Source organism: Bacteroidota bacterium, from assembly GCA_037133915.1.
In the GTDB taxonomy this organism is placed as follows: Bacteria; Bacteroidota; Bacteroidia; order Bacteroidales; family CAIWKO01; genus JBAXND01.
Genome location: JBAXND010000002.1, coordinates 57,672 through 115,342, shown reverse-complemented (window position 1 = coordinate 115,342; position 57,671 = coordinate 57,672). Strand labels below are relative to the sequence as shown.

The window sequence follows — 57,671 nt, the reverse complement described above, 5'->3', positions numbered from 1 at the left end:
CCTTTGTTGTAAAGGATGAAATCAATTATCCTTCGTTTTAAGGATGTTTCAGATTACTCGTCCTATCAGACAATTTTAATTTTACGTGTAAAAAAAATGACTTTTCGGAGATGGCAAGGCATTTCACAACAGTAAAATAATTTTGCACATTATTCCGAACCAGGGATTGTATAATAAAACAATGAGGTATTGTTGGACTACCGTTTATCGCACCAAATTGATGAAGCCTTTGAGCTGGGCGCTGCGCCGGGCTTTATCGGTATAATTGATGAGCCAGTAGTACACGCCATCACTACATTTCTGTGAACCGACACGCCCATTCCAGCCGGTTTTCAAGTTTTCAGTACTAAAAATAAGCTTCCCCCATCGATTGAATATCTGCATCTCACCATTCACAATAAAATCCACATTTGACGGTGCAAACACATCATTGGAGCCGTCGCCGTTGGGTGTGAATACATTTGGTATTTTGATTTCGAGTGTATCCAGAGGTGTTTCGGGTTTCTGATATAATTCGCCCGGAGGATTATTGTTATCTATTTCGTCAGGAAGCGTGGACTTGAAGTGGGCAATTATTGTATCTTTTATTGTGAGTGTAATTTTTACGGAATCGTTGTAAATGCCCGGATTGAATGTATGATGTGCTGCTTCCCATCGTTCGAACTGGTATCCGCTGTAGGCTGTTGCTTTAAGAAGCGTTGACATATTTCCGTAATAATTTCCGGACCATGGAAATGCTGAAAGACTGAGCGAATTAATATTTATTTTTCCTGCACCCGGCGGGTCTGTAAGCAATGTTACATTGTAGGGACCCGTAAGCGTGTAGCAATCTATCATTCCCTGCGAAAGGGCTAAACACCGGGCATCAATAAAATTCTTCAGTGCCTGAACATTTGCCTGCCAGCCTGAGAATGTTCCGCCCCAGCGGTTCACCTGCCCGTTCATTTCGGGAGTAATAACCGCGATGAGGCTGTCGAGCAGAAACTGCATATTATCGCATGAGAAAACCGTATTTGAAAGGTCGGCAAAGCGGGCCACGTAATACTGTTTGAAAACGTCGTTCGCCATAAGCGCATCTAAAATAAGGACGTGTCCCTGGCCTCCCGGATCGGGGAATTGCTCAGGGTTGCAAGGATCGGCATCGGGCAGGGTGCTTGGAACGCCGGTATAATTTATATAATGACCGAAAGTTGCATCTTCATCCCACAGACAGAAGCGCCATTTCTTTTTTGCGGCATTGGGATTGAGCCCGCGCCACCATTCGGTATTCCAGTTAAGCCAGTCGCTGCAAACAACATAAGAGTTCAGCACAAAATAATCCACCAGGCTTTTCACGTTTAACAAACTGTCGGCGTAATGATAATTTGCCGGCACAGCCATGCTGTTGCTCAAAATAAAATTTTTCAAGTTATCCCAGTCGGTTTGAGCCTGTGCTCCGCCGTATTCGCTCCATGTACCACCCCAGGTTTTCAGCATTTGCAGGTCAGGCACATCGGTATTGTAATAGAAATTAGTAAAATCGGCATCATCCACTTTTTCGCGCAGGTCATACACACCCCAGTACTGCCCGTTGCAGTATAAAATACAGGGTTCATAGGTTCGTACATCGAGGTGCAGACCACCCCGCAGCGAGAGTGTGTGTACATAGGAATCGCGAATATGCGCGCCGTCTGAAAAAGGATAGTTATCGTTAGCGCAGGCTTTCAGAATTACACGTTGAAATTCCGATCTTGTTTTTAGATGAAAAAGTGTATCAAGAAGCGCATAGTTGTATCCAAACTGGTCTTTTGTCACAAAGTCTATTCCGCGCTGACCGTAGGCCCATGAATCATTGCCGTGCTTGTTTGCCTCGCCGGTTGATTCTGTTTTTAATTGACCTGACTGATTAAAATATTCGAGGGTTGTTTGAGGATAGATGTAGCTTCCGTTGAGCAAATCGGCAATTTCATTTCCGCTTACAGAAACAACGGGAATGCTGTGCGTTACTCCAATAAAATAAGTATTTGTTTCAACAAAACTTGGTGGAATATTTGGGTCACTGCTGAATGATTTTGCCTTTAAGACCAGTGTATTATTTATAGAAACAGGGGCCGAATATTGCGTTGATGCGGCAGTTGGTTCGGTGCCGTCGGTGGTATATCGAATTGTTACACCTGCATCGGGGCTGCTTATAATCAGTGAAACGGAGCCACCGTAAAAGCCTGCCGGTTGGCTAAACACAGGTTTTATGGCATAATCAGCACAGGGCGAAAAATTAGAACTGCCGGGCGAGGGCACGCGGAATAAGGACCAAGTGGAAGCACCGTCGGTTGTGCGACCACGTGAATGATCGGTTTTTGTAGGGCTGAGTGTTATGTTTTCAAGTACAGTAAGTGATGGATTAGAGAAAACAATGTGTTCGGGCTTGCATTGTGTGAGCTTAAAATTTGTATGGCAATATCCGGTCAGGTTCACATTTTTCCCTGAACAAAAAACAATAAGATACCCGTTTGCCGGGATACTTACTGAGGGGAACATCCATTTATCAGGGTTCGACGGTTTATCGCTCAGGTAATAACCGGACATGTTAACGGCTGTGCTTCCGGTATTATAGAACTCTACCCAGTCTTCATAATCGCCATCATTATCGGGCAAAGTATAAACATTTGAACAGGAATATTCATTGATGACCACCTGAGCATGAAGCGGCATCAATAAAACAATAAAAATGAAAGAAAACAGCCAACGAATCATATACTGTATTGTCGATAAAAATTTATTGGAATTACAGTAGTGACAATCAAGGCTTCAAATTGGTTGCTTTCGTCCCAAAATGGGAGAAATACAGCATTATTTGATTAGGCTTAGACCTTCAAGAGCTGATGAATCTTCGGGTTTCATCAGCAACACTTTTCCAAAAAGAACCTTCGCTTCGCGTAATTTTCCAAGCTTATAATTCGCCCAGGCGAACATGAGCATATTATCGTAATCGAAAGGATAAAGATTGGCGACTTTTTCGAAGAATTTGAATGCCTCGTTGTAATTTTCCTTCCCATAATAAATAGAGCCAAGGCGATAGTTTGCCAGAGTATTATTCGGATCAATTTTAAGGATATCGACATACTGTGTCATTACTTTATCCCAATTACCCAAAGCTGCAGCAGGATACACGTATCCAAATTTCGGTTCGACTGCGTAAGGCATTAGTGCGATTGCTTTCTGATAATAAGCCAGTGATTCCGTAAACAGCCCGGATTCGTATGTAAGCCAACCCAGTCTTAAGTTGAGCTCATATGAGTTCTCATCATACACTTTTTTTATTTCTTCAACTGCTTTACTGTATTCAGCTTTGTTTTCCCACGCATAACTGTTTTTAAACGCCGTTTGTAAAGCGGTGTAATCCTGGCTGAATGACCTGAACGGAAATGACAGTGCAAGGCACATTATTGCCAGTGTAATTGCTGATCTTTTTAAAGTTTCCATTTTACTCCTCCTGTTATAGTATTAATTTGATAGTTATAATTCTTATAGACCACTGAATTGATAGTATTATAAAAGAAATAGCTGCCTTCTTTTTCGGTATAAAGGTAATATACTCCTAAGTCAATATGGGGTGATAAATTATAAATGAGTGACATTCCTGCCCGATATTTGGTGTGGTCGGGAATATTATTAACTACGAATGCATTCTTTTCATTGTACCCCGAAATGTCTCCATAGGTAAGGCCAGCTTCAGCATAAAGTTTCCTGAATATTTTTCCGCCAATAGTTTCGCTGAATATTATCCGTGGTTTGCCTTTGCCCGGCTGTCCGGCGTCTTTAGTTCCTGCCGAATCTCTTTCTAAAACGCCTGATAATGTGGTAAGAGAATATAGATTTAAATTCCCCAGCGGAAAAATATTCAGGGTTGCATTTGCCTGAATATAGGTTTTACTATTCAGTTGGGAAAGAGAACCCGAGATGCCAAGAGATGTGTATCCGAAATCTTTAGATATTCCGAGAAAGGCAGCAAAATCGTTTAGTTTTTGGTGCTCTTGGGTGTAGACATACCCACTAATAGTATCAAAACTTGCATATAGCGGACTGTATCGGACGTTCAGGTAATGAAATGCCGGTACAATTAACCATTTCCGATTAAGGTTAATCGTTGCCTGAATATAATACTGGTTTTGTTGCAGCATATAAAAATCCTCTTTTCTTGAAGTATCGCGGTGCTGCATAATTTTTTCTTTCTCAATACTCAGATTTGAATAGGCATGGTAAATATTGAGGAATTTTGTAATAGGGTGTTTCAAGCCAAGATGCACATAGGAATAGCTTCCGGTGAGATCAACTTCCCCATAGAGATTTGCAAGATCATCAAAGTCAGCACCGGCATATTTTTTCAGGCTATTGCTGAATATATAACCTCCTTCGGCGTATAATCCGTTCACGAACACATTTTTTTCGATTCCGAGCGATGCTCTAAGGTCAGTATTGAATTTTCCGGTCAGCATCCAGGCATCAGCGTCTCTGCCTGAATAAAGATAACACAGATAAAGATGCCTCAGTGCAAATGTGTCGGATGAATTAAATCCTACAGCCTTTTCAAATTGTGATGCTGCCAATCTGAATTTATCTTTGTTAAAGTAAGCCATTGCAATGCGCTCTCGCAGATAGAAATAGTCAAAGCCATCATCCAATGCCTGATTGCCGACAACAATCAGAGAATCCCACTGTCCGCTCAGATATAAGGCATAAGTGAGGCTGTCGGCTTTAACGAAGGTCATTTTTTGAGCGTGCGAGAACAATGGTGCCAATGCAAGCAAAATAATAATGCCTGATCTGACTACTGCACCTACTATTTTTTTTGTGCATTTCATGATTTTGATTCTGCATTTAATTGCGGATATAACTCAGGTTCAGTATATCTTGCTTCCAGTTTTTTATCACGCGAAGTGATTGTAAATTTTTCGATACGGTTGTGTCGTATGAATGTCTCAAATTCGAATTTCCGTGTCATGAAACCTGCAACACTGGCTTCAACAGAAGATTTCATATTGATGCTGCTTTCAGACAGGTCACTTGTACGGTCGGTATAAGTGAGAGAGAATTTCGTTTTCATGAACATGACAAAGGGTGCGGTAAAGTCCTGCACTATCATTAATAGCGGTCTTCTAACGGTATTCACCGGAAAAATATCAGTAATTACAAGGTTTTTGTAATAGCCGAGCAATACTTTATAGTATGCCAGATAATAGAAATACAGCAATGTGTTTTTCTTGCCTTCAAAGGCCGTGAAATATAATATCTGATCGTCGAAGCGGAAGTATATTTTTGAACGGGTTGCAGAGCACCAGATGTAAGTATTATTGAAGATGTCGGCCACTACTTCCCATTCATAGGTTTTAATCTCAGCACCTGCAGCATTATATACCGTATATGCCAACTTCTGCCCCGGAATAAAGTGAAAGGCCTTAAACAGCGACAAATCGCGTTCAACCGGAGTTACAATATCATCAATATGCGGTTTTGAAAAAGACCGCAGTTCATAATTTCCATCATTTTTGAGAATGTAGTGACCAAGAGGATAGTCAAGAGTCTTTGACCCGATGAAAGGTGTTGACTGTACCTGAAAATGCAGATGCGGTTGGGGTGAACGACCTGAGTTTCCGCAATGAGCAATGATATCTCCTTTTTTTACGTAATCACCTTTGCTTACTTTGAATGATCCTTTTTTAATGTGGCAAAGCTTGGTATAAAGACCTTCGATGTGTTTCAGCACAATTGTATTTCCCCAATTCTGCTCAGTATTTATCTGACCGATTTCATTGTCATCAATATCGTCGACTATTTCTTCCACCCATCCTGCAAAAGGCGCAACTAGTGGCTTATTATAACAATAATAATCTTCTTTACTTCTGCCTGTTCCGCGAAAGGCCATTCGGTCTTCGTCCTTGATTTCAAAATCCCAGGCATGGCGCCAGTCTTTTTTATGTGTATACTCTCCGTCGTGCCCCTGTGTAATTGTCCACTCGCCCCAGAAAGGCAGTGAAAACGCGGTATAGTAGGCATGTCTGAATCGCTCCTTGTTGTTTACCTGAGTATAAAGATTTTTTTCCGGCGAAAAATGTTGAATCAGAACGAGCTCGGGTTTATGGAAAAAGCGTTCGCGGAATTTAAGCACATACAGAAATACCAATACCATTACGTTGAACGGAAGTGAATAAATGGGAAGCTGGTAAACACCGAGCACGGTGGTAGAGGCATTAATAAGAACTGCGATTACCGGGGTAAGCAGCAATACCCACAAGAACGAGTAGCGGGATGAAATGATAAAAAATCCGCCGATAGCAATGGATGACAGAATAAAGTTGAAGCCGATGTAACTATCGGTAAGCTGACCAATATCGGCGCCTATAAAATAATAGAAAAAATAGGCAGCGTAAAAGCCTACAAGACTAAGTAGAAATGCAATGCGCGAATATAACAGTAAGCCAAATGCAATGATTATTCCGGCAAGTAAATGATACTGGAAAAATATGGCGCCTAATGATTTAAAATATAGCCGTATGCTTTCGTGCAGCTGAAGGTTATCGAACCAGAGATAGATGCGTACAGCACCCAATCCTCCGATACGGTACATGTCGTTCAGAATGAAAATGCCGCGTTCGCTCAGTTCAAGATGAGTAAAATTTCGGGCAGCCAATGCCAGCATCCAGAAACCGAGTAAAAAAGAGATACTCAGAAATGGGAGCCCATATTTGCCTATTACACCTTCGAGTACAACGGTAAGAAACAGCGTAAGCAAAGATGCAAAGAACAATAAAAAAACGAATTCAATATTCAGCTGGTAATACACGCCCAATCCGAGCCCGACAAGCAAACTGTTGAACCCATAGAATCCGGATTTAATATTATGGCGATTGAACCCGATTACATAAGCCATCACATTCGACAGCACTACACAAAGCATTCCGCTCAATCCTGCCACAGGATCAAAAAAAGTAACGATGATTAGCAGCAGCGCAAATTTATTGTTATCAGAAAAAAATATCTGCGTATAGCTATTCAGCACGCTCCGTATGAAATGCGGAAATAAATTTCTGATTCGGGTCATTCGATAAGAATTACATTACAAACTTCGTGAATCCTGACTACAATTCAAATTTTTTCAGGTGGTCAGGAACATGTTCAAAAGCAGTAATGCTCTGGATGGTCTCGTTGTCGCGGATAATATGAGGTTTACCTTGCAGGTCAATCATTACAATTTTCGGCCTGAGTGTGATAAATTGCATCCATTGCGTCATATTGTAGGCGCCCACGGAATGTATCACGAGATTATCGCCTTTATTGAGCAAGGGCAGACTTACATTATCACGAACCACATCAATATTCATGCACAGCGGGCCGTAAAGCACGGTATCTTCCGTATAATGAGTGAACGGCTGTGCAGGCGTAACTTTATGTTCGTACCAAAATGATGTAAACATCAGATTCACGCCAGCATCAATAATGGTTGTGCGTTTTCCGGACGATAACCTTTTGTTGGAAATTACCGTAGCCAGAAGATAGCCTGCGTCATCAATAAGCGCACGGCCTGTTTCAAGAATTAACAGCGGGAGTTTGTCTTGTTTGAAATTACTGTTGATGAGAACCGAAGTGATGGTTTCGGCGAAATCATCGAAGGTGGGGTTAACATCGGTTCCGGGCAGGTATGAGCCTTTCAGCGTGTTTTTCGACGCGAATCCGCCGCCCATGTCAATGTATTTTATCTCATGATTGAACTTTTCCTGTATACCGATTGCCAGATCTGCCAGTTTGGATGCCGCAACAGCGTATGCCTGCGGACTAAGCATAAATGTGCCGATATGTGAATGCAGGCCAACAAGTTCCATTTTGCCCGAGCGCATAATTTTATTCAATGCGTCCCACGCCTGACCATTTTCATAGTTAAACCCAAAGCGGTCCCACATCGGGTAAATGCCTGTATCCATATTCACACGGATGGCTACGCGGGGTTTCTTTTTCATGCTTGTGCACAACTCGGTGAGCGTATAGAACTCATCAAGGTGGTCGATGTGAATCAACGAATCGTTGTTGATGGCTTTTCTCAAATCGGCTTCGGTTTTGTCCGGACCGTTGAAGATGATTTTTTTTCCGTCAACGCCGTTGGCAATGGCTTTGTCGTATTCAAATCCCGACACCACTTCTGCCCACGAGCCTTCCTGATGGAACACGTGGCACACGGCATTCATATAATTCGTTTTATATGACCAGGCAAACTGCACTTTCGGATAGCGTGTAACGAATGCACGCTTTGCCTGCTGATACGTTGAGCGAATTGTTTTTTCTGAAATGACGAAAAGCGGCGAACCATAATCTTTTATCAGTTCTTTTACAGCCACGCCATCAATATGGGTTTTGGGATAATACTCCGTACGAAGCCCGAATTTATTGGGCATACCGGTTTCTATTTTTTTAATTACCGGACGTTCATATCTGTGCTTTTCCATTGATGTAATATTTTTTAATTTCCCCTGTTTTTACTTTGTTGTTGAGCTGCTTATACGGTGAATCGTTTAGTTGTTGAGTTGGTTAGGTGTTATTGTTTCATCCTGTAACATTACTTTTTGTCTTTTATCTATTGTCTGACGTCTAACATCTGTTTTTATAGTTCGCCTAATGTTGAAATCTGCTCAAACTCCCCGATATCAATAATGAGGTCGTATGAATAGCGTATGAAAAGTTTCCCGACAAGATATTCTGTATAGGGTGGTACTTTCTGTCCCATTGCCAGTTTTACCAAAGCTTCCGGGATATTTTGACCACATCCAACTGCCAGATACACCCATGCAGGAATACGCGGATTAATCTCAAGCAAATAATAAATATTATCGTGGCCTTTCATCAATTCCAGTTCAAATCCGCCACGCCATTTGGTGCCTTTAACAAACTTGCGCGTCATCTCCAACAGGTTCTTTTCATCAATAGAAATACCGGCCCATGCTTTTCCTTTGTCGGTGATGAACTGCTTGCGCATAGGAACAGCTGCAATGGTATTTCCTTTGCCGTCGCCAAGTCCGGTGATGTTATATTCTGAGCCGTGTACAAATTGCTGAATGATGATTGGCAAACCCCATTTAGCGCTTATCTTGTTAAAGAAAGTCTTTGCCTGATCTGCATTATAGGCGATGCTTGCATCGTAATACTTTCCTTTAACAACCAACGGATAGGTAAACTCCGACATCAGCCCATAGACTTCATTCTCTGAGAAAATGGTCTTGCTGAGCGGAACCGGAATCTTGTATTTTTTACCGAACTCATTCAGGTTGAATTTGTGCCGTTCCTCGAACTGAGCCAGCGTAGGAAGAAATGTATGAATACCCATTTCTTTCAGGTCGTTCTCAATTTTAATGAACGCATATAGCTCGGCATCAAAGTTTGGGATAATGACATCAATCCGTTCAATACTGTTGATGTACTCGAGCCGCGCCAACAGGCTGTCGGTGCCTGCCGAAGGGTACGGAACCTGATATGATTTATCGACGATATCATGCATATAAATGCCCGGTTCGAGCGACTCATATGAAAGTCCGATGATGCGCACATCAAAATCTTTCGATTCGCGCAATCCGCGTATCACGGGTATTCCGGGTCCCGGATTGTCTGTGTTGTTCAGCCCCGAAACGGCTATGGTCAGTTTACTTTTTGTCATCACCTTCAATCAGCGAGTATTGTTTGAGTACTCCGATAAAATCATAAATATCTTTTTCAATCGTCTGCTCATCCATGTTGTATGAAGCGAGAATGTGCCTGGTAATGTGCTCTATTGATTTGCCATCTTTTAGCATGCTGATAATTTCGGCGCCGACCGGGTTTACCGAAAACGACTCTCCGTTCACCGGGTTGAATAAAAAGCCCGATCCGCTGATGGCAATATTGTTATTTATCTTCATAGGGCGGAAATTATTTTATTAATATTTGTAATCTCTATTTTTTGCAATATGAAAAACACGTCAGTTTTCCATTTACAATAATACGCATTCACATGCAGGTATCGTGTATGAAATTCTTGTTTTTTCTTATGAAATTGCAAAGTTACAATAAATACAATTTCCTATCTTTCAGTTTTTTGAGAATAATAATGACGAATAGCATTTCCGAACCCAAATTTTTATAACCTTTGGAAAAGGTTTGATGATTATTTCGTAGAGTATTCAACAACATAAACCTGCACTAAAATAATGGACTCACGAAAGCCGGTTCCGGATATACTAAAAGGTGTTGCCGTATTGATGATGATTCAGGTTCATCTGACGGAACTTTTTGCCACTCAAGGATTTTATGACGGGGTATTTGGCCGTCTCTCATTATTTCTGGGCGGACCGCCTGCAGCACCTGTATTCATGGCGGTGATGGGCTATTTTATCATGGCCGGCAAAGCCTCCATGGGTAAAGATATTGTGCGAGGCATACAGTTAATCATACTAGGCTTTGCGCTGAATATCGCCCTGAACGCGCATGCACTCATTAAGGTGATTGCCGGAGACCTTGCATTACATCCGATGCATCTGGTGTTTGGTGTGGATATTTTATTCCTTGCAGGGCTGTCCATTATTATTATCGCCATACTCAAACCACTGCTGAAAAAACATTTCCTGGCAGGAGTAATTCTTGCCTGTATTGTTGCCTGCATCACACCTCTATTCAATATTTTCAGCGAAAGCGGCAGGGCAAGTGATTACTTGCTTGCTTACGTTGGCGGCAGTTTCAAGTGGTCGTATTTTCCATTGTTTCCGTGGTTGGCGTATCCGCTGGCCGGATGTTCGTATCATATTTTTGAAAAACGTTTTGCTATTTCAGCGGTTCCTGCGAAAAAGATCATTTACGGAATTCTGATACTACTTTTAATAATAATTCCAACAGGTTATTTTATGGCGTCTGTGCCCACAGATTTGCACAGCTATTATCATCACGGGATTCTGTTCTTTATGTGGGATATCACATTCTTACTGGTTTGGGCGGGCAGTATTCTGCTGATAGCTCAATGGCTGCAGGGGCATTTCTTTTCGAAGTGGCTGGGATGGATAGGCCGCAACGTTACTGTTTTCTACGTGGTCCAGTGGATTATTATCGGGAACCTCGGCACATGGCTTTACCGCAGTGTCAAAGCGCCCTGGCTGATTGTTTATTTTTTCGGAATTGTATTGATAACCTGCCTTTGCGCATGGGCATGGACAGCTATCAGGGCATCCATAAATAAGGATAGGCTGATGTAGCGGAATCAGCCTTTGCTGTTGTAGGCCGTCATGGTGCGCTCTATGCCTGCAAGAGCAAAGCTTTTAATCATTTCAACAGAGGTAGTGATACGTGGAATAATAATATCTTCTTCGGCTTTTGTCCATTTTCCAAGTACAAAATCCACCTGATGACCACGCGCAAAATCGTTGCCTATACCGAAGCGCAATCGCGGAAACTCCGTTGTTTCGAGATGAAAAATAATATTGTCCATTCCGTTATGGCCGGCATCGCCACCCTTTTTCTTCATACGTGTACAGCCTAATGGCAGGGCAATATCATCGCAAATCACAAGAAGATTCTCAACAGGAATATTTTCTTTATCCATCCAGTATTTCACTGCCTTCCCGCTAAGGTTCATGTAGGTCGATGGTTTCAACATTATGAAACTACGACCTTTGATGCTGGTGGTTGCAATATCGCCATAGCGCGCCGTTGTAAACGGAATTTTTTGCGCCTGGGCAAATGCATCGAGTATCACAAACCCAATATTGTGGCGTGTGTTGGCATATTCATCGCCTATGTTTCCGAGACCGGCTATCAGGTATTTCACTTTAGTAGTTAGTCGTAAGTATTAAGTCGTTAGTACAAAAAATTATTAATTTAATAATTAATAAAGAAGGGTATAAAGTTACGAAAACCTTACACCCTTCAATGGGTATCAGAAAGAATGTATTATTTCTTTTCTTTTCCTTCGGCAGCTTTTTCAGGAGCTTTTTCAGCACCCTTTTCGCCGGCTTTTTCAGCGCCTTCGGCACCTTCTTTGGCAACCTCTTCAACCTGACGCGTTACCCTGACGGTATAAACAACGCTGTTGGGATTATCAAGATAAGTGATGTTCTCTGCTGAAATATCGCCGATTTTTACCGACTGTCCGATCTCGAGGTTATCGATGTGGATAACGATTTTTTCGGGCATATTTTCAGGAAGGGCTCTGGTTTTAACCAACCTCATTTTCTGAATCAGTTTACCGCCTTTGAGAACGCCGGGGGCAACGCCTTCGGTTTTGGTGGGAACCTTCATGATGATTTCTTTTCCCGGAACCAGTTCCAGAAAGTCAACATGCAATAATTTTTCTGTTACAGGATGAAACTGTGCTTCCTGCAGAACGGTATCATATTGTTTACCATTCAAGTCAATCTTTACAAAACAAATTTCAGGGGTATAGATTATAGTAAGAAAGCTTTTTTCGTCCACTGCAAAATGAACCTGTTCTTTGCCACCATAAAGCACACAAGGAACTTTACCTTCGTTACGCGTTTTATTCGCATCTTTTTTCCCTACGTTCTCTCTCAGAGAACCGCTAATAGATACTACTTTCATGTTTTTTCTGTTTTAAATTAATGATTAGTAAGAGTTTATTGTAATGATGTAAATTTAAAATGCGAACTGATAGACTCACATTTCACAACCCTGTCAATAACACTGGCAAACAGAGAAGCGGTTGAGAGTACTTTTATTTTACTGCACACCTGGCGCAGCGGAATGGTATCGGTAACAATGAGTTCGGAAATCGCTGATCTTTCAATGCGTTCAATGGCACTTCCCGAAAGGATGGGGTGTGTACACACGGCACGTACACTGGCAGCACCTTTTTCCATCATCAGGTCGGCAGCGCGGCACATGGTACCGGCAGTGTCGATGATATCATCAACCAAAACCACATTTTTACCTTCCACATCACCAATCACCACCATGTTGGCTATCTGGTTAGGTTTTGCCCGTTGTTTAAAGCAAATAACCAGCTCGGCTTCAATAAATTTGGCATAGGTGCCGGCCCTGCGTGTTCCACCCGTATCGGGTGATGACATGGTGAGGTTTTGAAGATTGAGGCTTTTGAGGTACGGAATAAATATAGAAGATGCGTACATATGGTCAACCGGAATGTCAAAAAAGCCCTGAATCTGGTCGGCATGAAGGTCCATGGTAATGAGCCGGTGAATGCCTGCCGCTTCCAGCATCTTGGCAATGAGCTTTGATGTAATCGGAACACGGGGTTTGTCTTTACGATCCTGACGGGCAAAGCCAAAATAGGGAATAACGGCGATGATATGTCTTGCAGATGCGCGTTTGGCGGCATCTACCATCATCAATAATTCCATCAGATTATCGGCAGGCGGAAAGGTTGACTGCACAATGAACATTTCGTGACCGCGGACAGTCTCTTCATAAGCCGGTTGAAATTCGCCGTCGCTGAACGTGGCGAATGAAACTTTGGAAAGTGTTGTTCCAGCGGCTTCTGCAATTTTTTCGGCCAGATATTTTGTGGCCCGGCCTGATACGATATTAATTTTCGCTTCCATGGTTGGCGGAATTATGATCTGCTTTCAAATTCCGGCGCAAAAGTACTGCTTTTTTCGAATAATCCCAATATCGGCAACAGTATTCTAAATAGTTTTACCTTTGAAAAAAAGTACCGGTAATGAATGTAAGTAAATGGCTTTTTTCGGTAGGCGCCCTGTCATTGGGGCTTTTTATAACATCATGTTCTCCAAAAACAACGGTTTCACGCTATAGCGATGACCCGCATGCCGACTCTCTGAGTCTTGAAATTAAGAAGAAAGAAAAAAATGCAGCGCCGGCAGATGTGGATTACTATAAAGAATATCGAATTCGTTACGAAGATTATGAATATGCAGATAATATTAAAACGGTATTGCTTTACCGCGATGGTTTTGAACTTTCGGCACCGATTATTAATTTCAATTCCGATGAAAAATTAGTTTTAAAATTCGACGACCTGAATGCCGGACTGCTTCATTACAAATACACCATAATACACTGTGATGCCTACTGGCGTCCGTCGCAGCTTATGCCGCAGGAATATATCAACGGATTTACCGAAGATGACATTACCACCCAAAAATATTCGTTCAATACGCTTCAACGTTATACCAGCTATTCACTCACCTTTCCCACATCAAACCTTACACCTTCAAAAAGCGGGAATTATGTTCTGGTTGTGTATCCCGAAGGGGAACCCGACAGTGTGAGCTTGACCCGACGTTTCATGATAGTAGATAATAAGCTCAGCGTAAATGCAAAGGTGAATCGTGCACGCGATATTGAATACCATAATTATAAGCAGGAAGTTGATTTTACGATAGACGGTTCGCAATTCCGTATCACCGACCCTTATAAAAATCTAAAAGTTGTGCTGCAGCAGAATAATCGCTGGGACAATGCCGTAAACAACCTGCAGCCGGCTTACGTAAAAGGCGATTTGCTTGATTACAACTATCTCGATGCCTGCGTTTTCAGCGGCGGCAATGAGTTTCGCTGGTTTGATATTAAAGGTCTGAAATGGAAACCCGAAACTACCCGTAAGGTAGAAAAGGATTCGGCAGGATACGAAGTTTATATCAATCAGGATGAGCGGGCTACCTTCAAAACCTATTATTCCCTGAAGGACATTAACGGACGCCGCTTAATCAAATCGGAAGAGAACGTTACCGATACCGACATTGAATCGGAATACGTGCATGTGCATTTATTCCTGAATTACGAAGCACCGCTCTCCAACGGCAGCATTTATGTGCTGGGGGCTCTTACAGGATGGCGTTTTTCGAACGAAGGTTTGATGAAATACAACTATGCCCGCCACGGCTACGAAGCAAACCTTTACCTGAAACAAGGCTATTACAATTATCAGTATGTTTTTGTTGAAAACGGCAAGCAGCAGGGCGACGAAAGCCTGGTGGAAGGCATGCATTACGAAACCGAAAACGACTATACCATTTATGCGTATTACCGTGCCGAAGGCACTCTGTATGACCAGCTCATTGCGGTAAAACAGTTCAATACCTACAGTTCAGAAAAATAAGAGTCAGGAGGTTCGGGATTAGGGGTTGGGGATTAGTTGCCGAATTGTTGAGTTGTGTTCATTACTAATTGTTCATTTAAACGGTTCGTCAACCTTGGTTTTTGGGTCCGATTTTTTGTTTTCAACGTCATCGTTGGTTTTTACTTCTTTAATCTTCACACCATTCTTGAAGATTACCTTATACATGAGTTTGCCATCGGAATCCCAGTACATCCAGGTACCGGTTTTCTTGCCGTCGAGAAATGCGCCCTGGCCTTTTTTCTTGCCGTTCTGAAAATATTCGACCCATTTGCCTTCGGGTTTACCGTCATTAAATCCCTGCTCTTTGAATTTGTTGCCGTAAATATCATAGAATACCCAGTTGCCTACTTTTTGATCGGCACTGTAAGAACCCATTTCTTCGAGCTTTTCGTTTTCGAAGTATTCAATCCATTTGCCGTCTTTCTGTCCGTCTTTGCAACGACCTTCATATCGTTTGTTTCCGTTATTCCACCAATAAATATTCTTCCCGTTTTTAAGGTTGTCGGTATATTCCGTTTCATATTTTTTCTGACCTGAATCATACCAGCCTTCCCACAATCCTTCCATTTGCCCGTCTTTAAAATCCCCTGTGTGGTCCATTTTGCCATTTTTAAACCAGCTTGTCCACTTACCGTTTTCCTTATTATTTACAAACGGACCTTCATGATGTTTGTCGCCATTTTCAAAATAAGTGACCCACACTCCGGTCTTCATGTCATGCTCAAATTTACCTTCTTTGAGTTTTTCGCCGGTTTCATAAAAATAGGTCCAGATGCCTTCTTGTTTGCCTTTTACAAATAATCCCGTGCTGGCTTTTTTCCCGCTTTCGTAATAAAATATCCAGATGCTGTCCTGAAGGTCGTTGATGCTTTTACCTTCCATTTCTTTGTTGCCGTTTTTCAGCCACCAGATAGCATATGAATTGAGTGAGTCATTTTTATTGAAGCCTTCAAATTCTTTGATGCCGTTGTCATACCAAGTGGCTGCATGTCCTTCTTTAAGACCATTTACATAGGTAATCTCACTTTTAAGCTGTCCGTTCTGAAACCACGATTTCCATATTCCTTCTTTTTTATCGTTCAGCATTTTGCCTTCTTCCTGCTTAGCGCCGCCGCTAAACCAAATGCTGCAATCGCCGTTATCGAGGTTCAGCTCTTTCCATTTTTCACCACCTTCATACCAATACAACCATTTGCCGGTTTGCTTGTCGTTTTTGTAATTGCCTTCACAGAGCACTTTGCCGTTTTCGTGCCATATGGTTTGTTTGCCATTGCGCTCGTCGCCGGCATACATGGTTTCACTTTTCTTCTTACCCGATGCATACCATGCGGTTGATTTCCCGTCTTTTTTTCCATTCACAACATTCCACTCATCGGTTTTATGCCCGAGCGTATCGTAGATTACAACCGGTCCGTTTTCATTGTTAATCTCTTTCCACACTTTTCCGTCGGGATACCAAAACATCCATTTACCGGTCATCTTATCTTCTTTGAACGTCCTGATTGATTGTTTGGCGCCGTCAGCATAGTAAGATTTCCAGGTGCCGTCTTTCAGTCCATTCAGATAATGTGATTCTTCCTTAACTTTTTCGTTATCGTACCATTCGGTCCATGCACCTTCCTTTTTTCGCTCGACGATGGTTCCTTCCCACTGTTTTTTTCCATTGGGGTACCAGCGGGTATTCAAGCCGTTATCATAATTTATGACTTCCCATTGCTTACCGTTCATGAACCAGTAATTCCAAAGAGCGGTTTGCTCATTATCTTTATAATCGCCTTCGCACCATTTCTTTTTGTTCTCGTACCAGTAGGTCCATTTTCCGTTTTTTTTACCGTTCACAACGGGACCTTCGCCTTTCTTCTCCTTACCCGGCCAGTATTCTTTTTCAATATTTTGAGCAGATAATCCGCCAATATACATTAATACCGTTAAAATAATCAGTATACGCTTCATGTTTTTCGTAGAGTTAAGGAGTCAAAAGTATAAAAAAACCATTGTACCGTCTTAGAACTTTTTCTTCAGTATTAATATTGTCTTTCGGTAGTAAAGACAACCAGATTTTCGAGCGAAGCTCTTGACGGGGATTCGGGAAATTCGCGTAAAATACCGAGCGCTTTATCGCGGTATTCGGTCATTTTGCCCGATGCATACGGAATGCCGCCGCTGTTGCGCACTTTATTTAAAACTTCTCCCACGCGCTCTGTATCATCGTTATGATTTTTTACGATGTTGATGATTTTGCGGCGTTCGGAATAGCCCACATTTTTCAGTAAATGGATAAGCGGCAGAGAAATTTTTCGTTCGCGGATATCCAGCCCGCCCGGTTTTCCGGAAGCTGAATTATTTTCGAAATCGAAGAGGTCGTCTTTTATCTGGAATGCAATGCCAACGCATTCTCCGAACAATTTCATTTTCTCAATAACAGCAGCATCTTTTGTTGCAGAAGCGGCACCGGCGGCACAGCATGACGAAATAAGCGAGGCTGTTTTTTTGCGGATAATTTCGAAATAAACGGCTTCATCAATATTTAAGTAGCGTGCTTTTTCAATTTGCAGTAATTCGCCTTCGCTCATGTCGCGTACGGCATTGCTGACAATTCGAAGAATATCATATTCGCTTTCGTTCAGGGCAAGAATGAGCCCTCGCGACAGGAGATAATCGCCAATGAGCACTGCAATTTTATTTTTCCATAAGGCATTAATAGAGAAAAATCCACGTCGCAAATTAGAGTCATCAACCACGTCGTCGTGAACCAGTGTAGCGGTATGAAGCAGCTCAATAAGCGTTGCGCCATGATAGGTCGATTCGCAAACCCCGCCGCACACATCTGCGGAAAGCATGACAAATAGCGGCCGCATTTGTTTACCCTTACTTTTCATGATATAGCGAACCACCTTATCGAGCAGCGGAACCTCACTTTTCATCACCTGTGCGAACCGTGCATCGAACTCGTCCATGTGTTTGGCAACAGGCGCTTTTATTTCGCGGAGATTGATCATATATCAAAAATAGAAAAATTAATTGAACCGTGCAGATTTGCAAAGAAAAAACGATGCCTGCAATTGTTCAAATACAAGCGTAAACGGTTATCAATAATCAGATAATATTTTGTGCCAGCAAAATAGCAACACCGGCACCAAGAATAATGGAAAGTAATTTGTAAAAATTAAAGTGATGCTGGTCGTCTGTTTCAAAAAGAATGGTTGTTGAAATGTGCAGAAAAATGCCCACCACCATCGCCATTGTAATACTGAAAAAGAAGTCTATATTGCCTATCAGTTCCTTGCCAATCAAATGGCTGGTTAATGTCCCGAGTGGTGATGAAAGCGCAAAGACGCACAGTAAAATAAATGCAGTCCGTTTTTGTTTTCCTGATTGCAGTAATAAGCCAACCAAAACGATAGAAATGGGAATATTATGGATTACAATACCCGTCAGCAGAGTGTTTCGCATGTTTTCCGCGTTAAACGCGTCTGCCAGAGGCATACCTTCCAGAAAGGAGTGTATGCAGATACCAATCATTACCGCTATTGCGGAAATGTTGTGATTTTCATGTCCTTCGCAATCGCGGTGCTCGTGTTCATGACCGTGTTCAACGCCTTTCGAAAGAAAATCAAGAAAAAGCTGGATAAAAAATCCGCCTAGTATGAACAGCCCGATAGTCATGGTGTTTTGCCCGGTATATATTTCGGGGATAATCTCCAGAAAACAAATTGCAAGCAGGTAAGCGCCGCTAAACGCCGTGAGCAATTTCAAAAAGCGGCTTGAAGTCTTGAATGCAAACACACTCAGACCACCAAGCATTACCGGAAAAAACAACGCACAAAATACTAAAAGTGTCATAATATCGTAAAGATAACATTCTTACTGCTCCGGCCTGACTGACGAACAAGCCGAATTGTCATTTTACTTTATGTCCTTTCAGGGCATAAAACAATATAAAAAGATAGCACGGAATAGCAATCCAGTATGCCTGTTGGGTATCGTGCAGCGCCTGAGTGAGCCATCCGTAAATTAACGGTAGAGTTGCACCACCGGCAATAGCCATAATCAGCAATGCGGAACCTGTTTTTGTGTATTTTCCGGCACCGTTCAGTGCAAGCGGCCATATGGCAGGCCACACCAGCGAATTTGCGAGCCCCAGCATGGCAATAAACATTACGGTAAACGGAATGGTAAGCGTTACAGATTTGAACGTCACCAAATCAATAAACGGGACATTCATGACCGCTGTTTTTGAAACAAAAATTGCTGTCACGGTAAGCACAACCCCCAGTGAGGCGCATACTGCCAGGGCATTCTTCTGCGAAATTATTCTAGGAATCAACGCCACACCGAAGAAATACCCGATTACCATAAAAACGAGCATGAGTGAAGTAAAATATTTGGCAGAGCTCATGGCAATATTCAATGATTCGCCGTAACGGATAATGGTATCGCCGGCAATAACCTCAACGCCCACGTAAAAGAACAGAGCAACAACGCCCAAAATCAGATTCGTATGTTTGAAAATGCTTTGATGTGCCGTGTTTGTCGTGTTATCAACTTCTTGCTCGGGGCTTGCTTCCGGCAACCGGGCAAAGCGCACCAGCAATACCATCAGCGCTAAAAACACCGTCAGCAGCAAATACGGCAATATCATGCGCTGAGCAAGCTCATCAAGAAGGATGGATCGCTGGGCAGCATCTGTAAGTTCCGATAATTTTGTTTTTATGGCTTCAGCATCTTTCAGTAAAAAGGAAGCTAAAAGAATCGGTGCAAGCACACCTGCAACTTTGTTGCAGATACCCATAATGCTGATTCGTTTGGCCGCGCTTGCCATAGGTCCTATTATCGTAACATAAGGATTTACGGCGGTTTGCAGGAGTGCAAGTCCGGTTCCCAGCACAAAAAGTCCGGTTAAAAACAGAAAGTATGAGCGGATTAAGGCAGCGGGAATAAAAATAAGGGCGCCCAGTGACATAACGGTCAGCCCAATCATCATTCCTTTTCTGAACCCGAAGCGTTCTATTATTTTTGACGAGGGCAGCGCCATCACAAAATAAGAAATATAGAACGCAAACGTGACCAGATACGCCATCGTATCGGAAAGCTCGCAGGCGGTTCGCAAAAAGGGAATCAGCGCACCGTTCAGCCAAGTTACGAATCCGAAGATAAAGAACAGCACTCCGATAATGGTAATGGAAATAATATAATCCCTGCGATTGCCGGATGGTACGGATTGTTCCATAAATATGTGCTTAGTAGGTTGATTTAATCATACCGCTGCGAGTACTATCATCAGCCCCGCATTTCATGCAGGATGTGACACCATTCAGGGAGAAATTTCGGTAAGCAACAAATCACTTACACTGTTTTTTCTTCCTTTACTTCAAGTTTGAAACCGGTACCGTGAACATTGGTAATGGCAATTTCAGGGTCTTCTTTAAGATATTTACGAAGGCGTGTAATAAACACGTCCATACTCCTGCCTGTAAAATAATCGCTGCCGCCCCAGATAGATTTGAGTGCTATTTCGCGGTGTACCAGTTTGTTTTTATTGATACAAAGGAGTTTCAGAAGATCGGCTTCTTTACGTGTGAGGTATTGTTCCGTTTCAGGACCTTTCATCACCATGTTTGTATAATCGAAACTGTATTTTCCGATTTCATACACTTCACTTGTTTCAACAACAGGAAAATACGATCTTTTTTTCGAACGTCTCAATATTGCCTCGATGCGTAAACTGAGTTCTTCGGTGCTGAAAGGCTTGGTGATATAATCGTCGGCGCCAAGCTGAAATCCTTTGATGCGGTCTTCTTTCATCACTTTGGCTGTCAGAAAGATGATGGGCACCTCTTTATTCGATTTCCGTATTTCTTTGGCCAGTGTAAATCCGTCTTTCTTCGGCAGCATAACATCAAGAATACACAGGTCAAAAAAGTCGTTGCGGAATGCATCTATCGCTTCTTCTCCATCGGAACAGAGAATTGTTTCATACAGCAATATTTCAAGATAATCTTTTAAAACCAGACTCAGGTTGGGATCATCTTCTACAAGCAGAATCTTTGCTTTTGGATTGCTCATAATTTATTTTGTATTAAGGTTGAATGGAAAAAATAATTCAAATTCACTGCCTTTTTTAAGCTCACTTCTGATAAGACGAATATAACCGTGGTGAGCATCTACAACCGTTTTCACATAAAACAGCCCGAGTCCAAAACCTTTAACGTCATGTATGTTTCCGGTATGAACGCGGTAGAATTTTTTAAAAAGGTGCTTCTGATCTTCAGATTTGATGCCTATTCCGTTATCAGAAATCCGGATAATAATGCCCTTATTATTATTTTGCGTTGAAATATTAATAGTGGGCGATTCAGGCGAATACTTGATGGCATTATCAAGCAGGTTGGAAATAATATTGATAAAATGAACTTCATCTGCTTCGATTACAAATTTCTGAGCCTGAAGCGAGCAATTCATGCGTCCGCCTTTTTCCTGAAGTATCAGATTAAAAAGGTCAATATTATTTTCAATTATTTTATGAACGTCAACAACTGCCTTTTTCAGGCGGAATTCTTTTTTCTCAAGCAAAGATATCTGCAGGGCCTGTTCCACCTGATTCCTTAGGCGAAGATTTTCGTCAAAGATGATATTTGCGTAACGCAGGGTTTTTTCCGGCGATTCAAATACTGCAGGCTTCATAAGCATCTCCGAAGATACGGAAATTGTTGATATCGGCGTCTTAAATTCGTGCGTCATATTATTCACGAAGTCATTTTTCATCTCCGACAGTTTCTTCTGCCGTTGTATGGCAATGATTATCACCAGAAAACTAATAATTACTATCAAAAGAAATACCCCGGACAATATCAGTATCCATAGATCCATTCTTCTGATTATAAGCCTGTTTTGTTCAGGAAAAAAGATGGAAAGAAAATGTTTGTGATCTCTGAAAAATATATTCAGATCTACTTTATGCGGACTGTGGAGAATCGCGGCGGTGTATTTTGTGTCATACTTTCCGTATAGGATTTTCTGCTCCAGGCTGTCGTAAACTCCATAAGAGAATTCTTCATTTATTCTAAGACAGCCGAATTCCGCATGCAGCAGCGTGTCGATTCCATGAGACAGGCTTGACTTCAGGGTAGAATCGATTACCGTCGGGTCAATTGATTTATAGTCAGGGCTAATCTTAAGAAGTGAATCGCGATGCGCATCTTTAACCTGATCAACAACGTTCAGCAGACCAAAATTAACCATATCGTCGAACTGCTCGGTACGAAGGCGAATGGCTCGTTTTACCCAAAGAATCTGCGTTATTGCAATTCCCAGAAGCGAAATCATTGTGATTATTACAATGCCTGTGACCAGCCGTTTCTTCATTATGTCCCCTTAAGTCAAATCAAAATTAACACATTGATTATCAATATTCACCGACACCTTCGGGATTAACCAAACTTTAACACCGCCTGTAAATACGGCATGTTACCCTCTAAATATCAGCGAACATGTTGATTGCCGGTTCCTCTTCTTCAAAAAAAAGAAAAATGTGTATTTTAACGTATGCAAATTTCGCAAAATTATTGGTATAATTTAAAAAATGATAGACATTTGTGTGAATCTGGTTGGAATGAAATGTTTTTACTGCCGGAAGATGATATTTAACAGTGAATTTTCACTTAAACACCTCAAACATGGAAAAATACAGAACGATTTATTCGGACGGACTCCGCACTCAGATTACCCACCTCCGATCGGGTGCAACCATCATTACCGATGCGCCGGTTGATAACCATGGCAAAGGCGAATCGTTTTCGCCAACAGATATGATGACGGCTTCGCTGGCCAGTTGTATGCTTACGATGATTGGGATTGCCGCACAAAATAACGGGTTCAGTATTGACGGCGCTGTTGCCGAATCGGAAAAAGTAATGGGAACGGATCCACGGCGCGTGATTGAAATCAATATTTCGATTTCATTTCCCGCTCATTCATATTCTGAGAAGGAAAAGAGGCTGATAGAACATACCGCCCATCATTGCCCGGTATCAAAAAGCCTTCATCCCGACCTTAAAAAGACCATTACGTTTAATTATTAAACGTACTACATCCATCTTTTTTTTCTGAAATACACTAAAAGTGCGGCAACGATAACGACCATCATGCCGGAAACTATCAGGAATGCTTCGCTGCGTCCCTGAAACGGCAGGCCTATATTCATACCATAAAGGCTGGTAATAAAGGTGATTGGGAGCAGTATGGTTGAAATAAGGGTGAGAACTTTGATAATCTCGTTGATACGATTTGCCTGCAAGGAATCATAGGTTTTAGACAATCCTTCTATCAGCTCCTGATAGTCTTCAATCATATCCCACGTTTTCTGGTAATAGTCGAGGATGTTTCCCCAGTATTCTTCCATATCTTCTGCAAAACCCTTGATATCGCCCGATTCAAATTTATGGAACAAACGAAGCTGAGGTTTGAAAATGGTATCAACAAGGATGATATTCTTCCGCGTAACAGAAATCTGTTCGATTATGCGCTCGGGTTTCTCGCGGAACAGCACAGTGCTTATCTGCTCAACGTCATTCCCGATGCGATCGGTCAGCAGCAGCGTTTCTTTCATCAGCTGTTCCAGTATCTTGTATAATAAAGCGTCACTGGTTTGAGAGCTCAGCTCGGCTTTTAAAAAATCAGGGTTCTCATAAACCTTATTAAAAAACTGCTTTACCACCCAATGCGAATTTCCGATAGTAATAATGTAATTCTTGCCCCAGAATATTTTTACTTCTCTCAGGTTAAGATATTTGTTTGCTTTATCGAAATAAGGAAAATGAAGTATTAAAAAATAGTAATCGTCATAAACGTCTATTTTGGGACGTTGAACCTTACTCCGGCAGTCTTCAATGTCCAATGGGTGGAAATGAAAATTATCCATGAGGTATTTGTAATTTTCCTCAGTAGGATTAAGAATGTGCTTCCACTTAAAATTGCCGAAATCAATTGTTTCTATCATAACCGCAGGGCATGATGGATTTTATTTTCTGAATATGCTGATTTATCTGCAAAACTATGAAAATATCGTGAGATTAGACACAAAATAAGCAAATCCCCTTTACTCACATCCACGCGGATAAAACCAAATATTTGGAAAGCCTTTGTCGTCAACAATTTTTATCCATCCGTGAAGTGTTTCCTGAGCGCTCAAGTTATCGCTGCTGGCTGCTTTGCAAGGTCGCGTGCTGTATTTTTTAACAGTCGCTTTTGCCCAGGCGCCATCGGTTTCACCATCAAGGTCAATCAGATAATGGTCGCCTTTCATTAATACAATCTTTTTACTGCCCGCATCAGGCTCCAGCCGAAGGTTCAGGCCGATATCTATATTGGGATAAAAACCGGTTTTTTTTGCGAGCATGAAATCCAGCCAGGTTTCAGGTTTCAGGTGCAGATAATTCAATTCCGTCTTTGAAATCCACAAACCAATGCCGGTGCTCTGCACAAGAATTTTAACAAAATCGCCTTGTTCCCCATAGTATTTTAAGCACCATCCTGCCGCAGCTACTTCTGCAAGGTCTTCATCTTTAACGCGGCAAACTATCATTTTTTGTTCCAGCGAATACACAACATTGACACTGTTTTTCATAAATATTGTGCCCGCTTTTTTACCTCCGGGTGTGTCAAATAATCCGAATGATGCAAGCGGCATATTGATGTGCATCGTCTGTATGCCTTTTTCCGGAATGATAATACCACTGCCCCATCCGGAGTTTTGGGCAGTTACATGCCCGATAAAAATGAGTGCGGGTAAGATGAACAGGAAAACGCTTGACGTACGACTCATGACTCACCGTTCTTTATTAGTTACAATTACAGGGTTTCGAAAAATAAATTTCGGTATTCGGCAACTGCTCCTGTATCGCTTCCTGATATTCGGGTCTCATGGTTATAACCCTCATGTCAAGAAATTTAAGACTGTATTTCAGCTTTGACACATCATCAGAGAATCGTGTAATGTTGCTGCCCCAGATATCCAGATAATACAGGCTTTTCATACCACCAATTGTTTCAGGAAATTCATTGATATTATTGCGGTTTATTACCAAATACTTGAGATTGGCGAGATTTCCGATTGATTCAGGCAGCACCACCAGCTTATTCACAGCCATATTCAGTATCCGAAGTTTGTCGAGATTACCAATGTTTGCAGGCATTGCCTCAATTTTATTGTGCGCAAAATTCAACACTCTCAAATCGGTAAGTTCACACATTTTTTCAGGCAGAGTCACCAGCCTGTTTGAAGAAAGGTCAAGAATCTGCAGATATTTCAAGGAGCTTATTTCTTCGGGCAACACACTTATTTTGTTCCGCGACAATTGAAGCTCCTGAAGATTTTTCAATTTAAAAACACCGGCCGGAATTTCCGAAAGTTTCTTTTTCTGCAGGTTAAGCCGATAAACATTATCAGGATTCTTCATCGCTTCTTCAAGCGAATAAAACACCTTTTGTGTTGACAGAACGGCAGAATCCATGGGCTGGCCCATTACCCGTCCAATAGCAAAAACGATGAACAATGCCGGGATAAAAACACGATTACAGATTATTTTGCGACATGCTGGATTTATCATCCCTTGAGTTTTAAAATTGTTTCAATTTTATCTTTTCCCAGTTGTGCCGTAAGCTCGCTCACATCAGCGAATTTTAGTTCATCGCGCAACCGACTCACAAAATGCACACTCACATTTTCACCGTAAATATCGGAATTAAAATCGAAGATGTTCACTTCAACTCCCCGTTCATGAATGCCAAACGTAGGCTTCACGCCAATATTACACATTCCATCAAGCCATTGTTGGTTGTATTTTATTCTTACCGCATAAACACCGTTGGCCGGAATAAGTTTATCCGCTTCGTTTGGAAACACATTGGCTGTAGGATATCCAATTTTGTTCCCCATATGGTTTCCGTGAATAACGCTTCCGCTGAACATAAAATTGTATCCCAGATACCTGTTGGCCGTTGCAATATCACCAAGCGCCAGAGCAGCTCTGATTTTCGTAGAACTCACAGCAATACCGTTTACCAGCTGAGGCTGTACTTCTTCAACATCAAACCCAAGCCGTGCGCCCAATTCAAATAACAACTGATAATTGCCAGTGCGCCGATTCCCAAAATTATGATCATAACCAACGACCATTTTTTGTGTTTTCAGCTTCTCGACAAGAATGCTCTTTACGAATACATCATACGGCATTGCAGAAAATTCACGTGTAAACGGCAAAATCAGCATGCAATCAACGCCCAATGCCGCAATAAGTTCCTTTTTTTCGCTCAGTGATGTAATAAATTTAAGGTCTTTATTGCCCGGGTCAAGCACCTGCCTTGGATGAGGGTCGAATGTTACAATTACAGATTTGCTGTTTTCTCTTTTCGCAATTTCCGTCATTCGCCTTATAATAGCCCGATGCCCTGCATGTACCCCGTCAAAAGTGCCGGTGGTAGCTATTGTTCGCTGCGAACAATCAAATGATGACACATCCGTAATAATATTCACTGTTTATTTTATTCAAATTGTAATCGTCTGCAAAATTATGAATTAAATGTCATGCTCCAACAACCATCGCTCTTCTATCTCAGGTGTTCTGAATTCTGTATTGCAACTTATGAATTTCAGCCATTCTCTCTTCGCAAATGTTATTTTTTTATTAAGAAGATTTCTATTGCAAAAAATGCTAATTTTGTCCGTTTTATAGTGTATTTACCTGCTTGCAGGAATTAAAATATTTTGACAAGTAAAAGTGAAAATTATGTGTGCTAAAAGTGTTGGAAAAATTTCTCAGATTATCGGAGCAGTAGTTGACGTTACCTTCGATCAGGACGGTACGCTTCCTAATATATATGATGCACTGGAGGTTCGGAGAGATAACGGCGATTCGTTGATTCTCGAATGTCAGCAGGATATTGGCGAGAACACGGTTCGGGCAATTGCAATGGATTCTACCGACGGTTTGCGTCGCGGAATGGATGTAATTTCAACAGGTTCACAAATCTCAATGCCGGTTGGCGAGCATATTCGCGGAAGACTGTTCAATGTTATTGGTGATTCTATTGACGGCATTGGTCCGGTTAACAAAGATAAATCATACGTTATCCATCGCGATCCGCCTAAATTCGAAAATCTTACTACTCAAAAAGAAGTGCTTTTCACCGGTATCAAGGTAATTGACCTTATTGAACCTTATGCCAAAGGCGGAAAGATCGGATTGTTTGGTGGTGCCGGCGTTGGTAAAACGGTTATCATCATGGAGCTTATCAACAACATTGCTAAAAAATATGCCGGGATGTCGGTGTTTGGTGGTGTTGGTGAGCGTACCCGCGAAGGAAACGACCTTTTGCGAGAAATGATAGAATCGGGCGTTATCCGCTATGGCGAAGCTTTCAAAGAAGATATGGAAAAGGGCGGATGGGACCTCTCACTCGTTGATCCTAAAGAATTGGCACAATCGCAGGCAACCCTGGTGTTCGGACAAATGAACGAACCTCCCGGAGCACGTGCACGCGTTGCCCTGTCAGGCTTAACACTTGCCGAATATTTCCGCGATGGTGATGAAAAATCAGGTGGTCGCGATATTTTATTTTTCATTGATAATATTTTCCGTTTCACACAGGCAGGTTCAGAAGTATCGGCATTGCTCGGTCGTATGCCTTCAGCTGTAGGGTATCAGCCTACACTGGCTACAGAAATGGGCATCATGCAGGAGCGTATCACTTCAACCAAACGCGGTTCAATCACTTCCGTTCAGGCGGTGTATGTACCTGCCGATGACCTTACGGATCCGGCACCTGCAACAACATTTGCCCATCTTGATGCTACCACTGTTCTCGACCGCAAGATTTCAGAACTTGGTATTTATCCGGCTGTGAATCCTCTCGATTCAACATCGCGTATCCTTACTCCCGAGATTGTCGGCGAAGATCATTACAATACAGCACAACGGGTAAAATATATTCTGCAGCGTTACAAAGAATTGCAGGACATCATCGCGATTCTGGGTATGGATGAGCTTTCGGAAGAAGACAAACTTATTGTTTCGCGTGCACGACGCGTTCAGCGCTTCCTCTCACAGCCGTTCTTTGTTGCAACACAATTCACCAATATTGAAGGTAAATTTGTTTCCATCGAAGATACCATCAAAGGATTTAAAATGATTCTCGACGGTGAAGTGGACGAATACCCCGAAATGGCATTCAGCATGGTAGGAACCATAGAAGAAGCTATTGAAAAGGGAAAGAAAATGATGGAAGAAGCAAAGAACTAAAAACCCAGAACATGTTTCTTGAAATCATAACACCCGATGCTACTATTTTTGCCGGAGAAGCAAGCCTCATACAGCTTCCCGGCAAAGATGGCTCATTTGAAATACTTAATAATCATGCACCTCTGGTTTCCGTTCTGAAAAAAGGAAAGGTCAGGATAGTGAACAGCGAAAAAAAATCGGAATTTTTTGAGATCAAAGGCGGCGTGATTGAAGTGCTGAAAAACAAAATCATTGTTTTGGCAGAATAATATTTCCTGAGCTTTTTCAGGAGGCATGACCGGAATCATATTCACATTAAATAATAGCCCTATGTCAGAAAGCATTTTGAACAAGGTTGGCGCCGGCGTTGCTACCGGCAATGCCGTGCAGGAAATTTTCAGGATAGCACGTGCCGGCAGGTTTGCACTTCCCGCAGTCAATGTAGTTGGAACAAACTCGGTAAATGCCGTTATGGAAGCTGCAAAGGCAGTAAATTCGCCTGTTATCATTCAATTCTCCAATGGCGGAGGTCTCTTTTTTGGAGGTAAATCGCTTAACAATGCCGGTGAAAAAGCTGCTATTGCAGGAAGTATCAGCGGTGCAATGCACATTCACCAGATGGCTGAACTGTATGGCATTCCCGTAATTATTCACACCGATCATGCTGCACGTAAGCTTCTTCCATGGATTGACGGACTGATTGATGCCAGCGAAAAACATTATAAAGCTTTTGGCAAATCACTCTTCAGCTCTCACATGCTCGACCTCTCTGAAGAGCCTCTTGAAGAAAATATTGAAACATGCAAACGCTACCTTGAGCGCATGAGCAAAATAGGTATGACGCTCGAAATTGAACTGGGTATAACCGGCGGCGAAGAAGATGGCGTTGACCATTCAGGCATCAGCAGTTCGAAGCTATACACCCAACCCGAAGATGTTTGCTATGCTTACGAACAACTGATGAGTGTCAGCGATAAATTCACAATCGCGGCATCGTTCGGCAATGTTCACGGTGTATACAAACCGGGCAACGTTAAACTCGAACCGGTTATTCTGCATAATTCACAAGAATATATTTGTAAAAAGCTCGGCACTGTTCAAAACCCCGTCAATTTTGTATTCCACGGAGGTTCTGGTTCAGAAAAAGCCCAGATTACCGAAGCTATTTCATATGGTGTGATAAAAATGAATATCGACACCGATACACAATGGGCTTACTGGGAAGGCATCATGAAATTTTACAAAAAGAATGAAGGCTACCTGCAGAGTCAGATTGGCAATCCCGATGGTGACGACAAACCCAATAAAAAATTCTACGATCCTCGTGCATGGCTCAGAGAAGGCGAGAAAACCCTGGTTGACAGGCTTAAAATTGCGTTCGAAGATTTAAATGCTATCAACAGAAATTAATTTTCTGTGGTACAACTATATTTTCGGCTGCCTTCTCAGGGCAGCCGTTTTTTTTGAATTTACTTTATCTAAAAGTGGATTTTTGATAATATGTATTGTGGAAAAAGCAAATACAACTGTTTATTACAATTCAGCAATATCTCTTATCACGACCGAGGCGCAATGACACCCAAAAACAACGGGCATATAAGAAACCGTGCCGACAATAGATTTCTTGTTTTTCTCCCCTTCGTGATGAAGAATGGCCGATTTACTCACTTTTTCAGGAGAGAAAACCACTTTCACGCCATTTTCAACACCTAAACGACGCAGCCGCTTCCGAATGTCAAAAGCAAAAGCGCAGGTATGCGTTTCGGAGATATCGGCAACACTTACCATTGTCGGGTCGGTACGCCCACCGCTGCCCATAGAACTCACAATTCGACGGCCGAGCTGCAGTCCGTGGTAAATCAGATATATTTTGGGAGATAAGGTATCAATGGCATCCACAACATAATCATAGGGCTGAGACAAAATTTCTATCATGCGCTCATCGCGGGCATCTTCGCAAATAAGCGTGAGCTGTACTTCAGGATTGATATCGCGTAACCGTTGTGCCACTACGTCTGTTTTCCTGAAGCCGTCGGTACTTATCAATGCTGGCAACTGCCTGTTTCGGTTACTTTCGTGAATGGTATCTTTATCAACCAGCGTCAATTGACCGATACCTGCTCTGCACAGCATTTCTGCGGCAGCACCTCCAACACCCCCAAGACCGATTACCAGAACATGGGCCGCCTTCAGTTTGTCAAGTCCATTGTTGCCAAGCAGCAATTCAGAGCGCGAAAGCCATTCGGGATGCGACATTCAGTTATAATCTTTCAATACCGTTATTGATTCTGCGTACAGCTTCTTCTTTTCCTATCAGCTTTATGATTTCGAAAAGGTCGGGACCAAGCGCGGCTCCCACAATAAGCAATCGCAGCGCATTCATTACATGTCCGGTGTTCAGCTGATTTTCTTTGATAAAGTCCATCACCGCCTGTTTTGTAACCACGGCATCAAAAGGATTTGCATCATTAATTATTGAAGCAATAGTTTGTATTGGCAATACAAGCTCCGGTTTCCATTTATCTTTTACGGTTTTTTCGTCGTATGTTGTTGGTGCCGCAAAAAAGAAATAAGACTGGTTCCATAACTCGTGAATGAAATTTACACGGTGTTTTACCAATGCACAAACAGCTGTTACAAACGATAATTCAGCATTAATTTCTTTTTCTTTCAAAACCGGCGTAAACAAAGTTGCCAGTTCTTCATCCGTTTTTTTCTGCAGATATTGATGATTGAACCATTTCGCCTTTTCAGGATCGAACTTGGAGCCGTGTTTGCCCACCTTCTCCAGTGAGAAAGCCTGCACCATTTCTTCCATAGTGAATAATTCCTGCTCTGTGCCCGGATTCCAGCCAAGCAGTGCAAGAATGTTCACCACCGCTTCCGGAAAATAACCTGATTCGCGGTAGCCTGAAGATAACTCACCGTTTTCCGGACTGATCCAGTTAAGAGGAAATACAGGAAAACCAAGACGGTCTCCGTCGCGTTTACTCAGTTTGCCCTGTCCGTCGGGTTTAAGAAGCAACGGCAAGTGCGCAAATTTAGGAATGGTTCCGTCCCATCCAAGATATCGGTACAATAATACATGAAGCGGAGCCGAAGGAAGCCATTCCTCGCCCCTTATCACGTGCGTAATCTCCATCAGGTGATCGTCAACAACATTAGCGAGGTGATACGTAGGCATACCGTCTGATTTGAACAGTACTTTATCGTCCAGCTTCGACGTATTAACAACTACATCGCCACGTATCAGGTCATGTACAATAACGTCCTCGTTTTCGGGCATGAGAATACGGATAACATAATGGTCTCCTTGTGCAATCCTTCCCTTCACATCATCCGAAGAAAGTGTGAGAGAATTTCGCATATTCATACGAACACTCTGATCATACTGAAATGTTTCTTTACGCGATTCCTTTTCCTTGCGAGCAGTATCCAGTTCCTCAGGAGTATCAAAGGCATAGTAGGCGTGGCCATCAGCTACCATGGCATCGGCATATCCACGGTACATGTCTTTTCGTTCCGACTGCCGGTAAGGTGCATGAATACCGCCTTTCGAAACACCTTCGTCAAAAATTATTCCGCACCATTCAAGGGCTTCAATAATATAATTTTCGGCACCCTGCACATAGCGTGTCTGGTCTGTATCTTCAATACGTAAAATAAAAGTGCCACCATGTTTTCGGGCAAATAAATAATTGTACAATGCGGTTCTTACACCACCTATATGCAATGGTCCCGTAGGACTTGGTGCAAATCTCACTCTCACTTTCTGTTCCATGATGTTCATATATTTCGCCGCAAAGGTAAGAAAAGGCGGCGGGTTCATCAACACCGTACGGTAATAGGATGGAGAATGATTTCCGGCAACAATATTTTGAATTAACAATCTTTTAGCGAGGGTTCCCGTGAGTTTTCATAATTTTACAACAAAATCTACCCTAATAATATTCTCTCATGCGGAAAATTACTTTGTCAATTTTTATGGTGCTTATTGTATGCTCGCTTTATGTGAATGCTCAGATAAGCAACGGTGGAACTCCTTTCAGTTTCAACAAAGCAAATGCAAAACACCTCAATCCGGAGGTTGCAACTATTGCAATGCCTTTTGTTGATGTAGCTGCTCTTCAGTCCGAAGATGCCATTGTTGATAAGTATAAAGATACGCCCTGGCGTTTTGGAAAGAATCTTGAGGTAAGCCTGAACCCTGCAAACAGCGGCACCTGGGACATTTTACCGAATGGCGACCGCCTGTGGCGCCTGCGCATTTCTTCGCCGGGAGCGAAAACCATTAATCTGACATTTGATAATTACCACCTTCCAAAAGGCGCATCGTTGTACGAATACAGCGACAACCACAGTTCAATGATTGGTGGTTTTACAGATTTTAATAACCGTGAAGACCGGATTTTCGCTACCACACTTGTACAGGGCGATGCCATAAATATTGAATATTATGAACCTGCAGGTGTGAAATTTCCGGGAGAGTTGAATATTGCCACTGTAACACACGGATACCGGGGCATTGCTGATTATACAAAATCTTTCGGAAGCTCGGGGTCCTGCCAAATCAATGTACATTGCCCTACAGGAACGGGTTGGGATAACGAGATACGTGCCGCTTGTATGCTCGTTTCCGGAAGCAATGGATTCTGTTCGGGTGCCCTTGTAAATAATACTGCAAACGACGGAACGCCTTACGTTCTGACAGCCAATCATTGTTACAGCAGCCCTGCATCCTGGATATTCTGGTTTAACTGGGAAAGCCCGGACTGCAACGATCCTGCATCATCACCCACTTATAATTCTATTTCAGGTGCAACACTGCGCGCACGCAATGTTGGGTCTGACTTCTGCCTTGTGGAGATGAGCTCAGTACCCCCTTCAAACTTCAGCGTTTATTATGCCGGCTGGAGCCGTGATACCGTACATCCTACATCAGGTATGTGTATTCATCATCCTTCCGGGGATATTAAAAAAATATCACCTGCCGGAATGATGCAGCGTTACGACGGATATGATGCCGGTAACGGTGCTGCCGATTGCTGGCAGGTAAACTGGTCAGGAGCTGCTTGTACTGAAGGTGGTTCTTCGGGTTCGCCCTTGTTTGACCCTAACCACCATATTGTGGGTCAGCTTTATGGCGGACCATCAGCATGCGGAGCATCACAAATGTGGGATTGCTATGGACGCTTTTATGTTTCGTGGACGGGCGGTGGCACGAGCTCAACAAGACTCAGCAATTGGCTTGACCCTTCAAATACAAACCCTCAGGTATTGGATGGCTATGATCCGGCAGGTCCCGCTGCTCCTACGGCTAATTTTATTGCCGACCATATTACCACCTGTATTGGCGATGTGCAATTTACGGATATGTCATCAAATTCTCCAACCACATGGAGCTGGGATTTTGGTGATGGTGGTACTTCTACCGCTCAAAACCCTTTTCACTCATATAATACCAATGGAACATACACCGTTGAACTTATCTCAGGCAATGGCGTTGGGAGTGATACGCTTACGCGGACAAGCTATATAACGGTAAATCTTCCCACAGCCCCGACAGTTACAGGCGACACCGTTTGTAATTGGGTGCCGGCAGTACTCAATGCCGGCGGCAGCGGCATTCTTCGTTGGTACACTGCTATCTCGGGCGGCTCGCCATTGTTTACCGGCAGCACCTATACAACGGTTCCGCTGAGCGGCACCACGACATATTATGTTGAAGACAGTGTGGCTTCTGCACCGGTAAGTGCCGGAAAAGCAGATACAGTCGGTGGTGGAGGCTTTTTTACCAATACCCAAGTCTACTACCTGCGTTTTGATTGTTCCGCACCGGCGGTTTTGCAAACGGTAGATATTTATGCAAATGCCAGCCAGACAAACAAAGTAATAACATTGTTAGACCATGCAGGAAACACCTTGCAATCGGCAACGGTTTCTTTGAATGCAGGTAAAAACATAGTTCCTCTTAACTTCAATCTTCCTGCCGACACAGGATTAAGGCTTAGTGGTCCCGGAAGTCCCGGATGGTACCGAAACACAGCAGGCTTTTCTTATCCAATAACGACGCCCGGTGTAGTTTCAATAAAAGGAACGAATGCTACTACTATTCGTTACTACTATTTCTATAATTGGCAGATTAAAGGACCTGATTGCATCAGCGCGCGTGTGCCTGTTGTAGCAAAAGTCAATGTGTGTTCAGGAATTGCTGCCAATGCAGGAGAGAATATCAATATTTATCCTAACCCGGTCAGCGACCAACTGCACATTTCACTCAGCGGTATTGAACCCGGTGTAATTTCAATTGAACTTTTCACTCTTACAGGACAATCTATCTATTCTAAAATGGAAACTTCGGCAACATCTGAAATTTCAGAGATAATTACAATTGCCGGATATAATCCCGGACTCTACTTATTAAAAGTTTCCACTTCTGGCCAGACCTTCTTTCAAAAAGTTGCGATAGAATAATTTGTTAATAATTGTTAAATATTGTTTCGACGTTTTATCATTAACAATATTCTTATTCGATGTTTTAGCTACAAAAAGCCGCTGTTTAGCGGCTTTTTTTTATGATTTGTCGATTTGATTATCATAAAGAAATTTTCACTATTCTTTATAAATCAAACAATTGATTATGTTTCAGGCAACCTTTGCCCTTTTTTTTTGTCCTTTTATATACTATATTTATAGAAAATAACAAATCTGTCGTTCTTTTACCTTAAACTTTTTAATATCTGCCGATATCTTTTTATGCTTTGTTTTGGGATATTTTTTCAAAGAACTTTGTAATTATTAACAAACATATCATTAACCCAAAAAAAACACAAGCTATGGACACCGCGAAAGAATATTTTTGGTGGATTGCCTACGCAGCCTTAATGCTCGTAGTACTCGGCGCATGCATCGTTTTAGGATAACGCTGAGCAATAAAGCCCTGAATGGGGTTTTGACTTAAATTAACTTCTTAAACTACTAATAATCCAGCCACCTGGTAAAGGGTGGCTTTTTTATTTTACGAACATTTGAGGCCCTGAATTTTCTGAATTCTTGTACCTTTAAAACCTCTAATAGATTCGAAATGGATAGCAACGATTTCATTCAAGGATTATACGAAAACAGCATTGAATTGGTGATGAAGTCACCGAAAAGCGACCTGCATAACCATGCTGCTTTAGGCAGCAGGCTTGAATACCTTGAAGAATGGGCACAACAATCAGTCGCAAAACCTCCGGCTATCATGAAAGACCTCGGAGCAATGGACCGTTATCTGGCAGATAACCTCATCAACCTGCTTATGACCGAAAAAGGTTTTGAATACGCAATGAATGCGGCTTTTAAACAAGCCCGTGCAGATGGCATTCAGGTATTACAAATGAGTTTCGACCTCCGATTTTTTATGAAGGGGATTCGCCATATTGAAGCACTTACGGGTATTATTAACCAATGTAAAAACGAATTTGCACCGGAGATTCATTTTATTCCGCAACTTGGGATTGACCGCACCCTGAATATTTCTGCTGTTACAGGGCCGGCAGAAGAATGCATCGGCAGCGGATTTTTCAAGTCAATAGATCTCTACGGTGAAGAACTGGTACGTACTCCGGAGTACTTCACTTCAATTTATAATACTGCGAGAAAAGCAGGATTGAAGCTGACAGCTCATGCAGGCGAATTCGGGAATGCTGAATTGGTAAGGCATACCGTAGAAGTTTTAGGTATAGAAGAGGTTCAGCATGGAATTTCAGTTGCTGAATCGCAGGAAGTAATGAACTGGGTGCGGGAAAATAATATACAGCTGAACATTTGTCCGACCAGCAACGTAAAGCTTTCGAGGGTTGCATCTATTGCTGAACATCCGATACGCAGGATTTTCGATCACGGCATTAAAGTAACCGTCAATACCGACGACTTAATGATATTCGGACAATCTGTTTCGGATGAGTTTTTCAATCTGTATAAATCAGGATTGTTTTCACCCGAAGAACTGGATATTATCCGTATGAACGGACTTACCTGATTATTAAATAAGCCAGCGTAAACAGCCATTGATTATCTTCCCGAAGAAGCTGCTCTTCATGTAGTCCTTTTCAATCAAGCATTTCAGAAATATTTTACGCCTGTTTTTAAAAGGAATGACATTTTTATAGGTCAAAAGACCTATTCCAGACCGGTGCAAAAGTCCCCCATCAAATCAGGTCATATGCCCGTTGAAACAGCCATATTTTCGGGCGTACATTTGTATTATAACAAACACACCAACGGCCCTAACAATAAAAGCCATGAAAACCAACTCCAAAATAACCCGGAACTTCACCAGCACCTTCGCCACCGTGACTGCAATGTTCGTACTGGTTTTTGCAGTTGCTTTCACAAATACCGCGACATCCCAGAATGACAATATCCCTTCCGAGAATGCCACGACGGTTAACAACAGCGAGTATAACACGGCCGTTAATTATGATTTGCTTGCAGTTGAAAAGAATGCACTGAGCCCCGTGTACATGGTAACCCTTTCTAACGACGGAATGTACTACATCATGAGCACAAAGACAGGCAACAGCACCAATTACAGAGTTGGTTACATTGGTCAGCTTTCAGCTCCGAAAATTGCAAGCAACAACATTGAGAACGAAGTAAATTACGACATGGCGCTTGGAACGAATAACAATGATTCAAATGCCCCCTGATTGCAATGAACGAATAACATAAAGAATACCTTCCTTGCCCCGGTGAGCAAAGACTAAGGAGCAAGCAACTAGAACAGCTAAGTAAAACTAAAAGGCGGGGCCAATGCGCCCCTTTTTTGTTTTTGGTATTATCGTTTCTTTTGAAAGAAATCTTTCATCAGCGCGGCACAATCAGCCGCTAATATTCCATGCTCCACTTTTGTTTTTGGATGAGGAATAGCTTCAGAAAAACGGGTATAACCTTTCTTTTCGTCGGGTGCGCCATAAACTATACGTCCGAGCTGGGCCCATGACGCAGCCCCTGCACACATGGCACAGGGTTCAATGGTAACGTATAGGGTGCATTCATCCAGATATTTTGCGCCAATATAATTACAAGCAGCCGTAATGGCCTGCATTTCGGCATGTGCGGTAATATCATTGAGTCTTTCGGTAAGGTTATGACCGCGACCAATAACCGTATTGCGCGAAACAACAACGGCACCTATCGGGACTTCATCCGCTTCAAAAGCGCGTCGTGCCTCTTTCAAGGCTTCCCGCATAAAATATTCATCAGAGTAAAGAATGGTATCCATAAAACTTTTTTACATAAACAATAATATAATCGGGAAAACCCGGTTCTCTATATAGATGCAGACAGGAGCGTAAAAGTATAATTTTTGGACGAAAGTAATGCCACGGCAATTATTCGTTAAAATTCGTAAAAACCGGGCTTATGCCAAAACAGAAATTGTGAACTTGTTTTTATTTTTATGGCGGTATAGTCTACTTATTAAACGATTTATGTTAATAAATAAATGTTAATGGCTGCTGCAGGAATGTGTCTTTATTTATCTTCGCAAGCGTAAAAAAAACAATGGAAGGTCCTTCAATCATATACAATCTGCTATTCCTATGCTCAAGGTTTTCGCTTGAGAATTCCTATCCGGATATCAGCCGGATATTGAGGGAACGCTCGGCTATTTGTGAATTGAAGAAGATCGGTTCATCGCGCAGCGATTTAAAATCGGCACCTCATTATATCTGGACATCTTCATTCAGAATAGATAAAACTTACGGCATACAGATAAAGGCAGAAAGTGAATTACAGCAGAGCTTTGATGAAGGCGATCCTGTATTTTTCAAATTTGCCGATGGCAGCTCCATGGTATTGAGCTGTTTTGAAGCCAATCGCAGCGAATGTGCTCAGGGAGATGCCTCCCAATGGGCAAGTCAGTATATTTTTTACAACCGTATTCTATTGAAGCTTACAAAAGAGCAAGCGGCATATTTAAGCAAAAATGATTTGAGATACGTTGCCTGTGGATTTAAGAAATATTATATAAACCGCCCCGAAGAAATCAAGCAGCAGTTTCATGTTGTAAATGGGTTTTCGTGATTGTGCAATAATCCGCTGAATTATTCCACCGTAATTTCATCAATAAATATCCAGGCTTTACCACCGGCGCCATCGTGCCATTGTGGAATTATACCGTAGTTTTTTGCTTCAATTTTCACATAACGGGCTCGTGTATCCGCTTGTGTTTCGAACTCTTTTACAACGACGGTATAGTCCTTATCTGAAATATTATTTTTTATCTCTTTTACAAGTTTAAAGGAGTGCCCGTCGTCAGAAACATAGAACTTGACTTCGGCAGGCATCCATATCCATGATTTTACATCCTGCAGAAAACCGGCTGATATTTTTGAGATTTTCTTTTCGCTTCCCAGATTGACAACAGCTTCAAAATCATCGCCCCAGTAGCCCTGCCAATTACCGGTTCTGAAATCGGGTCCGCCGCGCTGGTAATCAATCAAGCCTTCGGGACCGCCGGCGGTATATTGTGGGCTGTATTTAGATTTCAAACGGATGCTGCGTCCTTTGGGCGTTTTAATAAAATGACTCGTGATAACGGCACTTTTTCCAATACTTCTTTTAAACGCGATGGCTTTTATAGTAGTAGTTTCGGCAATTGTGAATGGTGCTGAATAACGTTTTGAGCTGATATCGGGCTCTTTTCCGTCGGTGGTAAAATATATTTCCGTATCCGTTGTCAGTGCTTTAATCGCAACAAGTTGTTCCGTACTGAACGTTTTACCCTTTGCATCAATCCATGGCGCCGGAACTATCGGGCAATCGAGAATGGTAGTTGAAGGACATTCGATAGTGCGGCTCGCCCAATCGCTATTTGAATTAAACCGCATTTTAAAAACCATTTTGCCGCCTTCTGCAATATCGGAATGGTTCAGAAAACTGTTATTATAAATACTGTCATTGAGCCAGGCTTTATAAATAAAGGTGTTCAGATATGAAAGACTGTCGGCAATAATGATGAAATCTTTGCCATTTTCAAGGTGAATAGTCATTTTGGGAAACATAGGCTTACCAATAGCATACTGGCTGCTTCCGGGGCAGACCGGGTAAAATCCCATGGCGCTCATCACAAACCACGCCGACATCTGGCCACAGTCTTCGTTTCCAATCAGGCCATCGGTCTGATTGGTGTACATTGTTTTCGTAATACGATCGATAAGTTTTTGAGTTTTCCATGGTTGCCCAAGATAATCATACATATAAGCCATATGATGGCTTGGTTCATTGCCTTGCGCATATTGTCCGATAAGCCCGGTGATATCAGGCTGTTCACGTCCGCTGAGTTTTTGCTCTGTTTCAAAAACCGCATCTAATTTTTCGATGGCTTTATTGCGTCCGCCCATCAAGTTAATAAGTCCGGTAATATCCTGGGGTACATAAAATCCATATTGAAAGGCGTTGGCTTCGGTATAATTAAAATTTACTTCGCCCGGATTGAAAGGTTCATACCACATACCGTTTTGACGGGCTCGCATGAATCCGGTTGCTGGATCATACAGATTTTTGTACGACTGGGCACGCCGTATATATTTTTTGTAATCCTCAGTCCTTCCCATTTTTTGCGCCATCACAGCAATACACCAGTCGTCATAGGCATATTCAAGCGTTTTTGAAACGGATTCCGACTCATTTTCTGCCGAAATGAAACCATTTTTTTTATAGTCAGCCAGTCCGCTGCGGAAAGCATCGGCACTGTTCTTCATAGCTTCCAGAGCTAGCACTGTGTCGAAGCTGTGTATACCTTTCATATAGGCATCAACGATTACGGGAACACTGTGATAACCAATCATGCAAAAGGTTTCATTCTCTGAAAGCTCCCACACAGGCAGCAAGCCACCCTGTTGGTATTGCGCTAGAAAGGTATTAATAAAATCGCCTGTTCTCTTACGATCTATAATACTGAGCAGCGGATGCTCAGCTCTATAGGTATCCCAAAGCGAAAAAACCGTATAGTAATTAAATCCGTCGGCTTTATGCACTTTTTTATCGGTTCCACGGTACTGGCCGTCGACATCCATGTAAAGATTCGGGCTGAGCATGGCGTGATAAAGTGCTGTATAGAAAATTGTGTCTTGCCTTGGGCTTCCGCCTTCTGCATCCAGTTTTCCAAGTTCTATATTCCACAATTTTCGTGCATTTTCGCGGACCGAATTAAAATCCCATCCGGGAATTTCGGCATCGAGATTTTTTGCCGCACCATCAGTACTGACGGCTGAAATGGCGACTTTAACCAGAAGTGTTTTTGTTGAATCGAGATTAAAATTAAGAAACGCTTTTACTCTCAGTCCGCTGCGTAACTTAGAGGCATTGCCGTCTGCAGAAGCGCTATCGCCATCAATAAAAATATATTTTGCAATCGGGAGCGAGAAGCGCGCGCAGAAATAAACAACCTGATCGTCGGCCCATGCTTTTGAACGCCGCATTCCGCGCACCTCATACTCATTCACATATTCAATGGATGATTCCAGAACTTTGTCGCGATGTTCGAGATCGATAACAATGCCGGCATTCAAACTATCTGAATAAACATATTTATGAAGTCCCGCCCTTGCGCCGGCAGTAAGTTCTACCTTAACATGTGGCTTCTCTAAAAATACGCTATAATAGCCGGCTGTAGCTGTTTCTTTTGAATGACTAAAGGTGGAACAGTACTGCGTATTTAAAAAAACAGGTTTCCCGGAAACGGGCATAAATAAAATATCGCCATAGTCGGAACACCCGGTGCCACTGAGATGTGTGTGTGAGAAACCGTAAATGACACTATCAGAATAATGATATCCGGAACAACCGTCCCAACCACTGAGCCTTGTATCGGGGCTGAGCTGTACCATGCCAAAAGGCGCTGAAACACCCGGATACGTGTGACCGTGTCCAGCGGTCCCTATAAATGGATTTACAAGTGATGCATAATCTTTTACCTGTCCGAATGAAGAAAACCCGGTATAAAAAAAGATAAGACCGAACCAATAAAATAATTTGAAGTTGTTTTTTAGAATCATTTTAAATCGGGTAGTTTTTGATTTATTTGTATTATATCGTACAAACTTTTTATCCTAATCACCGTTGCCGGATTACTCACTGTATTGTTGAAAATACACTGAATCGTTTTTTGTTGATTTGGCAGCAGATCGAAATAATTATCGCTGAATGATGCATCGGTTCCTTGAGGAACAAGGCATATATTTTTAGCAAAAATACCTGTTTCGAGTGTTATTTCCCAAAATTTGTCGGTATAACGGGTAAATTTCAGATTAATATCAGGCTTTTCCAGCGACAGTTCTTTGGGTTCAGTGAAAAAATAGAGTTTATGAATATCTTCTCCCGTAATATATTTATCGGCATCATTGAAAGTCGCGCTGAGCAGGCATGACCTCATCAAAGAACTATCTTTGATTAAAGAGCCTATGGGCATTTCAAAAATTATTTTTGATGCTCCGGGCTTTGCTTGTGCATCGATATTGCGGCTCCACAAAACAGTACCGTCAAATCGTGTCAGAGAGAGGTTTATCAGACCTTTGCAAGAAGATGTATCTGATATCAGATAGACCTGCATTGTTCCTGAATTATTGAAGATTGATATCATTGGGTCGGCGAAAGCACTTCTGACAGCGTATTGGAGGGCTTTCCATCGACCGTAATAATCGCTTCCCGACCAGGAGACCACGGGCCAACAATCATTGAACTGCCAGTATAAACTGCCCATACACCGAGGCATAGCGCGTCTGTGCGCTTCAATGGCGCGCTGCATTCCATTTGCCTGCAACAACTGACTTATGTAATTATAATCAGCTAAGTCAGCAGGAACGGGGTATTCAAGAGCCATGTATGAATTAATTGTTTCAAATCCGGTGGGATGTTTCTGATGTGATTTCAGGTCTTCAGAAAATAACTGCATACCTGCAGAATCAGTGAATGCCCTGATAGTAGCCATATCGGGCACACCCTGAAAACCAAATTCACTCATAAAGCGAGGCACTTTTTTTTCATACACCTTAAAAGATTCCATGCCCCACCAAACGCCCCAGTAATGCGAATCGCCGCGCCGCATACTTTCATCATGCCCCCACCCTATCTGCGGAGAGCTTGATATATAAGGTATTTCCGGAGAATAGCGTGAAGCAATTTCAGGAATCATTTTTTGAAAAACCGAAATGTAATCATGCCAGACTGCAGATGAATCCTGAGATGTGTAAGCGTACTGTTTTTGCCATCCCCAATTGTGCCATCCTTCGTCCATTTCATTATTTCCGCACCACAGGGCAATGCATGGGTGATTACGCAGACGGCACATATTCTCTGTCACCTCTTTTTTTACGTTATCAATAAATGCTGAATCGCCCGGAACCATGGCACAGGCGAACATCATATCCTGCCATATCAGAATACCTTTTTCGTCGCATAAGCGGTAAAAAAGATTGCTTTCATAATTTCCGCCACCCCACACACGAAGCATGTTCATATGGCAGGCAACGGCATTGTCAAGCATAGCGTCATATTTAGAAGAATCAACACGGGGCATGAAGTTGTCGGGCGGTATATAGTTAGCGCCTTTGGCAAAGATATTTCGTCCGTTAAGTCTGAAAATGAAGGATTCTCCAAGGCTGTCGACTTCCCGCACCAGTTCAATTTTCCGAATTCCATAAGGAATAACATTTTCGAAATGACCGCCATTGTTACTTTTCACACGTACAAGAACCGGATACATGAAGGGCACACCCAGCCCGTTGCACCACCACAGCAAAGGTTTGCTGATGCTGAAATCCATTGAAAACACATTCAGACCCGGGTTCAGTCTGAATGATTTAATTTTGGTTTCATCGGGATTAAAGGTGTTCTGCACTTCAATTTTAACGTCTTCTGCAACGTCCGAAATAATTTCGAATGCAGCGGTAAGCTCCGCTTTTTTTTCGTTGAACGTATTCGTTGTGATGTGTACGTCTGAAACCCTGAACTCATTCCATGCTTCTATCCTTACGGGACGCCATATTCCGCAGGTAACAAAGCGCGGTCCCCAGTCCCATCCGTACTGATATTGTGCTTTTCGGGTGAATACTTTTTCGTCGCCCGGCAATGTATACGGAAGCATTTTAGCCATCTGCCGGCCTTTATTCACGGCCGATTCGAATACAATAAGCAGTTGATTATTTTTTCGTTTCAGAATATTTTCACACGGCGCACGCCAGCCGCGGAACATATTGTCGGCGGTCAGTATCAGAGAATCATTCAGGTAAACATGTGCATAAGTATCCAACCCTTCGAATACAAGTTCGCAACGGTGTGAAATATCAATACTGTCAGGGATATCAAAATTACATGTGTATTGCCAGTCGCAGCTTTCAATCCACTGCAGTGTTTTTTCATTGGACCCATAGAACGGGTCGGAAATTAATTTATTGGCGAGTAGGTCGGTATGAACAGTTCCCGGTACACTTGCCGGCAGCCATTGCTGTTCACCGGCTTTTCTGAATTTCCAGCCATTTGTGATGTTCACAGACTGATTGCCTTGTGCGAAAATGCCTAAAGGCAAAACAATCAGACAAAGCAATCTGAAATTCTTCACTGTTCCCTGTAATTAATTCACTTTATTGAAACGCCTATCGAACAAGCGATTCAAGCACTTCCCTTGCTAACATTATTTTTTCGGCTGATGTAAAATAGTGTTCATAATCCGATTCTGCACCGTTGCTTTTCATACTGATTTCTTCTCTTCTAAATTCCATCAGACTGTCTTGTTTTACTTTCCCGGAAAGGTGAAATTCCACAGCGCCGGTTGTTTTAGCAATCATTCCGATGTTTTTTTCATTCACGCCTGCACCCGGCATTACGATAAGTGAATTACCTGCATCTTTAATAAGGTCAACGATGAGGTCTGTTCCTTTATCAGCCGTGACAGCCTGTCCGGAAGTAAGGAGACGATTAAAGCCACAATCGACCAGTGTGTTTAATGCGATAAACGGCTCGCGGCAGCGGTCGAATGCGCGATGAAAGGTGACTGACATGGGCCGTGCAAATTCGACAAGCGTTTTGCATCGTTCAACATCCACATCACCATTTGGCAGCAATATTCCGAATACAACACCTTCAATCCCGAGGCTGCGACAGTGCATGGTATCGCGTTTCATGATTTCAAATTCATATTCGCTGTAAAGAAAATCACCTCCGCGTGGTCGTATCATTGCATGCACAGGAATGTTTACTTTTTCTTTTATCAGCGTAAGCAAACCAAAAGAGGGCGTGGTGCCCCCTTCGGGAAAACCGCTGCAGACCTCAAGTCTGCCTGCACCGCCTTTCATTGCGGCTATTGCAGATTCAACAGAAAAAACAGGTACTTCAATCATATGCTTATGATTTTTTAAGCTCGTGCATTTTCCTGAAAAACCAGACGGCACCTTAAGCCAAAGGTGCGATCTGTGTCTGAATTATTTTATTCCCAACGCTTCCTTTCCCTGATCAAAAACCACGTCAACAGGAATGTCGGCAGATTTCAGCGCATCAAGTTCTTTCTGTAATTGTGGTCGTATGGTGGCATTGGTTTCTAAATACTTCTTCGCACCGTCGTAATCACCGTTGCCCTGGAGTTCGAGTATTTTAGAGGCCCATGTTCCAACCGCAACTTTCATTTTTGCAAAATCCACTTTATAAGTGCCGTCGCTGCCAATAGTGAATGCGCCTGCATCTTCAAAGGCATTAAAGCACATCATATTTGCTTTACCGTGTGCGCTTGCAGCTCCAAAACGTACCGAGCGGAAAATACCTGCCATGTAAGTAACATAGCAATCTTCTTTTGTAATACCCGTAAGTTCGCCTTTATCTATCAGGCTGGTGGTCATGTACAAACCAAGAATATCGGCTTTGGCTTCTTCAAAAGCAGAGAACACATCTTTCAGTGCTTCGCGCACCGTACCTTTTTTATTAATCGTATTTTTAATACCCAGACCGTGTGCCACTTCGTGGAACATTACATTATTGAAAAAGGCATCAAATTTTACATTTGCCAACTGGGTTTTGTCCATCAGCTTGTTGGCAATCGGCATCAGTATATTATCAAATTTGGCTTTCATGGTATTCTTGAGCTGAATTCTGCGAGAGCCTTTTTTAAGCTGGACCTGCTCATCGTTCGGAAGGTTGATGGCAATGGTTTTGCTACCTGCATTGCAATCACCGGCATAATATATTGCATCATAAACACCAAGATCTGATGATGTTCCGGGAACTTCTTTTTTGAATTTAGCATCAACCGGCAATTCCAGTTGCAGGGCCGGTAACTGGCTGATGTATTTATCCAGTTTTTTACTCCATTCCATATCCTTTACCAGAATAAAGGATTCAAAGGCTGCTTTATATTCAAACAGACCGTCTTCATAGTTCTCTATAGGGCCAACCACAAAATCGATATGATTTGTTTTCATGTCCATCCATGCCATATCGCTGGGCTGATAATCGGAGGTAACGAGCGCAGTTGCACGCAGTTCAAGATATTTTTTCAGTCCGGCATCTTCGGCAAGCTCTGCCGCTTTTTTTAAGAGATCAGACGCTTTCTGAAGTTCGGTTTTGTATTCATCGTGGTACCAGACAACTTTTAATGATTTATCCTCATTACGGCGTATCACAGTGTACAATCCGGCTTTATTTTTATCCTGCAATTTTTCAAACTCTTCTTTGGTCATATCGGCAGGATAAAATCCCGCGCCTTTGGGCTTTTCGTTAAAGCCGTTCACAAAAGACGTATTGTTGTTCAGACGTTCCCAAGGTCCGTAGTTGATAACGGTATATCTTTTCACAAGCTCATTTTTAATCGTGTCGAGTACAGCTTTATCACCAAATGTTTGTTTCCAGTAAAGACCGTCCATTATCTGTGCGATGTCTATAAGAATAGAAATCATCTGCTTTTCCTTGTCAGTGATTTTGCTCATGTCGGTGGTAAGTTTTACCACAGCAAACGAATTGATTTTTTTCTGCATAAGGGAGTCTTCTTTGGTCATCGGGGCTTTGTCGTTCTTTTTGTTCGCGCCACATCCGGCTAAAACGAATACTGCGGCAAGAAGCAGTATGGAGGTTTTGAATATTCCTGTTTTCATAAAAAATGGATTTTTGGGTTTTTATACAATTTGAGGTTACTAAATTAGTTATTATTTGATAAAGAAGACAGACATGCCGAAATGAGAGTCAAACACATAAAAATAATGAGTGGTTTTATGGAAGGCATTTGTTCTGCACGGTTTTTGCTGTTTTAAATTTTCAAGACCAATTATCATAACCAAATCGTACCATAATGCGCCACATATTATTCCTTTTATTCGTTGCATTAGCTGTGACTGTAAGTGCACAGCCGCAGCAAGCCGATCCTCAGATTAATGTCAATCCTCAGGTTAATACGGACAATCAGATAAATCAACCTCATGGCGGGCTGGGAAATGAAGATATCAATAGTAACGATAATGAGCAGGTGCAGCAGGTTATCACCTACAATCAGCAGGTGCAGCAGTCGGGAACGATAGAGGTCAATACGAATAGCCACTGGGGCTCTTCGCAGTTATCAGCCGCCACAGTAAACAGGGCTTCTGCGTCGGTAAGTGTAACCAAGAATGTTCACCATTTAAAACATAAGAAAAAGAACGGCAGCGTATTCTTTACAAAAATATTCAGTAAAAAATTCAAGGCCGCTAATCATTATTCAGGCAAACACCGGTTTACGATGTGCCATACCTTCTAAAATTATTCCCGAAAGAAAATTTTTTCTCCTTTTCTCTTTGTATTTTAAAAAGCAGTAATTTTGTTGTTAACTATTTAACAATAGTTAATCAATTGTTTTAAATATTTGAATTACTGATATTAACATATTTTTTAGATACAGTCCAAACCATACTGCTCTATGAAACGCACATTATTAATTCGTGATGTTACGCTGCGCGACGGGCAGCAGTCGCTGTTTGCCACCCGCATGAATCAGGCTCAGGTTGACAGGGTGTTGCCCTTGTATAAGGAAGCGAATTTTTATGCCCTTGAAGTATGGGGCGGCGCCGTTCCCGATTCTATTATGCGGTTTTTGAATGAGAATCCCTGGACAAGGCTGGAGTCAATAAAAGAAGCTATTGGTGATGTATCAAAACTCACAGCCCTATCGCGCGGACGCAATCTTTTTGGATACAATCCTTATCCGGAAGAAGTAATTGAAGGTTTTAACCGCAATGCCGTGCAATCGGGTATTGGCATCATGCGCATTTTTGATGCGCTGAATGACGTTGACAACATGAAGTCGACCATTCGCTATGTGAAAGAAAACGGCGGCTTGGCTGATGCGACTGTTTGTTACACGGTTGACCCGCATTTTACGGCAATGGACAGGATAAAAGCCGCGATGCATCTGAAGCGCCTGCCGAACAATGTTTTTCCGAAAGAGTATTTTGTAAAGAAAGCGGTGGAGCTGGAAAAACTAGGCGCCGACATGATTACTATCAAAGATATGGCGGGGCTGATACCTCCGGGCAAAACCGGTCGTTTGGTAGAAATGCTTAAGAAAAAAGTAAAGATACCTATTGATTTTCATACCCATTGCACACCGGGATACGGGCTGGCTTCATCACTCACGGCCATCATCAAAGGTGTTGATATTCTGGACACGGCCATCTTGCCATTCAGCGGTGGTCCGGCAGCTCCGGCTTTCGAGCTGGTTCAGGTATTCTGTAATAAACTTGGAATTGAAACCGGCGTGAATCTTGAAGCCGTTGCAAAAATCAATCTGGAGCTGAAAGCCATTCGTTTAGAAATGGCCGATATAGACAGCTACAAATTGTATCCGCTTGATTTTGACATATCCACGGGAACCCTTCCGAAAAGGATCGATACTTTATTTGATAAGGCAATAGAACTGGCCAATGCCGATAAAGAAGCTGAATTAATTGCTGTTTGCCAGAAAATAGAAAAATATTTTAATTTCCCGCCCCCCGACGAATTGGTAAAAAACGCAGAAATTCCGGGCGGAATGTACACCAATATGCTGTCGCAGCTCAAAGGTCTGAAACTCGAAAAACTGCTGCCCCGCACACTTGAAATCATTCCAACCGTAAGGCTTGCCGCAGGTTGCCCGCCACTGGTTACACCCACGAGTCAGATTATTGGCGTTCAGGCGGTGAATTGCGTGATTGACGAGAATAAAGGACAGCCTTTCTATACCACCAAATCTATACAGTTCGTGAATCTTGTGAAAGGCCTTTACGGACATACGCCTGTTCCCGTAGATCCTGAATTTCGTTATAAAATTGCCGGCGTACATGAGGAAACGCCGTATGACACGCGCAACTATCGCAAACAGGAAAATCCGTTATACCCCGAGTACGGCGATGTTCATCTTGCCCAAAACGAAAAAGAACAATTGCTTCTTGAGCTGTTTCCTTCAGTGGCCTATGATTTTCTTAAAAAGAGAATGATAGACAAATATCTGAACGAGATACACGAGATTGAAGAAATAAAAAGAAAAAAGCATCTGAAAGAAAAGGAAAAATACGAAATTCTTACGCCGGAAGAAAAGCTGCAGCGCCTCATGGACGGGCTTTACAATTATTAGACGTAAGAATTTAGACTACAGATATAAGACTGAAGAAAGATTGGATTAACCGATTCTTTTGCACCTAAAATTATCCTTTTTCTTACCCTATAGTTTATACAATTGGTCCCTCCCATTGCTTGGTGGATTATGCAATTTTCCCAAAGTAAAATTTTATAGGTTAAAAGACCTGAATTAAGTCGGGATAAATGACCTGTGCTATTCAGGTCATATGCCTGTGGAATCGGGTCGTGATTTGGATGTACATTTGTATATAGAGAAACAACAACGGCGCAAATAACAAAAGCCATGAAAACGAACTCAAATAACAACCGGAACTTCATCAGCAACTTCGCCACAGTGACTGCAGTTTTCGTAATGTTTTTTGCAGTTGCTTTTACGAACAGTGCTTCTTCACAGAACGATGGTCTCTCGACCGAGAACACCGCTACCTGGAATTACAGCGAGTTTGACATGACCGGCAGTTATGACCTGATTGCCACCGATAAAATGGCTCTGAGCCCCGATTTTCAAGTTTCTCTTTCAGCTGACGGCAATTATTACATCATGAGCACAGTAAACGGCAACAGCGGCAATTATCAGGTCGGTTACATTGGTCAGCTTTCGGCACCGAGAATTGGCGCCAGCAACATCGAAGTTCAGATTAACCTTGACGAAGCACTTGAAACCAATGCCCCCGTTGACCCTTATACTGCTCTTCTGATTACCTCATTACATACCGTGAAATAACCCTAAACAACCAATATCATCTATCAACTAAAACGGGAGCCGATTGGCTCCTTTTTTTTGTTTAATCCTTCCTCTTTGTTTTTTTTTCGGCCGGCGCCAAATCAACGGATTTCTTTTCTATATTAGCAGATTGAAATGAACCCCGCTTGAAAAACTGAAAATGGAAGTCCTTCAATATATTAGTGAATTATTAGTGCGTCAGGATTGCGTGATTGTTCCCGGACTTGGTGGCTTTATTGCCAATTATTCTCCGGCAAAGATTCACCCTGTACTTCATACGTTTACGCCTCCGGCAAAAGATATCTTATTCAATGCCAGTCTAAAGAATAATGACGGGCTGTTGGCCAACTATATCGCCATAAAAGAGAAACTGACCTATGCCGAGGCACTGGCACGCATTCAGGATTTTTCCGATCAGTGTTCACACCGGCTTCGCGAAAACGGGCGCGTAGAGATTGTTAAAGTGGGCACATTATTCCCCGACAGGGAAGGAAATATTCAGTTCGACCCTGAAAAAGACACGAACTATCTGCTTGAATCATTCGGCTTCAGTGGGTTTACTTCTCCGGCAATCAAAAGAGAAGGTATTCAGGAGCGTTTACAGCGCACTTTCGACGAAAATAAAAAGCATCGTTCGGAGCGTCTTCCCAAAAACCGCAAAGCCATTCGCAGACTCACCATTGTAAGTATTCCTGCCGCTGCCGTATTTGTGTGGGGCGTATTCAACATTGGTCTGCTGAAAGATATTTATACCAGTAATTCGGGCTATTTTTCCTTTTTCAATAAAGAGAAAACAACCACCGAAGTCGCGTATATCGCCCCGACGCCTCAACCGGAAAAAACAACCGTTTATGCCGGGCTTTTCAATACTTCCGATAAAACAATAATTTTAAAGAATCCGTCAGCACCCGATTCTGATGTAATTTATCCTTTTATTACAGGAAAAACCGTATTTAATCCAGCCGACACCTTAGTTACGGTTGTGGAAGCAGAACCGGCGATTGCCGTCGACCCGGCAGAAAACAATGTTGAACTTCATTACTACATCATAGGCAGTTGTAACAAGACCCGTGAATTTGCCGAGAATTACCTCCGTGAAATCAGAGCACAAGGTTTTGCACAGGCAGGTATTACAGAACCAAGTGGCGCCGGGTATTATAAGGTGTATTTCGGTCGCTACGCAAGCGAGCAGGAAGCCTCTGCCAGGCTGTCGAAAGTTCATGAAACCAACCCGAACGCCTGGCTGGCAAAAATTTAATTTTTTTATTAGCTGAATCTCCGGTGGCCAAACATAAATTACTTCGTTTCGCTGAAACTGCACAGTTTCCAAACTTCATACAAGTACCTTACAAACAGGCATTAACAGGCTGTTACCTGAAAGGACTCTGGAATAAAGATTTTTTTAAGAACGAACAGCCCCTGTGGCTTGAGCTTGGATGTGGCAAAGGTGAATATACGGTTGGTCTTGCTCAAAAATATCCTGAACGAAATAATCTGGGTATTGACATCAAAGGGGCACGCATGTGGCGCGGAGCCAAAACCGCTTTAGAAAATAATATCAGTAATGTTGGTTTTTTACGGACAGAAATCTCGCTGATTGAGAGCTTTTTTGCAAAGGACGAAGTAAGTGGAATCTGGATTACCTTTCCTGACCCCTATCTGAAAAATGCAAAATCGGACAAGCGGCTTACGTCCCAGCATTTTCTGAGTAAATATAGCAATGTTCTCAAACCCGGAGCCGAAATCCACCTAAAAACCGACAACCGGCCATTGTACGAATATACTTTAGACGTGATTAAGGAAAATGGTCACAGCCTGCTGTTCGAAACAAACGACTTATATTCACTGGATATCCACGATGAAGCCTCCTCTATTCAGACCTTTTATGAGCAGATGTGGTTAGCACAGGGTTTGAAAATAAATTACATTCGCTTTACACTTAAATAACTTTTAAGCAATAGCCGGATGAGCAAAGAGCCACAACGCTTCCATGACGAGCCATTTTTTGAAAGGGTATTTGAGCTGGCTCGGCTTATTCCTTACGGACGTGTAACCAGCTATGGCGCCATGGCTCGTTATCTCGGGAGCGGCGGCTCGGCTCGCACCGTGGGATGGGCGATGAACAAATCACACACACACCATGATTATGTGCCGGCACACCGTGTGGTGAATCGTATCGGCATGCTCACAGGCAAACATCATTTCGGCGGATCATCGCTGATGGCTGAACTGCTAATCAATGAAGGCGTGCGTGTTGAGAACGACCGGGTCGTTGATTTCAAAAAATTATTCTGGGATCCGTTCAGCCTGAACAAATAAGGCATCTAATCTTCTCAATGATTCGGGAAAATATATTGAATATCCGGAATTCATTCCGAAAATTCGTATCAATTTTCGGAATACAATCCTAAAAATCAGTGTTTTTCTGACTTCTTCAATCATTGCCCCATTAATAAATTTCATTGAGAGGCTTGCGACCTGCGCCCGGGGTTTTACGGTAGGATGTAACCGATTCGCCGGTGATGGCACGGAATTGCGTGGAAAGGTACTGAACACTGCTATAACCCATATCATATGAAATTTCACTGAGCGTGAGATCGCCGTACTCCAGCAATTCTTTTACTTTTTCAATTTTATGAAGAATGATGAAACGCTCCAGCGTGGTTCCTTCATGCTTTGAAAATATCCCCGAAAGGTATTGATAGGACAGCCCCAGTTTTTCAACCAGATAATCGGAATTGCGGATGATTGAATTTTTATTCCCTGCAAAATGGATGAGCTCAATAACCGCTGTTTTTATCTGCTCAACCAGTATTTTTTCCTTGTCCTGAACCACGGGAAACCCGTTGCGGGCAAGCACATCCTCTATGCGTGAAAATTTAATTTCGGATGCATCATAGGTAATTGAAAGCTCACCCAGCGAAACCTGATTTACGCGCACACCTGTTTTCTCAAGCACTTGCCTGATTACGAGTGAGCAGCAAGTGCACACCATATTTTTGACTGCTATGTTTGCCGTGGTTTCCGTAGGGCGTTGCTTCTATTTTGCGGCAGGTGCACCATGCCGCTTGTTAAATTCTGAGAGCCCGTTATTCAAAAAAGTCACAAAATTCGCGGCATTCAGGTCGTATGCTTTGGGTTGAGCCAATTTAGCTTTCTCAACACTGGCTTTTTCTTTTAATTCAACAAATGGATCAAACAGCACATAATATGGCTGTGCATTCACATTGAACCAAGATATCTGGAAGTCGGCATATTTTTTACCGATGGTCTTTTTCACGTTGCCGTCGTAAAGTGAGGTCACCCATTCATTTTCGGGCAGGTCTGTTTTATCGTCCACATAAAGTGTAACAATAACGAACTTTTCGCGAAGCAGTTTCAGCACCTGAGGATCCGACCACACGTTGGCTTCCATTTCGCGGCAGTTCACGCATCCGTGACCGGTGAAATCAATAAATATGGGTTTGTTTTGCTGCCTGGCACATTCAACACCCTGAACAAAATCAAAATAGCCTTTGAGCCCATGTGGCAGGTGAAACAGATTGCCATATTTTGTTTCGCCGCACACTTCGGCAGTTTCTGCTTTTCCGATGTTTGCGTTGTCGCGAATAATGGCGTTGAGGTCAAAATCATGGGTTTGCTGTGGAGGCAAGTATCCCGATAAGGCTTTGAGCGGCGCACCGAACATGCCCGGAACCAGATACACCATAAATGTAAATGCGATGATGGCGAGACCGAGACGCGGAACGCTCACATGTTTTGATTCCGAATCGTGAGAAAATTTAAGTTTGCCGAGAAGATAAAGACCCAATAGTGCAGATATCACAATCCATATGGCTATGTATATTTCGCGGTCGAGTATGCCCCAGTGATATGTTTGATCGGCAACGCTTAAAAATTTAAAACCAAAGGCAAGCTCAATAAAACCCAACACTATTTTTACTGAATTGAGCCATCCGCCCGACTTAGGAAGGCGCTGCATCAGCGAAGGAAAAAACGCAAATAACGTAAATGGTAGTGCGAATGCTATTGAGAAACCGAGCATTGCAATAATGGGTTTAATGATTTGCCCGCCACCGGTGGATGATTCAACCACCACCCAGCCCACAATAGGGCCCGTACATGAAAACGATATCAGTACGAGCACAAATGCCATAAAGAAAGGGCCCCAGAATCCGCCTTTATCAACCTTTGAATCCATTTTATTTACCAGCCAGTTTGGCATAACAATTTCGAACATGCCAAGAAATGACGCTGCAAATAGCACAAATACGAGGAAAAACAAGATATTAGGCAACCAGTGTGTGGAAAGCCAATTGAAGATGTCGGCTGTGACAGCACCTTTCCCGAACATGTATGAAATGATGATTAGCAAAGCAATGGGAATGGTATAGATTGCAACAATTGATATGCCGTAGAACATGGCCTGAAAGCGCGCTTTGCGCTTATTTTCGCTGCCTTTCATAAAAAAAGACACAGTCATCGGAATCATCGGGAATACGCAGGGTGTAATAATGGCTGCGAGACCCATCAAAAATGCAAAAATAAACAGCCCCCACATGCTCCGGCCTGCAACGGGATTTCCTGAATCTCCGGTAATGGTTCCGGCATTTTTTGTTGTGTCGGCAGCTTTCAACTTCAGGCTGTCGGCAGCGGCTTTCAGAGCTGATGAATCAACGGTATCAGCAACTTTATTATCTGCAACAGCAGGATTAGCGGCACCTTCCAGTTTAAATTCAAAATTTGCGGGCTCCGGAAAAATGCAGCTTACATCGTTACACGACATAAAATCAATGCTTCCCGTAACGCTGAAAGGCCTGGCAGAAAGTATTTTTATTTTCTGTTTAAATGTGGTTTTTCCATTGAAGTACTTAAGCACCATCTCAAAATTCTTATCGTATTCTTCTATGGGTTTGGATTCACGCACTTTGCCGTCGAGCTGGTAATTTGTGCTCTTCTTGAATTTAAAAAGTGTAGCAATCGGCCCCACGGCATCTTTAGGCAGGTTTTGCGAATACAGGTGCCAGCCGGCAAGCATCGTTGCTGTGAATTGTAGTTCCGCCTCATTGTCGCTGATTTTCTTGGTGGCGTAAGTCCATTTTACAGGCTCTATCACCTGAGAAAAGGTGTATGAGCTGAGTAATATAAAAATGAACAGCAGTGAAAAAGCTCTGAATTTCGTGGGCTTCATAGATTTCGGATTATTGGTGCCTTTTACAAAAGTACTAAAATATGTGCTGTGGGCTTAAAATGCAATCGTCACTTAATTGATGCTTATTTTATTATTATTCTGAATGTTCAACTTTAATTTTCAGGCCGGTTTTTGTTTCTGTTGTAATCTTAAACCGGTCATCCATACGGTGTCCTATTATCCAAACAATGTCCTTCCCGGAACAAAGCAGCCAGACATTTTCCTTATCGGCAAGAGAGAATTTATGATCGGTAAAATAGTCACTGACTTTCTTTTTTCCTTTCATCCCAAAAGGATAAAAGGTATCTCCTGTTTTCCATTTGCGGATAACGAGTGGAAATATTAGTTTGTTTTTATCAAGTGTTGCAATATTTTTTTCGCGCTGAACCTGATAGTTTTTACCTGTCCATACCCGTTGCATGGACAAACGTAATGGATGTTCTATACTTGCTGCGCCTTCAGGTATTTCAAACACAACAGATTCGAGTTCATCTATTTGAAGACGTGTGATAATCAATTGTTCGCGGTCTGAAATGAGCCGGTGCGTAGGCGAAAAGAATTTTTTACCACTGCCGCGCTCTATATTTTTAAGAATGTCATCAACAACAGAAGTGCTGAAGTTGTAAGGTTTCAGAAGTTCAAACAAATAAGTGCGCAGCGGCTCTAATAACAATAACTGCTTTACAGGAATTACAAATTGGTCTTCTTTTTTTATGATAATACCTGATGCTGCTGCGATTGCTGCGTTATAAATTATTTCCGCATCACGCAGTTGTTTGATGTTCGTAGTAAGTATACTGCGATATTCGGGACATATTTCTTTTACCAGTGGCAGTAATTTGTTCCTTATTTTATTTCTGAGATAATGAGATTCTTTGTTACTCTGATCTTCACGATAGGGCACTTGATTTTTCAGCGCGTGTTTTTCAATATCGTTGCGCCAGGCAAAAAGCAGCGGGCGAATTACAGTTCCCTGTTTGGACAGAATGCCGTGCAAACCCGATATTCCGCTTCCTCTAAGCATATTGATAAAAAATGTCTCAATCTGATCGTCCAGATGATGGGCTGTGGCGATGCAGCGATAATTTTCATTTTCAAGAAGTTCCGTAAACCAGGCGTACCGAAGATCGCGTGCGGCCATTTGCGTTGAGATGCCTGATTTTGAGGCATAACTCAGTGTATCGAACCGTTTGCAGAAAAAAGGCACACCATAAATCCCGGCCATTGTTTCCACAAATTTTTCATCCTCGTCCGATTCTTTTCCGCGAAGCTGAAAGTTACAGTGCGCAATACCGTATGAAAATCCTGCTGTATGAAAAAGCTGTGCCAGCACACTTGAATCAATGCCCCCACTCACAGCAAGCAGCACCCGTTGCCCTACGGCAAACAGTTGTTGTGAACGAATATATTCCTTCAGACGCGCGATCATGGAATCAAATATATATAAAAAAATGGTTCTGTTAAATTTACTCGCCCTTCTTCTTTTTATCGATGATCTCGAAATTGCGCGTCATGCTTTCGCCATTCTGATCAACCAGCACGAGTATATGATGACCGGCTTCGGGTGCCAAACCCATTTGATGGAACTCTTCAGTTGCACCAATATATTGTTGGTCAAGGTACCAATAAATCTTCGTCCCTGAAATACGGTGTGCGACTTTGAACAGGAATTTCTGTTTCTTTCCGTCAAGGTCATAGGGCACATATAAACTGCTATTCTCTTTCGGATAGATGATATCCATAGATCGGGTTGGCTGGTCGGCAGAAGCGCAATCATGGCGGTATGGCGGCAGTATTTTATAAAAAGGATTTTTAGTCTGGAAATAATATTCCATGACCGGAGGCAGCACAAACCATGTTTTTGTAACCATATTATCTACCGATTCGCAATCGCTTGTCACACGCCACTTTTCTGTTTTATCAAGGTGAACCAGCTGATGATAAGGGCATATACCGGTTCGAATGCCTTTCTTCTGCACCCAGACGGTATCAACAATCTCGCAGTTTGGCGTAGCCCGATATCCGCTGTAATGGCACACAGGCAGCTGTTCCATATCGTCGTATGGAGCGTAGAACCACCCTTTCGGTCTAAGCGCTTTAAAAATATCAAACAAAATCGGTGCAGCATAGGTAAGACCGGTCATTCCCGGACGCCCTTCCCCGTTTGAGTTACCAACCCATACTGCAACAATATATTCCGGAGTACACCCAATTGACCATGCATCGCGACCGCCATAACTGGTGCCTGTTTTCCATGCGATTTTGGCAGATGATGAAAACTCCTGCCATTCGGCATCTTCATCGGGTCGTGAAACTTCGTTCATCGCCTCAAACGTGAACCATATGGATGAAGCGCTCAGCACCGAATTATCTTCATCAGCCACTTTCTTCTTTTTAATTTCCTTTCGGTAAAGATAATTTGCCGGATGGAAATCGCTGCGGTCGTATTTTGAATTGAAAGTCTGATAATGATTCAGTGTACGCGCCATGCTTGCATAGGCCCCGGCGAGGTCCCAAAGATTTGCTTCGGCGCCGCCAATAATGAGCGACAGACCGTAGTGGGATGCGGGTTTGTTCAGGGTTGTCAGTCCGATTTTTTTCAGAATATAGCAAAAGCGTTCTGTATGGTACATTTGCAGCATTCGCACAGCAGGCACATTGAGCGAACGGGCAAGTGCACGGCGGGCAGGTACAGCTCCGTCGTAGGTAAGACTATAATTCTCCGGCATGAAACCACCCATTTGTGTGGGAATATCGGGG

48 protein-coding genes (2 of these 48 cut by a window edge) are annotated in these 57,671 nt (G+C 42.5%); 17 read left to right on the top strand and 31 right to left on the bottom strand.

Annotated features, from left to right (window positions below; translation table 11 throughout):
- A protein-coding gene (locus WCM76_01345) for a hypothetical protein (protein ID MEI6764252.1) crosses the window boundary here: on the top strand, positions 1-41 show its end. Its footprint begins 367 nt before the window's first position; 41 of the gene's 408 nt are visible here — the last part of the coding sequence; the start codon falls outside the window, past its left edge; it ends in the stop codon at positions 39-41.
- 163 nt (positions 42-204) lie between these two features.
- On the opposite strand, the gene WCM76_01340 is transcribed toward WCM76_01345, so the two are convergent.
- The 7 genes from WCM76_01340 to WCM76_01310 all read right to left on the bottom strand — a co-directional run bounded on the left by WCM76_01340 (position 205) and on the right by WCM76_01310 (position 9,917).
- Positions 205-2,733, bottom strand: coding sequence for a CotH kinase family protein (locus tag WCM76_01340; GenBank protein MEI6764251.1), 2,529 nt, complete (start codon positions 2,731-2,733; stop codon positions 205-207).
- Positions 2,734-2,829: 96 nt separating this feature from the next.
- Positions 2,830-3,462, bottom strand: coding sequence for a tetratricopeptide repeat protein (locus WCM76_01335; protein ID MEI6764250.1), 633 nt, complete (start codon positions 3,460-3,462; stop codon positions 2,830-2,832).
- The gene (locus WCM76_01330) at positions 3,450-4,841 is read right to left on the bottom strand and encodes a hypothetical protein (GenBank protein MEI6764249.1); all 1,392 of its coding nucleotides are present in this window, start codon (positions 4,839-4,841) and stop codon (positions 3,450-3,452) included. The genes WCM76_01335 and WCM76_01330 overlap by 13 nt, the downstream gene beginning before the upstream one ends.
- Positions 4,838-7,078, bottom strand: a complete 2,241-nt coding sequence (locus WCM76_01325; GenBank protein MEI6764248.1) for an urea transporter — start codon at positions 7,076-7,078, stop codon at positions 4,838-4,840. Before WCM76_01325 ends, WCM76_01330 begins: the two co-directional genes overlap by 4 nt.
- 37 nt (positions 7,079-7,115) lie before the next feature.
- A complete protein-coding gene (locus WCM76_01320) occupies positions 7,116-8,474 on the bottom strand; it encodes a diaminopimelate decarboxylase (GenBank protein ID MEI6764247.1) in 1,359 nt (452 codons plus the stop codon).
- 155 nt (positions 8,475-8,629) lie between these two features.
- Positions 8,630-9,676, bottom strand: a complete 1,047-nt coding sequence (locus WCM76_01315) for an ATP-grasp domain-containing protein (protein MEI6764246.1) — start codon at positions 9,674-9,676, stop codon at positions 8,630-8,632.
- A complete protein-coding gene (locus WCM76_01310; GenBank protein MEI6764245.1) occupies positions 9,663-9,917 on the bottom strand; it encodes a PqqD family protein in 255 nt (84 codons plus the stop codon). Before WCM76_01310 ends, WCM76_01315 begins: the two co-directional genes overlap by 14 nt.
- 288 nt (positions 9,918-10,205) lie before the next feature.
- On the opposite strand from WCM76_01310, the gene WCM76_01305 reads away from it, so the two are divergent.
- Positions 10,206-11,240, top strand: a complete 1,035-nt coding sequence (locus WCM76_01305) for an acyltransferase family protein (GenBank protein MEI6764244.1) — start codon at positions 10,206-10,208, stop codon at positions 11,238-11,240.
- 5 nt (positions 11,241-11,245) lie between these two features.
- Here WCM76_01305 and pth read toward each other — a convergent pair whose 3' ends face one another.
- The 3 genes from pth to WCM76_01290 all read right to left on the bottom strand — a co-directional run bounded on the left by pth (position 11,246) and on the right by WCM76_01290 (position 13,562).
- Positions 11,246-11,812 carry an aminoacyl-tRNA hydrolase gene (gene pth / locus WCM76_01300; protein ID MEI6764243.1) on the bottom strand — a complete coding sequence of 189 codons (567 nt, stop codon included), beginning with the start codon at positions 11,810-11,812 and terminating at the stop codon, positions 11,246-11,248.
- A gap of 122 nt (positions 11,813-11,934) precedes the next feature.
- Positions 11,935-12,582: a 50S ribosomal protein L25/general stress protein Ctc gene (locus tag WCM76_01295; GenBank protein MEI6764242.1), complete on the bottom strand. Its 648-nt coding sequence runs from the start codon at positions 12,580-12,582 to the stop codon at positions 11,935-11,937.
- A 35-nt stretch (positions 12,583-12,617) separates the two neighbouring features.
- The gene (locus WCM76_01290) at positions 12,618-13,562 is read right to left on the bottom strand and encodes a ribose-phosphate pyrophosphokinase (protein ID MEI6764241.1); all 945 of its coding nucleotides are present in this window, start codon (positions 13,560-13,562) and stop codon (positions 12,618-12,620) included.
- A 119-nt stretch (positions 13,563-13,681) separates the two neighbouring features.
- Here WCM76_01290 and WCM76_01285 point away from each other — a divergent pair, with 119 nt between their 5' ends.
- Positions 13,682-15,082, top strand: coding sequence for a DUF5103 domain-containing protein (locus tag WCM76_01285; protein MEI6764240.1), 1,401 nt, complete (start codon positions 13,682-13,684; stop codon positions 15,080-15,082).
- Positions 15,083-15,154: 72 nt separating this feature from the next.
- Here WCM76_01285 and WCM76_01280 read toward each other — a convergent pair whose 3' ends face one another.
- From WCM76_01280 to WCM76_01255, 6 genes are all read right to left on the bottom strand, one after another.
- Positions 15,155-17,056, bottom strand: coding sequence for a toxin-antitoxin system YwqK family antitoxin (locus WCM76_01280; protein MEI6764239.1), 1,902 nt, complete (start codon positions 17,054-17,056; stop codon positions 15,155-15,157).
- A gap of 71 nt (positions 17,057-17,127) precedes the next feature.
- Positions 17,128-18,102, bottom strand: coding sequence for a polyprenyl synthetase family protein (locus tag WCM76_01275; protein MEI6764238.1), 975 nt, complete (start codon positions 18,100-18,102; stop codon positions 17,128-17,130).
- 97 nt (positions 18,103-18,199) lie between these two features.
- Positions 18,200-18,946 carry a ZIP family metal transporter gene (locus WCM76_01270; protein MEI6764237.1) on the bottom strand — a complete coding sequence of 249 codons (747 nt, stop codon included), beginning with the start codon at positions 18,944-18,946 and terminating at the stop codon, positions 18,200-18,202.
- A 58-nt stretch (positions 18,947-19,004) separates the two neighbouring features.
- Positions 19,005-20,333 (bottom strand): sugar MFS transporter, encoded by a 1,329-nt coding sequence (locus tag WCM76_01265; GenBank protein ID MEI6764236.1) that lies wholly within the window; start codon positions 20,331-20,333, stop codon positions 19,005-19,007.
- Positions 20,334-20,449: 116 nt separating this feature from the next.
- Positions 20,450-21,169, bottom strand: coding sequence for a response regulator transcription factor (locus tag WCM76_01260; protein ID MEI6764235.1), 720 nt, complete (start codon positions 21,167-21,169; stop codon positions 20,450-20,452).
- Positions 21,170-21,172: 3 nt separating this feature from the next.
- Complete coding sequence (locus WCM76_01255) at positions 21,173-22,468, bottom strand: HAMP domain-containing sensor histidine kinase (protein ID MEI6764234.1); 1,296 nt, start codon at positions 22,466-22,468, stop codon at positions 21,173-21,175.
- Between the two features lie 311 nt (positions 22,469-22,779).
- Here WCM76_01255 and WCM76_01250 point away from each other — a divergent pair, with 311 nt between their 5' ends.
- Positions 22,780-23,184, top strand: coding sequence for an OsmC family protein (locus WCM76_01250; protein ID MEI6764233.1), 405 nt, complete (start codon positions 22,780-22,782; stop codon positions 23,182-23,184).
- Between the two features lie 5 nt (positions 23,185-23,189).
- Here the strand turns inward: WCM76_01250 and WCM76_01245 are convergent, their stop codons facing one another.
- From WCM76_01245 to WCM76_01230, 4 genes are all read right to left on the bottom strand, one after another.
- Positions 23,190-24,101, bottom strand: a complete 912-nt coding sequence (locus WCM76_01245) for a magnesium transporter CorA family protein (GenBank protein MEI6764232.1) — start codon at positions 24,099-24,101, stop codon at positions 23,190-23,192.
- Between the two features lie 99 nt (positions 24,102-24,200).
- The gene (locus WCM76_01240) at positions 24,201-24,926 is read right to left on the bottom strand and encodes a hypothetical protein (protein MEI6764231.1); all 726 of its coding nucleotides are present in this window, start codon (positions 24,924-24,926) and stop codon (positions 24,201-24,203) included.
- Between the two features lie 16 nt (positions 24,927-24,942).
- Positions 24,943-25,710 (bottom strand): leucine-rich repeat domain-containing protein, encoded by a 768-nt coding sequence (locus tag WCM76_01235; GenBank protein MEI6764230.1) that lies wholly within the window; start codon positions 25,708-25,710, stop codon positions 24,943-24,945.
- Positions 25,707-26,636 carry a bifunctional riboflavin kinase/FAD synthetase gene (locus WCM76_01230; protein MEI6764229.1) on the bottom strand — a complete coding sequence of 310 codons (930 nt, stop codon included), beginning with the start codon at positions 26,634-26,636 and terminating at the stop codon, positions 25,707-25,709. The genes WCM76_01235 and WCM76_01230 overlap by 4 nt, the downstream gene beginning before the upstream one ends.
- Positions 26,637-26,889: 253 nt before the next feature.
- Here WCM76_01230 and atpD point away from each other — a divergent pair, with 253 nt between their 5' ends.
- The 3 genes from atpD to fbaA all read left to right on the top strand — a co-directional run bounded on the left by atpD (position 26,890) and on the right by fbaA (position 29,790).
- Positions 26,890-28,401, top strand: coding sequence for a F0F1 ATP synthase subunit beta (gene atpD, locus WCM76_01225; GenBank protein MEI6764228.1), 1,512 nt, complete (start codon positions 26,890-26,892; stop codon positions 28,399-28,401).
- 11 nt (positions 28,402-28,412) lie between these two features.
- Positions 28,413-28,649, top strand: coding sequence for an ATP synthase F1 subunit epsilon (gene atpC, locus WCM76_01220; protein ID MEI6764227.1), 237 nt, complete (start codon positions 28,413-28,415; stop codon positions 28,647-28,649).
- Positions 28,650-28,710: 61 nt separating this feature from the next.
- Entirely contained in the window at positions 28,711-29,790 is a 1,080-nt protein-coding gene (fbaA, locus tag WCM76_01215) for a class II fructose-bisphosphate aldolase (protein ID MEI6764226.1), read from the top strand.
- Positions 29,791-29,913: 123 nt separating this feature from the next.
- Here fbaA and WCM76_01210 read toward each other — a convergent pair whose 3' ends face one another.
- Both WCM76_01210 and gltX read right to left on the bottom strand, forming a co-directional pair.
- Positions 29,914-30,636, bottom strand: a complete 723-nt coding sequence (locus tag WCM76_01210; protein MEI6764225.1) for a tRNA threonylcarbamoyladenosine dehydratase — start codon at positions 30,634-30,636, stop codon at positions 29,914-29,916.
- A 4-nt stretch (positions 30,637-30,640) separates the two neighbouring features.
- Positions 30,641-32,161, bottom strand: coding sequence for a glutamate--tRNA ligase (gene gltX, locus WCM76_01205; GenBank protein ID MEI6764224.1), 1,521 nt, complete (start codon positions 32,159-32,161; stop codon positions 30,641-30,643).
- A gap of 176 nt (positions 32,162-32,337) precedes the next feature.
- On the opposite strand from gltX, the gene WCM76_01200 reads away from it, so the two are divergent.
- From WCM76_01200 to WCM76_01190, 3 genes are all read left to right on the top strand, one after another.
- Entirely contained in the window at positions 32,338-34,854 is a 2,517-nt protein-coding gene (locus WCM76_01200) for a PKD domain-containing protein (GenBank protein MEI6764223.1), read from the top strand.
- Positions 34,855-35,464: 610 nt separating this feature from the next.
- Positions 35,465-36,403 carry an adenosine deaminase gene (locus tag WCM76_01195; GenBank protein MEI6764222.1) on the top strand — a complete coding sequence of 313 codons (939 nt, stop codon included), beginning with the start codon at positions 35,465-35,467 and terminating at the stop codon, positions 36,401-36,403.
- A 262-nt stretch (positions 36,404-36,665) separates the two neighbouring features.
- A complete protein-coding gene (locus tag WCM76_01190) occupies positions 36,666-37,073 on the top strand; it encodes a hypothetical protein (GenBank protein MEI6764221.1) in 408 nt (135 codons plus the stop codon).
- A gap of 128 nt (positions 37,074-37,201) precedes the next feature.
- Here the strand turns inward: WCM76_01190 and WCM76_01185 are convergent, their stop codons facing one another.
- On the bottom strand, positions 37,202-37,648 hold the full coding sequence (locus WCM76_01185; protein ID MEI6764220.1) for a nucleoside deaminase: 447 nt from the start codon (positions 37,646-37,648) through the stop codon (positions 37,202-37,204).
- A gap of 281 nt (positions 37,649-37,929) precedes the next feature.
- Here WCM76_01185 and WCM76_01180 point away from each other — a divergent pair, with 281 nt between their 5' ends.
- The gene (locus WCM76_01180) at positions 37,930-38,451 is read left to right on the top strand and encodes a hypothetical protein (protein ID MEI6764219.1); all 522 of its coding nucleotides are present in this window, start codon (positions 37,930-37,932) and stop codon (positions 38,449-38,451) included.
- Between the two features lie 20 nt (positions 38,452-38,471).
- Here the strand turns inward: WCM76_01180 and WCM76_01175 are convergent, their stop codons facing one another.
- The 4 genes from WCM76_01175 to WCM76_01160 all read right to left on the bottom strand — a co-directional run bounded on the left by WCM76_01175 (position 38,472) and on the right by WCM76_01160 (position 46,505).
- Positions 38,472-41,426, bottom strand: a complete 2,955-nt coding sequence (locus WCM76_01175) for a GH92 family glycosyl hydrolase (GenBank protein ID MEI6764218.1) — start codon at positions 41,424-41,426, stop codon at positions 38,472-38,474.
- A complete protein-coding gene (locus WCM76_01170; GenBank protein ID MEI6764217.1) occupies positions 41,423-43,987 on the bottom strand; it encodes a glycoside hydrolase family 2 protein in 2,565 nt (854 codons plus the stop codon). Before WCM76_01170 ends, WCM76_01175 begins: the two co-directional genes overlap by 4 nt.
- Positions 43,988-44,021: 34 nt before the next feature.
- Positions 44,022-44,765: a copper homeostasis protein CutC gene (locus WCM76_01165; GenBank protein ID MEI6764216.1), complete on the bottom strand. Its 744-nt coding sequence runs from the start codon at positions 44,763-44,765 to the stop codon at positions 44,022-44,024.
- A gap of 81 nt (positions 44,766-44,846) precedes the next feature.
- A complete protein-coding gene (locus WCM76_01160; protein MEI6764215.1) occupies positions 44,847-46,505 on the bottom strand; it encodes a Zn-dependent hydrolase in 1,659 nt (552 codons plus the stop codon).
- A gap of 194 nt (positions 46,506-46,699) precedes the next feature.
- Here WCM76_01160 and WCM76_01155 point away from each other — a divergent pair, with 194 nt between their 5' ends.
- The 6 genes from WCM76_01155 (at position 46,700) to WCM76_01130 (ending at position 52,039) form a co-directional block, all read left to right on the top strand.
- On the top strand, positions 46,700-47,140 hold the full coding sequence (locus WCM76_01155) for a hypothetical protein (GenBank protein ID MEI6764214.1): 441 nt from the start codon (positions 46,700-46,702) through the stop codon (positions 47,138-47,140).
- Positions 47,141-47,299: 159 nt separating this feature from the next.
- Entirely contained in the window at positions 47,300-48,991 is a 1,692-nt protein-coding gene (locus WCM76_01150) for a carboxylase (GenBank protein MEI6764213.1), read from the top strand.
- A gap of 288 nt (positions 48,992-49,279) precedes the next feature.
- Positions 49,280-49,720 carry a hypothetical protein gene (locus WCM76_01145; GenBank protein ID MEI6764212.1) on the top strand — a complete coding sequence of 147 codons (441 nt, stop codon included), beginning with the start codon at positions 49,280-49,282 and terminating at the stop codon, positions 49,718-49,720.
- Positions 49,721-49,880: 160 nt separating this feature from the next.
- Positions 49,881-50,978 (top strand): SPOR domain-containing protein, encoded by a 1,098-nt coding sequence (locus tag WCM76_01140; GenBank protein MEI6764211.1) that lies wholly within the window; start codon positions 49,881-49,883, stop codon positions 50,976-50,978.
- A gap of 23 nt (positions 50,979-51,001) precedes the next feature.
- Positions 51,002-51,667 (top strand): tRNA (guanosine(46)-N7)-methyltransferase TrmB, encoded by a 666-nt coding sequence (gene trmB, locus WCM76_01135; protein ID MEI6764210.1) that lies wholly within the window; start codon positions 51,002-51,004, stop codon positions 51,665-51,667.
- A gap of 18 nt (positions 51,668-51,685) precedes the next feature.
- Positions 51,686-52,039, top strand: coding sequence for an MGMT family protein (locus WCM76_01130; GenBank protein ID MEI6764209.1), 354 nt, complete (start codon positions 51,686-51,688; stop codon positions 52,037-52,039).
- Between the two features lie 130 nt (positions 52,040-52,169).
- Here the strand turns inward: WCM76_01130 and WCM76_01125 are convergent, their stop codons facing one another.
- The 4 genes from WCM76_01125 to pbpC all read right to left on the bottom strand — a co-directional run.
- Entirely contained in the window at positions 52,170-52,715 is a 546-nt protein-coding gene (locus WCM76_01125) for an AraC family transcriptional regulator (GenBank protein MEI6764208.1), read from the bottom strand.
- Positions 52,716-52,760: 45 nt separating this feature from the next.
- On the bottom strand, positions 52,761-54,911 hold the full coding sequence (locus WCM76_01120) for a cytochrome c biogenesis protein CcdA (protein ID MEI6764207.1): 2,151 nt from the start codon (positions 54,909-54,911) through the stop codon (positions 52,761-52,763).
- A 94-nt stretch (positions 54,912-55,005) separates the two neighbouring features.
- Positions 55,006-56,340: a tRNA lysidine(34) synthetase TilS gene (gene tilS, locus WCM76_01115; GenBank protein MEI6764206.1), complete on the bottom strand. Its 1,335-nt coding sequence runs from the start codon at positions 56,338-56,340 to the stop codon at positions 55,006-55,008.
- A 37-nt stretch (positions 56,341-56,377) separates the two neighbouring features.
- Positions 56,378-57,671, bottom strand: the 3' portion of a protein-coding gene (gene pbpC / locus WCM76_01110; GenBank protein ID MEI6764205.1) for a penicillin-binding protein 1C. Its footprint extends 1,145 nt past the window's final position; only the last 1,294 of its 2,439 coding nucleotides appear in the window; its start codon lies off the right edge, out of view; its stop codon occupies positions 56,378-56,380.

Bases quoted from the DNA above. Each gene is read 5' to 3' on its own strand.
- WCM76_01340 (MEI6764251.1), bottom strand. From the start codon at position 2,733: ATGATTCGTTGGCTGTTTTCTTTCATTTTTATTGTTTTATTGATGCCG.
- WCM76_01335 (MEI6764250.1), bottom strand. From the start codon at position 3,462: ATGGAAACTTTAAAAAGATCAGCAATTACACTGGCAATAATGTGCCTT.
- WCM76_01330 (MEI6764249.1), bottom strand. From the start codon at position 4,841: ATGAAATGCACAAAAAAAATAGTAGGTGCAGTAGTCAGATCAGGCATT.
- WCM76_01325 (MEI6764248.1), bottom strand. From the start codon at position 7,078: ATGACCCGAATCAGAAATTTATTTCCGCATTTCATACGGAGCGTGCTG.
- WCM76_01320 (MEI6764247.1), bottom strand. From the start codon at position 8,474: ATGGAAAAGCACAGATATGAACGTCCGGTAATTAAAAAAATAGAAACC.
- WCM76_01315 (MEI6764246.1), bottom strand. From the start codon at position 9,676: ATGACAAAAAGTAAACTGACCATAGCCGTTTCGGGGCTGAACAACACA.
- WCM76_01310 (MEI6764245.1), bottom strand. From the start codon at position 9,917: ATGAAGATAAATAACAATATTGCCATCAGCGGATCGGGCTTTTTATTC.
- WCM76_01305 (MEI6764244.1), top strand. From the start codon at position 10,206: ATGGACTCACGAAAGCCGGTTCCGGATATACTAAAAGGTGTTGCCGTA.
- WCM76_01295 (MEI6764242.1), bottom strand. From the start codon at position 12,582: ATGAAAGTAGTATCTATTAGCGGTTCTCTGAGAGAGAACGTAGGGAAA.
- WCM76_01290 (MEI6764241.1), bottom strand. From the start codon at position 13,562: ATGGAAGCGAAAATTAATATCGTATCAGGCCGGGCCACAAAATATCTG.
- WCM76_01285 (MEI6764240.1), top strand. From the start codon at position 13,682: ATGAATGTAAGTAAATGGCTTTTTTCGGTAGGCGCCCTGTCATTGGGG.
- WCM76_01280 (MEI6764239.1), bottom strand. From the start codon at position 17,056: ATGAAGCGTATACTGATTATTTTAACGGTATTAATGTATATTGGCGGA.
- WCM76_01275 (MEI6764238.1), bottom strand. From the start codon at position 18,102: ATGATCAATCTCCGCGAAATAAAAGCGCCTGTTGCCAAACACATGGAC.
- WCM76_01270 (MEI6764237.1), bottom strand. From the start codon at position 18,946: ATGACACTTTTAGTATTTTGTGCGTTGTTTTTTCCGGTAATGCTTGGT.
- WCM76_01265 (MEI6764236.1), bottom strand. From the start codon at position 20,333: ATGGAACAATCCGTACCATCCGGCAATCGCAGGGATTATATTATTTCC.
- WCM76_01260 (MEI6764235.1), bottom strand. From the start codon at position 21,169: ATGAGCAATCCAAAAGCAAAGATTCTGCTTGTAGAAGATGATCCCAAC.
- WCM76_01255 (MEI6764234.1), bottom strand. From the start codon at position 22,468: ATGAAGAAACGGCTGGTCACAGGCATTGTAATAATCACAATGATTTCG.
- WCM76_01250 (MEI6764233.1), top strand. From the start codon at position 22,780: ATGGAAAAATACAGAACGATTTATTCGGACGGACTCCGCACTCAGATT.
- WCM76_01245 (MEI6764232.1), bottom strand. From the start codon at position 24,101: ATGATAGAAACAATTGATTTCGGCAATTTTAAGTGGAAGCACATTCTT.
- WCM76_01240 (MEI6764231.1), bottom strand. From the start codon at position 24,926: ATGAGTCGTACGTCAAGCGTTTTCCTGTTCATCTTACCCGCACTCATT.
- WCM76_01235 (MEI6764230.1), bottom strand. From the start codon at position 25,710: ATGATAAATCCAGCATGTCGCAAAATAATCTGTAATCGTGTTTTTATC.
- atpD (MEI6764228.1), top strand. From the start codon at position 26,890: ATGTGTGCTAAAAGTGTTGGAAAAATTTCTCAGATTATCGGAGCAGTA.
- atpC (MEI6764227.1), top strand. From the start codon at position 28,413: ATGTTTCTTGAAATCATAACACCCGATGCTACTATTTTTGCCGGAGAA.
- fbaA (MEI6764226.1), top strand. From the start codon at position 28,711: ATGTCAGAAAGCATTTTGAACAAGGTTGGCGCCGGCGTTGCTACCGGC.
- WCM76_01210 (MEI6764225.1), bottom strand. From the start codon at position 30,636: ATGTCGCATCCCGAATGGCTTTCGCGCTCTGAATTGCTGCTTGGCAAC.
- gltX (MEI6764224.1), bottom strand. From the start codon at position 32,161: ATGGAACAGAAAGTGAGAGTGAGATTTGCACCAAGTCCTACGGGACCA.
- WCM76_01200 (MEI6764223.1), top strand. From the start codon at position 32,338: ATGCGGAAAATTACTTTGTCAATTTTTATGGTGCTTATTGTATGCTCG.
- WCM76_01195 (MEI6764222.1), top strand. From the start codon at position 35,465: ATGGATAGCAACGATTTCATTCAAGGATTATACGAAAACAGCATTGAA.
- WCM76_01190 (MEI6764221.1), top strand. From the start codon at position 36,666: ATGAAAACCAACTCCAAAATAACCCGGAACTTCACCAGCACCTTCGCC.
- WCM76_01185 (MEI6764220.1), bottom strand. From the start codon at position 37,648: ATGGATACCATTCTTTACTCTGATGAATATTTTATGCGGGAAGCCTTG.
- WCM76_01180 (MEI6764219.1), top strand. From the start codon at position 37,930: ATGGAAGGTCCTTCAATCATATACAATCTGCTATTCCTATGCTCAAGG.
- WCM76_01175 (MEI6764218.1), bottom strand. From the start codon at position 41,426: ATGATTCTAAAAAACAACTTCAAATTATTTTATTGGTTCGGTCTTATC.
- WCM76_01165 (MEI6764216.1), bottom strand. From the start codon at position 44,765: ATGATTGAAGTACCTGTTTTTTCTGTTGAATCTGCAATAGCCGCAATG.
- WCM76_01160 (MEI6764215.1), bottom strand. From the start codon at position 46,505: ATGAAAACAGGAATATTCAAAACCTCCATACTGCTTCTTGCCGCAGTA.
- WCM76_01155 (MEI6764214.1), top strand. From the start codon at position 46,700: ATGCGCCACATATTATTCCTTTTATTCGTTGCATTAGCTGTGACTGTA.
- WCM76_01150 (MEI6764213.1), top strand. From the start codon at position 47,300: ATGAAACGCACATTATTAATTCGTGATGTTACGCTGCGCGACGGGCAG.
- WCM76_01145 (MEI6764212.1), top strand. From the start codon at position 49,280: ATGAAAACGAACTCAAATAACAACCGGAACTTCATCAGCAACTTCGCC.
- WCM76_01140 (MEI6764211.1), top strand. From the start codon at position 49,881: ATGGAAGTCCTTCAATATATTAGTGAATTATTAGTGCGTCAGGATTGC.
- WCM76_01130 (MEI6764209.1), top strand. From the start codon at position 51,686: ATGAGCAAAGAGCCACAACGCTTCCATGACGAGCCATTTTTTGAAAGG.
- WCM76_01125 (MEI6764208.1), bottom strand. From the start codon at position 52,715: ATGGTGTGCACTTGCTGCTCACTCGTAATCAGGCAAGTGCTTGAGAAA.
- WCM76_01120 (MEI6764207.1), bottom strand. From the start codon at position 54,911: ATGAAGCCCACGAAATTCAGAGCTTTTTCACTGCTGTTCATTTTTATA.
- tilS (MEI6764206.1), bottom strand. From the start codon at position 56,340: ATGATCGCGCGTCTGAAGGAATATATTCGTTCACAACAACTGTTTGCC.